General features: G+C 59.7%; 57 protein-coding genes and 1 pseudogene (1 of these 58 cut by a window edge). 20 read left to right on the forward strand and 38 right to left on the reverse strand.

What is annotated here, in order from left to right; all coding sequences use genetic code 11:
* Positions 1 to 171: 171 nt before the first annotated feature.
* The 3 genes from F2P67_RS18750 to F2P67_RS18760 form a co-directional block, all read right to left on the reverse strand.
* Positions 172 to 1,830, reverse strand: a complete 1,659-nt coding sequence (locus F2P67_RS18750) for a cation acetate symporter (protein WP_166222349.1) — start codon at positions 1,828 to 1,830, stop codon at positions 172 to 174.
* Positions 1,827 to 2,138, reverse strand: a complete 312-nt coding sequence (locus tag F2P67_RS18755; RefSeq protein WP_166222351.1) for a DUF485 domain-containing protein — start codon at positions 2,136 to 2,138, stop codon at positions 1,827 to 1,829. Before F2P67_RS18755 ends, F2P67_RS18750 begins: the two co-directional genes overlap by 4 nt.
* A gap of 243 nt (positions 2,139 to 2,381) precedes the next feature.
* Complete coding sequence (locus tag F2P67_RS18760; RefSeq protein WP_166222353.1) at positions 2,382 to 3,233, reverse strand: glycine betaine ABC transporter substrate-binding protein; 852 nt, start codon at positions 3,231 to 3,233, stop codon at positions 2,382 to 2,384.
* Between the two features lie 287 nt (positions 3,234 to 3,520).
* Between F2P67_RS18760 and F2P67_RS18765 the strand changes: the two genes are divergently transcribed.
* The gene (locus F2P67_RS18765; RefSeq protein ID WP_166222355.1) at positions 3,521 to 5,116 is read left to right on the forward strand and encodes a glycoside hydrolase family 17 protein; all 1,596 of its coding nucleotides are present in this window, start codon (positions 3,521 to 3,523) and stop codon (positions 5,114 to 5,116) included.
* Positions 5,117 to 5,216: 100 nt separating this feature from the next.
* Here the strand turns inward: F2P67_RS18765 and F2P67_RS18770 are convergent, their stop codons facing one another.
* Positions 5,217 to 5,585 carry a hypothetical protein gene (locus F2P67_RS18770; protein ID WP_166222357.1) on the reverse strand — a complete coding sequence of 123 codons (369 nt, stop codon included), beginning with the start codon at positions 5,583 to 5,585 and terminating at the stop codon, positions 5,217 to 5,219.
* A gap of 224 nt (positions 5,586 to 5,809) precedes the next feature.
* On the opposite strand from F2P67_RS18770, the gene F2P67_RS18775 reads away from it, so the two are divergent.
* Positions 5,810 to 7,108, forward strand: a complete 1,299-nt coding sequence (locus F2P67_RS18775) for a serine/threonine protein kinase (protein WP_166222359.1) — start codon at positions 5,810 to 5,812, stop codon at positions 7,106 to 7,108.
* Positions 7,101 to 7,889, forward strand: coding sequence for an MlaA family lipoprotein (locus tag F2P67_RS18780; RefSeq protein WP_166222360.1), 789 nt, complete (start codon positions 7,101 to 7,103; stop codon positions 7,887 to 7,889). The genes F2P67_RS18775 and F2P67_RS18780 overlap by 8 nt, the downstream gene beginning before the upstream one ends.
* 182 nt (positions 7,890 to 8,071) lie before the next feature.
* On the opposite strand, the gene F2P67_RS18785 is transcribed toward F2P67_RS18780, so the two are convergent.
* Positions 8,072 to 8,986, reverse strand: coding sequence for a DUF808 domain-containing protein (locus F2P67_RS18785; RefSeq protein ID WP_166222361.1), 915 nt, complete (start codon positions 8,984 to 8,986; stop codon positions 8,072 to 8,074).
* A 135-nt stretch (positions 8,987 to 9,121) separates the two neighbouring features.
* Between F2P67_RS18785 and F2P67_RS18790 the strand changes: the two genes are divergently transcribed.
* Complete coding sequence (locus F2P67_RS18790; protein WP_007959290.1) at positions 9,122 to 9,727, forward strand: TetR/AcrR family transcriptional regulator; 606 nt, start codon at positions 9,122 to 9,124, stop codon at positions 9,725 to 9,727.
* 96 nt (positions 9,728 to 9,823) lie between these two features.
* Here the strand turns inward: F2P67_RS18790 and F2P67_RS18795 are convergent, their stop codons facing one another.
* The gene (locus tag F2P67_RS18795) at positions 9,824 to 10,264 is read right to left on the reverse strand and encodes a GlcG/HbpS family heme-binding protein (protein WP_166222362.1); all 441 of its coding nucleotides are present in this window, start codon (positions 10,262 to 10,264) and stop codon (positions 9,824 to 9,826) included.
* Positions 10,265 to 10,532: 268 nt separating this feature from the next.
* On the opposite strand from F2P67_RS18795, the gene gcl reads away from it, so the two are divergent.
* From gcl to F2P67_RS18835, 8 genes are all read left to right on the forward strand, one after another.
* Entirely contained in the window at positions 10,533 to 12,308 is a 1,776-nt protein-coding gene (gcl, locus tag F2P67_RS18800) for a glyoxylate carboligase (RefSeq protein WP_042607573.1), read from the forward strand.
* A gap of 164 nt (positions 12,309 to 12,472) precedes the next feature.
* Positions 12,473 to 13,255, forward strand: a complete 783-nt coding sequence (hyi, locus tag F2P67_RS18805) for a hydroxypyruvate isomerase (protein WP_166222363.1) — start codon at positions 12,473 to 12,475, stop codon at positions 13,253 to 13,255.
* A 159-nt stretch (positions 13,256 to 13,414) separates the two neighbouring features.
* On the forward strand, positions 13,415 to 14,308 hold the full coding sequence (locus F2P67_RS18810; RefSeq protein ID WP_085605836.1) for a 2-hydroxy-3-oxopropionate reductase: 894 nt from the start codon (positions 13,415 to 13,417) through the stop codon (positions 14,306 to 14,308).
* A gap of 162 nt (positions 14,309 to 14,470) precedes the next feature.
* Complete coding sequence (locus tag F2P67_RS18815; RefSeq protein WP_166222364.1) at positions 14,471 to 15,745, forward strand: glycerate kinase type-2 family protein; 1,275 nt, start codon at positions 14,471 to 14,473, stop codon at positions 15,743 to 15,745.
* Positions 15,742 to 17,157, forward strand: coding sequence for a pyruvate kinase (gene pyk / locus F2P67_RS18820; protein WP_166222365.1), 1,416 nt, complete (start codon positions 15,742 to 15,744; stop codon positions 17,155 to 17,157). The genes F2P67_RS18815 and pyk overlap by 4 nt, the downstream gene beginning before the upstream one ends.
* A 137-nt stretch (positions 17,158 to 17,294) precedes the next feature.
* Entirely contained in the window at positions 17,295 to 18,209 is a 915-nt protein-coding gene (locus tag F2P67_RS18825) for an urea transporter (protein ID WP_166222366.1), read from the forward strand.
* Positions 18,210 to 18,230: 21 nt separating this feature from the next.
* Positions 18,231 to 19,055, forward strand: coding sequence for an ion transporter (locus F2P67_RS18830; protein ID WP_166222367.1), 825 nt, complete (start codon positions 18,231 to 18,233; stop codon positions 19,053 to 19,055).
* 104 nt (positions 19,056 to 19,159) lie between these two features.
* Positions 19,160 to 20,158 (forward strand): sulfate ABC transporter substrate-binding protein, encoded by a 999-nt coding sequence (locus F2P67_RS18835; protein ID WP_166222368.1) that lies wholly within the window; start codon positions 19,160 to 19,162, stop codon positions 20,156 to 20,158.
* Between the two features lie 239 nt (positions 20,159 to 20,397).
* Here F2P67_RS18835 and F2P67_RS18840 read toward each other — a convergent pair whose 3' ends face one another.
* Positions 20,398 to 21,018: a DUF5666 domain-containing protein gene (locus F2P67_RS18840; RefSeq protein ID WP_166222369.1), complete on the reverse strand. Its 621-nt coding sequence runs from the start codon at positions 21,016 to 21,018 to the stop codon at positions 20,398 to 20,400.
* 237 nt (positions 21,019 to 21,255) lie between these two features.
* On the opposite strand from F2P67_RS18840, the gene F2P67_RS18845 reads away from it, so the two are divergent.
* Positions 21,256 to 22,443, forward strand: coding sequence for an MFS transporter (locus tag F2P67_RS18845; protein ID WP_166222371.1), 1,188 nt, complete (start codon positions 21,256 to 21,258; stop codon positions 22,441 to 22,443).
* 42 nt (positions 22,444 to 22,485) lie between these two features.
* Here F2P67_RS18845 and F2P67_RS18850 read toward each other — a convergent pair whose 3' ends face one another.
* Positions 22,486 to 22,890 carry a type II toxin-antitoxin system HicB family antitoxin gene (locus tag F2P67_RS18850; RefSeq protein ID WP_166222373.1) on the reverse strand — a complete coding sequence of 135 codons (405 nt, stop codon included), beginning with the start codon at positions 22,888 to 22,890 and terminating at the stop codon, positions 22,486 to 22,488.
* The gene (locus F2P67_RS18855; protein WP_095050205.1) at positions 22,890 to 23,102 is read right to left on the reverse strand and encodes a type II toxin-antitoxin system HicA family toxin; all 213 of its coding nucleotides are present in this window, start codon (positions 23,100 to 23,102) and stop codon (positions 22,890 to 22,892) included. The genes F2P67_RS18850 and F2P67_RS18855 overlap by 1 nt, the downstream gene beginning before the upstream one ends.
* 192 nt (positions 23,103 to 23,294) lie before the next feature.
* Between F2P67_RS18855 and F2P67_RS18860 the strand changes: the two genes are divergently transcribed.
* Both F2P67_RS18860 and F2P67_RS18865 read left to right on the forward strand, forming a co-directional pair.
* On the forward strand, positions 23,295 to 24,014 hold the full coding sequence (locus tag F2P67_RS18860) for an SDR family oxidoreductase (protein WP_166222375.1): 720 nt from the start codon (positions 23,295 to 23,297) through the stop codon (positions 24,012 to 24,014).
* 36 nt (positions 24,015 to 24,050) lie between these two features.
* A complete protein-coding gene (locus tag F2P67_RS18865; protein ID WP_166222377.1) occupies positions 24,051 to 24,941 on the forward strand; it encodes a LysR family transcriptional regulator in 891 nt (296 codons plus the stop codon).
* A 121-nt stretch (positions 24,942 to 25,062) separates the two neighbouring features.
* Here the strand turns inward: F2P67_RS18865 and F2P67_RS18875 are convergent, their stop codons facing one another.
* From F2P67_RS18875 to ccmA, 10 genes are all read right to left on the reverse strand, one after another.
* On the reverse strand, positions 25,063 to 25,467 hold the full coding sequence (locus F2P67_RS18875; RefSeq protein WP_166222379.1) for a hypothetical protein: 405 nt from the start codon (positions 25,465 to 25,467) through the stop codon (positions 25,063 to 25,065).
* A gap of 31 nt (positions 25,468 to 25,498) precedes the next feature.
* Positions 25,499 to 26,698, reverse strand: coding sequence for a c-type cytochrome biogenesis protein CcmI (gene ccmI / locus F2P67_RS18880; RefSeq protein WP_166222381.1), 1,200 nt, complete (start codon positions 26,696 to 26,698; stop codon positions 25,499 to 25,501).
* Positions 26,695 to 27,165 carry a cytochrome c-type biogenesis protein gene (locus F2P67_RS18885; RefSeq protein ID WP_166222383.1) on the reverse strand — a complete coding sequence of 157 codons (471 nt, stop codon included), beginning with the start codon at positions 27,163 to 27,165 and terminating at the stop codon, positions 26,695 to 26,697. The genes ccmI and F2P67_RS18885 overlap by 4 nt, the downstream gene beginning before the upstream one ends.
* The gene (locus tag F2P67_RS18890) at positions 27,162 to 27,698 is read right to left on the reverse strand and encodes a DsbE family thiol:disulfide interchange protein (protein WP_166222385.1); all 537 of its coding nucleotides are present in this window, start codon (positions 27,696 to 27,698) and stop codon (positions 27,162 to 27,164) included. The genes F2P67_RS18885 and F2P67_RS18890 overlap by 4 nt, the downstream gene beginning before the upstream one ends.
* Positions 27,695 to 29,683: a heme lyase CcmF/NrfE family subunit gene (locus F2P67_RS18895; RefSeq protein ID WP_166222387.1), complete on the reverse strand. Its 1,989-nt coding sequence runs from the start codon at positions 29,681 to 29,683 to the stop codon at positions 27,695 to 27,697. Before F2P67_RS18895 ends, F2P67_RS18890 begins: the two co-directional genes overlap by 4 nt.
* Before the next feature lie 3 nt (positions 29,684 to 29,686).
* Positions 29,687 to 30,142, reverse strand: coding sequence for a cytochrome c maturation protein CcmE (gene ccmE / locus F2P67_RS18900; protein WP_166222389.1), 456 nt, complete (start codon positions 30,140 to 30,142; stop codon positions 29,687 to 29,689).
* Positions 30,139 to 30,315 carry a heme exporter protein CcmD gene (ccmD, locus tag F2P67_RS18905; RefSeq protein ID WP_008055370.1) on the reverse strand — a complete coding sequence of 59 codons (177 nt, stop codon included), beginning with the start codon at positions 30,313 to 30,315 and terminating at the stop codon, positions 30,139 to 30,141. The genes ccmE and ccmD overlap by 4 nt, the downstream gene beginning before the upstream one ends.
* Entirely contained in the window at positions 30,312 to 31,067 is a 756-nt protein-coding gene (locus F2P67_RS18910; protein WP_166222391.1) for a heme ABC transporter permease, read from the reverse strand. Before F2P67_RS18910 ends, ccmD begins: the two co-directional genes overlap by 4 nt.
* Before the next feature lie 78 nt (positions 31,068 to 31,145).
* Positions 31,146 to 31,814, reverse strand: coding sequence for a heme exporter protein CcmB (gene ccmB, locus F2P67_RS18915; protein WP_007919970.1), 669 nt, complete (start codon positions 31,812 to 31,814; stop codon positions 31,146 to 31,148).
* Complete coding sequence (gene ccmA / locus F2P67_RS18920) at positions 31,811 to 32,446, reverse strand: cytochrome c biogenesis heme-transporting ATPase CcmA (protein ID WP_166222393.1); 636 nt, start codon at positions 32,444 to 32,446, stop codon at positions 31,811 to 31,813. Before ccmA ends, ccmB begins: the two co-directional genes overlap by 4 nt.
* A gap of 197 nt (positions 32,447 to 32,643) precedes the next feature.
* On the opposite strand from ccmA, the gene fliK reads away from it, so the two are divergent.
* A complete protein-coding gene (gene fliK / locus F2P67_RS18925) occupies positions 32,644 to 34,224 on the forward strand; it encodes a flagellar hook-length control protein FliK (RefSeq protein ID WP_166222395.1) in 1,581 nt (526 codons plus the stop codon).
* Positions 34,221 to 34,550: an EscU/YscU/HrcU family type III secretion system export apparatus switch protein gene (locus tag F2P67_RS18930; protein WP_166222397.1), complete on the forward strand. Its 330-nt coding sequence runs from the start codon at positions 34,221 to 34,223 to the stop codon at positions 34,548 to 34,550. Before fliK ends, F2P67_RS18930 begins: the two co-directional genes overlap by 4 nt.
* 112 nt (positions 34,551 to 34,662) lie before the next feature.
* Here F2P67_RS18930 and F2P67_RS18935 read toward each other — a convergent pair whose 3' ends face one another.
* From F2P67_RS18935 to flhA, 14 genes are all read right to left on the reverse strand, one after another.
* On the reverse strand, positions 34,663 to 35,055 hold the full coding sequence (locus tag F2P67_RS18935) for a DUF2802 domain-containing protein (RefSeq protein ID WP_166222399.1): 393 nt from the start codon (positions 35,053 to 35,055) through the stop codon (positions 34,663 to 34,665).
* Entirely contained in the window at positions 35,056 to 35,541 is a 486-nt protein-coding gene (locus F2P67_RS18940; RefSeq protein WP_126361291.1) for a chemotaxis protein CheW, read from the reverse strand.
* Between the two features lie 72 nt (positions 35,542 to 35,613).
* Positions 35,614 to 36,558 (reverse strand): CheW domain-containing protein, encoded by a 945-nt coding sequence (locus F2P67_RS18945; protein ID WP_166222401.1) that lies wholly within the window; start codon positions 36,556 to 36,558, stop codon positions 35,614 to 35,616.
* A 2-nt stretch (positions 36,559 to 36,560) separates the two neighbouring features.
* Positions 36,561 to 37,349, reverse strand: a complete 789-nt coding sequence (locus F2P67_RS18950) for a ParA family protein (RefSeq protein ID WP_008077691.1) — start codon at positions 37,347 to 37,349, stop codon at positions 36,561 to 36,563.
* A 43-nt stretch (positions 37,350 to 37,392) separates the two neighbouring features.
* On the reverse strand, positions 37,393 to 38,283 hold the full coding sequence (gene motD / locus F2P67_RS18955) for a flagellar motor protein MotD (protein WP_166222403.1): 891 nt from the start codon (positions 38,281 to 38,283) through the stop codon (positions 37,393 to 37,395).
* Between the two features lie 12 nt (positions 38,284 to 38,295).
* On the reverse strand, positions 38,296 to 39,036 hold the full coding sequence (locus tag F2P67_RS18960; protein WP_096822161.1) for a flagellar motor protein: 741 nt from the start codon (positions 39,034 to 39,036) through the stop codon (positions 38,296 to 38,298).
* Entirely contained in the window at positions 39,036 to 40,169 is a 1,134-nt protein-coding gene (locus F2P67_RS18965; protein ID WP_166222405.1) for a protein-glutamate methylesterase/protein-glutamine glutaminase, read from the reverse strand. The genes F2P67_RS18960 and F2P67_RS18965 overlap by 1 nt, the downstream gene beginning before the upstream one ends.
* A gap of 49 nt (positions 40,170 to 40,218) precedes the next feature.
* Positions 40,219 to 42,483 (reverse strand): chemotaxis protein CheA, encoded by a 2,265-nt coding sequence (locus F2P67_RS18970; RefSeq protein ID WP_166222407.1) that lies wholly within the window; start codon positions 42,481 to 42,483, stop codon positions 40,219 to 40,221.
* A 35-nt stretch (positions 42,484 to 42,518) separates the two neighbouring features.
* Entirely contained in the window at positions 42,519 to 43,307 is a 789-nt protein-coding gene (locus F2P67_RS18975) for a protein phosphatase CheZ (protein ID WP_095190695.1), read from the reverse strand.
* 17 nt (positions 43,308 to 43,324) lie between these two features.
* Positions 43,325 to 43,696 carry a chemotaxis response regulator CheY gene (locus tag F2P67_RS18980; RefSeq protein ID WP_003183998.1) on the reverse strand — a complete coding sequence of 124 codons (372 nt, stop codon included), beginning with the start codon at positions 43,694 to 43,696 and terminating at the stop codon, positions 43,325 to 43,327.
* Positions 43,697 to 43,862: 166 nt separating this feature from the next.
* Positions 43,863 to 44,603, reverse strand: coding sequence for an RNA polymerase sigma factor FliA (gene fliA, locus F2P67_RS18985; RefSeq protein ID WP_007920004.1), 741 nt, complete (start codon positions 44,601 to 44,603; stop codon positions 43,863 to 43,865).
* Complete coding sequence (gene fleN / locus F2P67_RS18990; RefSeq protein ID WP_003222917.1) at positions 44,600 to 45,430, reverse strand: flagellar synthesis regulator FleN; 831 nt, start codon at positions 45,428 to 45,430, stop codon at positions 44,600 to 44,602. The genes fliA and fleN overlap by 4 nt, the downstream gene beginning before the upstream one ends.
* Before the next feature lie 116 nt (positions 45,431 to 45,546).
* Positions 45,547 to 46,887: a flagellar biosynthesis GTPase FlhF gene (gene flhF, locus F2P67_RS18995; protein WP_166222409.1), complete on the reverse strand. Its 1,341-nt coding sequence runs from the start codon at positions 46,885 to 46,887 to the stop codon at positions 45,547 to 45,549.
* 11 nt (positions 46,888 to 46,898) lie between these two features.
* On the reverse strand, positions 46,899 to 49,028 hold the full coding sequence (gene flhA, locus F2P67_RS19000) for a flagellar biosynthesis protein FlhA (protein WP_166222411.1): 2,130 nt from the start codon (positions 49,026 to 49,028) through the stop codon (positions 46,899 to 46,901).
* A 590-nt stretch (positions 49,029 to 49,618) separates the two neighbouring features.
* On the opposite strand from flhA, the gene F2P67_RS19005 reads away from it, so the two are divergent.
* Positions 49,619 to 49,975: a DUF6124 family protein gene (locus tag F2P67_RS19005; RefSeq protein ID WP_166222413.1), complete on the forward strand. Its 357-nt coding sequence runs from the start codon at positions 49,619 to 49,621 to the stop codon at positions 49,973 to 49,975.
* Between the two features lie 90 nt (positions 49,976 to 50,065).
* Here the strand turns inward: F2P67_RS19005 and F2P67_RS19010 are convergent.
* A pseudogene (locus F2P67_RS19010) lies at positions 50,066 to 50,404 on the reverse strand (EscU/YscU/HrcU family type III secretion system export apparatus switch protein); the annotation flags it as partial.
* A 279-nt stretch (positions 50,405 to 50,683) separates the two neighbouring features.
* On the opposite strand from F2P67_RS19010, the gene F2P67_RS19015 reads away from it, so the two are divergent.
* Together F2P67_RS19015 and F2P67_RS19020 are read left to right on the forward strand one after the other, a co-directional pair.
* Complete coding sequence (locus F2P67_RS19015; protein ID WP_166222415.1) at positions 50,684 to 51,778, forward strand: M60 family metallopeptidase; 1,095 nt, start codon at positions 50,684 to 50,686, stop codon at positions 51,776 to 51,778.
* A gap of 69 nt (positions 51,779 to 51,847) precedes the next feature.
* On the forward strand, positions 51,848 to 53,239 hold the full coding sequence (locus F2P67_RS19020; RefSeq protein ID WP_166222417.1) for a putative mucin/carbohydrate-binding domain-containing protein: 1,392 nt from the start codon (positions 51,848 to 51,850) through the stop codon (positions 53,237 to 53,239).
* On the opposite strand, the gene flhB is transcribed toward F2P67_RS19020, so the two are convergent.
* The 4 genes in view from flhB to fliP are tightly spaced (at most 3 nt apart) and all read right to left on the reverse strand, a layout consistent with a single transcriptional unit that may run on beyond the window.
* A complete protein-coding gene (flhB, locus tag F2P67_RS19025; protein WP_166222419.1) occupies positions 53,240 to 54,379 on the reverse strand; it encodes a flagellar biosynthesis protein FlhB in 1,140 nt (379 codons plus the stop codon).
* 3 nt (positions 54,380 to 54,382) lie between these two features.
* Positions 54,383 to 55,168: a flagellar biosynthetic protein FliR gene (gene fliR / locus F2P67_RS19030; RefSeq protein ID WP_166222420.1), complete on the reverse strand. Its 786-nt coding sequence runs from the start codon at positions 55,166 to 55,168 to the stop codon at positions 54,383 to 54,385.
* A gap of 3 nt (positions 55,169 to 55,171) precedes the next feature.
* The gene (gene fliQ, locus F2P67_RS19035; protein WP_008077662.1) at positions 55,172 to 55,441 is read right to left on the reverse strand and encodes a flagellar biosynthesis protein FliQ; all 270 of its coding nucleotides are present in this window, start codon (positions 55,439 to 55,441) and stop codon (positions 55,172 to 55,174) included.
* A protein-coding gene (gene fliP / locus F2P67_RS19040; RefSeq protein WP_166222421.1) for a flagellar type III secretion system pore protein FliP crosses the window boundary here: on the reverse strand, positions 55,438 to 55,570 show its 3' end. The gene runs 626 nt beyond the window's last position; 133 of the gene's 759 nt are visible here — the last part of the coding sequence; the start codon falls outside the window, past its right edge; it ends in the stop codon at positions 55,438 to 55,440. The genes fliQ and fliP overlap by 4 nt, the downstream gene beginning before the upstream one ends.

Consider the following 55,570-nt stretch of genomic DNA (forward strand, 5'->3'; position numbering starts at 1 on the left):
GTCTGGAAAAGGTGACTCGCCGTAAAGGCGAAACCCTAAGCAGCCGTTACCGCAGCAACGGATATGTACACATCAGTACAAAATCCAAGCCCGCCCGATAACCGCCCACAAAAAATGCCCCGATCTCACAACCGGGGCATTCAGTACAACGTTCAAACGACCTTCAAGCGATCAGTGCGAAACCGCCCCACTCGCCCCCAACCCAGTCTGCGAACGCACAAACTGCGGGAAGAACAGCGCCCGCTCATTGTCCGCCGCCGCCGACTTGTCAGTAATCGAGAAGAACCAGATGCCAATGAACGCAATGATCATCGAAAACAACGCCGGGTACTCATAAGGGAAGATCGCCTTCTCATGATGCAGAATCTGCACCCAAATGGTCGGCCCCAGCACCATCAAACCAACGGCACTCACCAGCCCCAACCAACCGCCGATCATCGCGCCACGGGTGGTCAGCTTCTTCCAGTACATCGAAAGCAACAGCACCGGGAAGTTACAGCTCGCCGCAATCGAGAACGCCAAGCCCACCATGAACGCAATGTTCTGGCTTTCGAACAGAATGCCCAGGCCGATGGCCAGCACACCCAGCGCGATAGTGGTGATCTTCGAAACGCGAATCTCATCCTTGTCGTTGGCCTTGCCCTTCTTGATCACGCTGGCGTACAGATCGTGAGACACCGCCGAAGCACCGGCCAGGGTCAGACCCGCGACAACCGCCAGAATGGTCGCAAACGCTACCGCCGAAATGAAACCAAGGAAGATACTGCCACCCACCGCGTCAGCCAGGTGCACCGCCGCCATGTTGTTGCCGCCGAGCAAAGCGCCCGCTGCATCTTTAAAGGCCGGGTTGGTGCTGACCAGCAGGATCGCGCCGAAGCCGATGATGAACGTCAGAATGTAGAAGTAACCAATGAAACCGGTCGCATACAGCACGCTCTTACGGGCTTCTTTTGCGTCACTCACGGTGAAGAAGCGCATGAGGATGTGCGGCAGGCCAGCGGTACCGAACATCAGTGCCAGACCCAGCGAGAACGCCGAAATCGGATCTTTCACCAGACCGCCCGGGCTCATGATCGCCTCACCTTTCGGGTGAACCTTGATCGCCTCGGAGAACAGCATGTTGAAATCGAAGTTGACGTGCTTCATCACCATCAGCGCCATGAACGAGGCACCGGACAGCAACAGCACAGCCTTGATGATCTGCACCCAGGTGGTTGCGAGCATGCCGCCGAACAGCACGTACATGCACATCAGGATGCCGACCAGAATCACCGCGACGTAATAGTCGAGGCCGAACAGCAACTGGATCAGCTTGCCCGCGCCAACCATTTGCGCGATCAGATAGAACGCCACCACCACCAGCGAACCGCAGGCAGACAGGGTGCGAATCTGGGTTTGCCCGAGGCGGTAAGACGCCACGTCGGCAAAGGTGTATTTGCCCAGGTTACGCAGGCGCTCGGCGATCAGGAACAGAATGATCGGCCAGCCCACCAGGAAGCCGATCGAATAGATCAGGCCATCGTAGCCGGAGGTGAACACCAGCGCGGAAATCCCCAGGAAGGATGCCGCCGACATGTAGTCACCGGCAATCGCCAGACCGTTCTGGAAACCGGTGATCTTGCCGCCCGCCGCGTAGTAGTCGGCAGCCGACTTGTTGCGCTTGGACGCCCAGTAAGTGATGCACAGCGTGGCACCGACGAACACCACGAACATGGCAATCGCAGCAACGTTGAGCGGTTGTTTGTGCACTTCGCCGGTCAGGGCGTCAGCCGCCCACACGGCCGGCGCGAACGCCGAGATGCTCAGAAGAGCCAGTAGACGCCGGATCATTGCTGAGCCTCCTTGAGAATCGCATTGTTCAGGTCGTCAAACTCGCCATTGGCGCGGCGCACGTAGATGCCGGTGAGGATGAAAGCCGAGACAATCAGGCCGACACCGATCGGGATGCCCCAGGTAATCGATGACTCGGGACTGAGTTTGGCCCCCAGCACTTGCGGGCCGTAAGCGATCAGAAGGATGAATCCGGAGTAGAGCCCGAGCATGATCGCCGAGAGTATCCAGGCGAACTTTTCCCTTTTTCGCACCAGCTCCTTGAATCGGGGACTGTTTTGAATCGAGAGGTAAATGCTGTCGTTCATTGTTTTTATCCTCGCAGCACAGATTATTGTTGGAACATAGCTAATGTATGCGGCTGCGAGCGCGGTAACAGACGACCTTAGTAGTAGATGGCCATGACTCTTTTGCCAATTTCAAGCACACCCCAAAACAACTGTAGGAGCGAGCCTGCTCGCGATGGCGTCGGATCAGTCGACATTTTAATCAACTGACAGGACGCTATCGCGAGCAGGCTCACTCCTACAGGGGTGTAAGCGGTTTTGAAGTTACTTGGTCCAGTCAGCCACGCGATCCGGGTGCTTGGCGACCCAATCCTTCGCGGCTGCGTCAGGTTTGGCACCATCCTGAATCGCCAGCATCACTTCGCCGATTTCGTCTTTCGATGCCCACTGGAAGTTCTTCAGGAACCTGGCCACTTCCGGCGCCTTGGCTTCCAGTTCCTTACTGCCGATGCTGTTCACCGTTTCAGCTGCGCCGTACACGCCTTTCGGGTCGTCGAGGAAGCGCAGTTTCCACTTGGCGAACATCCAGTGCGGCACCCAACCGGTGACGGCGATGGATTCGTTTTTCTTCTCGGCACGGGTCAGCTCGGCGATCATGCCGGCGCCGGAACTGGCCTTGAGGGTGTATTTGTCGAGGCCGTAATCCTTGATCGCCTGATCGGTCTTGAGCATCACGCCTGAACCGGCGTCGATGCCGACGATGCGGTTCTTGAAGGTGTCATCGGTTTTCAGGTCTTCGATCGACTTGGCCTTGACGTACTCCGGCACGATCAGGCCGATTTTCGCATCCTTGAAGTTCGGGCCGTAATCGACGACCAGATCCTTGTTTTTCGCCCAGTATTCGCCGTGGGTCACAGGCAGCCAGGCCGAGAGCATGGCGTCGAGTTTGCCGGTGGCCACGCCTTGCCACATGATCCCGGTGGCGACGGCTTGCAGCTTCACGTCGTAGCCAAGCTTCTGTTTGATCACTTCGGCCGCCACGTGGGTGGTCGCGACGCTGTCAGACCAGCCGTCCACGTAACCGATGTTCAGGGTCTGTTTTTCAGCGCTGGCAAATGTGGAACTCATCGCAAGCACCAGAGCGGCACCTGCGCCTAAAAGTCGTCGCATCTTCATCGTTACTTCCCCGAAATGCTGCGCCCGACGGATGACGGGCGGCGTCAACGTATTGTTATGGTGCACAGCGCCCCCATCACGCCTGACCGCAAACTCGCTCGACTGCCAGTGGAGTGCTGACGCTTTCGATCATCAACCTGACGACCGTCACGACCTGCTCTGTCAGCGACCTCAAGGCAACGAGAAACGACATCAGAAAGCCATTAACTGCCTATGAATATTTGACGCCAGACAATCCGCCCGAACTTTGCATGTCAAAATCATGCGGGCCACCAACCCCCGGTTAAATGCAGGTAACATGCGTCGCTTTGCAGCCACTCGGCCTGACCATGTCCGCGACTTCCCGCTTGCCTTTTCTTCCTTATATCTTCGCCTGCCTGCTTGGCCTGTTTGCCCTTGGCGGTTTCTGGTACGGCCTCGGCAAACCGGTGATCCTGCCGGACGCCGCCACCCCGACGCACAAGTTGCAATGCGCCTCCTACACCCCTTTCGATAAAGATCAGTCGCCGTTCGACGTGCCGTTCAAGTTGCGCCCGGAGCGCATGGACGCCGACCTCGCCTTGCTGGCGACGCGCTTTGAATGCATCCGCACGTATTCCATGACCGGCCTCGAAGCGTTGCCGGATCTGGCGCGCAAACATGGTTTGAAGCTGATGATCGGTGCGTGGGTCAACAGCAACCCGGTAGACACCGAGAAAGAAGTCGATCTACTGATTGCTTCGGCCAACGCCAACCCGGACGTGGTCAGTGCGGTGATCGTCGGCAACGAAGCGCTGCTGCGCAAGGAAGTCACCGGCGGGCAACTGGCCCGACTGATCAACAAGGTCAAAAGCCAGGTCAAGCAACCGGTTACCTACGCCGATGTGTGGGAGTTCTGGCTCAAGCATCCGGAAGTCGCGCCGGCAGTGGATTTCCTGACCATTCACCTGTTGCCGTACTGGGAAGATGATCCGTCGAACATCGACGCTGCCCTGCAGCATGTCGCAGATGTGCGTCAGGTGTTCGGCAACAAGTTCGCACCCAAGGACGTGATGATCGGCGAAACCGGCTGGCCGAGCGAAGGCCGCCAGCGTGAAACGGCGCTTCCGAGCCGGGTCAACGAAGCCAAGTTCATTCGTGGGTTTGTCGCGATGGCCGAGAAAGAAGGCTGGCGCTACAACCTGATCGAGGCTTTTGACCAACCGTGGAAACGCGCGAGCGAAGGTGCGGTCGGCGGTTATTGGGGGCTGTTTGACGCTGATCGTCAGGACAAAGGCGTACTGGCCGGCCCCGTGACTAACGTGCCGTACTGGAAAGAATGGCTGGCAGTCGGTGGACTGATCTTCCTCAGCACGTTGATCCTCGGCGGCCGGGTTCGCACGACGCGCTCAGCGCTAGTGTTGCCGCTGCTGGGCGCCCTCGCCGCTTGTTCGATTGGCGCCTGGGGCGATCTGGCGCGAGTGACCACACGATTCAACAGCGAATGGTTGTGGGTCGGACTGCTGACAGCGCTGAATCTGTTGGTGCTCGCGCACGCCGCGCTGACATTGAGCGCTCGTACTGGCTGGCGTGAAAAAGCCTTCAACCTGCTGGAGCGTCGCGCCGGTTGGTTGGTAGCCGCGGCAGGATTTGCAGCGGCGGTGATGATGCTGGAGATGGTGTTTGATGCGCGTTATCGCAGCTTTGCGAGCATGGCGTTTGTATTGCCTTCACTCGTTTACCTGTGCCGGCCGGTCAGCGTGCCGCGTCGGGAAATTGCGTTGCTGACCTTTATCATCGGTGCGGGCATTGCGCCGCAGTTGTATGAGGAAGGCTTGTTGAATCAGCAGGCGTGGGGTTGGGCGTTGGTCAGCTTGTTGATGGTAGTTGCGTTGTGGCGCTGCCTGCGTGTTCGCAAGACTTAAGCTTCATCGGCTGAAATGCCCAATCGCGAGCAGGCTCACTCCTAAATTTTGGAATGCGTTCCCCTTGTATAGTAGTGAGCCTGCTCGCGATAGCTGACGATCAGGCGTCGCGGGTTTCCCGGACCAGGCGCAACCCCGCAATCACCACCGCAAACACCGCCAGCGTCGTGTTATACAACGCCAGCGCCGGCAGCCCGAACACCAGCGCCAGCACCGCAAGCCACCACCCTGCCCGCCCCGGCACGACAAAACCGAGCAACGCCGCCCCCAGCGCTGTCCAGCCCAACACCTTGAAGTGAATCATCAGCCCAAGGTTCGAGCGCACCTGACATTCCCAGCGGCTGGCTTCATCGACGCAAATGCCGACCCACTGGCCGTCCTCCATAAAACCGTAGCGGGCGCCATAACTGGCGGCCAGCCATAACGGCAGCAGAACGAGCAGCAAAATCACGGGCAAGCGGCGGGACATGGAACACTCCAATCTTCGGAAATCGGCGGCCAGCTTAATCCGCCGTCCCCCATACGCAAGCACTAACAACAGTTAACTGGTCATCGACTCTGTGCAAAGTGTATCGTCCAGCTACTATTACTCCGAATTCTGCCTGTTTGGTGCCGTTGCATGGCACTTTGGCGCGAGCCCGGTGGTCATAGCCTGCGAACTTCATTCGGCACCTTCCTCTAAGGGATCTAGTCATGCTCCGTTCCTTGCGCTTCGCCGCGCTGTTCAGCGGCCTTATTCTGAGTGCGTCCGCACTGGCGGTGGATATCGACGCCGCCAGCTATGGCTACCCCCTGACCAACCCGTTCGAGGCGACCATCGCCACGACGCCACCGGACTTGCGCCCGGAGCTGCCACTGGACGATGACATCAACCAGTCGGATCGCAGCATCACCCTGCGTCCGGAGCGGGCATTCAACCTGCCGGACAATTTCTGGGCAGTGAAGAAACTTACCTACCGCATCGCCACCCAGGACAAACCGGCACCGCTGATCTTTCTGATCGCCGGCACCGGCGCGCGCTACGACAGCACGCTCAACGAATACCTGAAAAAGCTTTACTACAAGGCCGGCTACCACGTCGTGCAGCTGTCGTCGCCGACCAGTTTCGACTTCATCAGCGCCGCTTCGCGCTTCGCCACACCGGGCGTGACCAAGGAAGACGCCGAAGACATGTATCGGGTCATGCAGGCCGTGCGGGCGCAAAACCCGAAGGTGCCGGTGACCGAGTTTTACCTGACCGGTTACAGCCTCGGCGCTCTTGATGCCGCATTCGTTGCGCATCTGGACGAGACCCGCCGCAGCTTCAACTTCAAGAAAGTCCTGCTGCTCAACCCGCCGGTGAATCTCTACACCTCGATCAGCAACCTAGACAAACTGGTGCAGACCGAGGTCAAGGGCATCAACAACAGCACCACGTTCTATGAACTGGTATTGGGCAAATTGACCCGCTACTTCCAGCAGAAAGGCTACATCGACCTCAACGATGCCTTGCTCTACGACTTCCAGCAGTCCAAGCAGCATTTGACCAACGAGCAGATGGCGATGCTGATCGGCACCTCGTTCCGTTTCTCCGCTGCCGACATCGCCTTTACCTCTGACCTGATCAATCGTCGCGGCCTGATCACCCCGCCGAAATTCCCGATCACCGAAGGCACCAGCCTGACGCCATTCCTCAAGCGTGCGCTGCAATGCGACTTCGATTGCTACCTGACCGATCAGGTGATTCCGATGTGGCGCGCGCGCACCGACGGCGGCAGCCTGCTGCAACTGATCGATCAGGTCAGCCTGTATGCGCTCAAGGATTACCTGCACGACAGCCCGAAAATCGCCGTGATGCACAACGCTGACGACGTCATTCTCGGCCCCGGCGACCTCGGTTTTCTGCGCAAGACGTTCGGTGATCGCCTGACGCTTTATCCACTGGGTGGCCATTGCGGCAACCTCAACTACCGCGTCAACAGCGACGCCATGCTGGAGTTCTTCCGTGGCTAAATATCTCCTGCTGATTGCAGCGTTACTCTGTGCAGGCGTGGCCCAGGCCGATAACAGCAAAGCCAATGCACCGGTGGTGGTCGACAGTGACGGCTTCAAGGAGCCGCTGTCGAAACTCAAGTTCAACCCGGGACTGGATCAGCGAGAGTTCGAGCGTTCGACGCTCAATGCTCTGGCCGTCTACGACCCGCTGGAGGAGTGGAACCGTCGCGTTTACCACTTCAACTACCGCTTCGACCAATGGGTGTTCCTGCCGGTGGTCGACGGTTATCGCTACATCACGCCAAGCTTTGTGCGCACCGGTGTGAGCAACTTCTTCAACAACCTGGGCGACGTACCGAACCTGCTCAACAGCCTGTTGCAGTTCAAGGGTCAACGCTCGATGGAAACCACGGCGCGCCTGTTGCTCAACACCACCATCGGCATCGCCGGCCTGTGGGATCCGGCCACCGCCATGGGCCTGCCGCGCCAGAGCGAAGACTTCGGGCAGACTCTGGGCTTCTACGGCGTACCGGGCGGCGCGTACTTCGTACTGCCGATCCTCGGCCCGTCGAACATCCGCGACACCGCCGGCCTGGCCGTGGACTTCAGCGCCGAATCGGCGATCAACTTCCTCAACGTTTCGGAAGTCAGCTCCAACCACCCGGAAGTCTGGGCGTTGCGAGCGGTCGACAAGCGCTACCAGACCAGTTTCCGTTACGGCCAGATGAACTCGCCGTTCGAATACGAGAAAGTGCGGTACGTGTACACCGAAGCACGCAAGCTGCAGATTGCCGAGTAATCTTCGACCGGCACAAAAAAGGGCCATTCGATGCGAGTCGAATGGCCCTTTTTCATGGCACCACACAAATCAAAATGTGGGAGCGGGATTGCTCGCGAATGCTTCTGTCAGTCGATACTTTCTTTGAATGACACACCGCATTCGCGAGCAAGCCCGCTCCCACAGGGGTTATGTATCGCTGGTTAGTTCTTCACTGCTTTCCAGATTTTGCCGACGACAGAAACCACCGCCAACACCACGGCACCGGCAATAATCCCCGCCACGCCATTGAGCAACGCTGGCACCACAAACCCGGCACTCCCCGCCGCCGCGCCAACACCCTCAATCCAGTGATGCGCAACCGGAATGCCGTGAGTGAGGATACCGCCGCCCACCAGGAACATCGCCGCCGTGCCCACCACCGACAGGGTTTTCATCATGTACGGCGCCGCCGTCAAAATGCCGCTGCCGATTTTTTTGGCCATCTGCCCCGGCTTCTGGGTCAGCCACAAACCGAGGTCGTCAAGTTTGACGATGCCGGCCACCAGACCATAAACACCAACCGTCATCACAATCGCGATGCCCGACATCACAATCACTTGCTGGGTCAGCGAGGCGTCAGCCACGGTGCCGAGGGTGATGGCGATGATTTCTGCCGAGAGGATGAAATCGGTGCGGATCGCACCTTTGATCTTGTCCTTCTCGTAAGCCACCAGATCGGTGGCCGGATCTGCCACGGCTTCGGTCAGTTGCGCATGCTCGGTTTCATCTTCAGCCTTGCTGTGCAGAAACTTGTGCGCGAGTTTCTCGAACCCTTCGAAACACAGGTACGCGCCACCGACCATCAACAACGGCGTCACCAGCCACGGCACGAATGCACTGATCGCCAGCGCCGACGGCACCAAAATCAGTTTATTGAGGAACGACCCCTTGGCCACTGCCCATACCACGGGGATTTCTCGCTCGGCGCGCACGCCGGAGACCTGCTGGGCATTGAGCGCCAGATCATCACCGAGCACCCCGGCGGTCTTCTTGGCGGCCATTTTGCTCATCAACGCCACGTCATCCAGAACGGTGGCAATATCGTCGACCAGCACCAGCAAACTGCTTCCTGCCATGAATCCTGTTTCCTTTTATGTATGAATGTTGCGAAGCATAACGCGACCACTCACCACACGGGGCATTCTTGAGCGCTGCGCGAGGCCGGTGCTACCATGCGCAACCGCCAGAACAGGCAAGGAACCACCGGGTTTATGAGCACAATCCGCGAGCGCAACAAAGAACTGATCCTGCGTGCCGCCAGTGAGGAGTTTGCCGACAAGGGCTTCGCTGCGACCAAAACCAGCGACATCGCCGCCAAGGCGGGATTGCCCAAGCCCAACGTCTACTACTACTTCAAGTCCAAGGAAAACCTCTACCGCGAGGTACTGGAAAGCATCATCGTGCCGATCCTGCAGGCCTCGACGCCGTTTAATCCGGACGGCGTACCGAGTGAAGTGCTGAGCGGCTACATCCGCTCGAAGATCCGCATCTCCCGCGATCTGCCCTTCGCCTCCAAGGTGTTCGCGAGTGAAATCATGCACGGCGCCCCGCACCTGAGCGCCGACCTGGTCGAGCAGCTCAACGGCCAGGCCAAGCACAACATCGACTGCATCCAGACCTGGATCGACCGCGGCCAGATCGCCCCGATCGACCCCAATCACCTGATGTTCAGCATCTGGGCCGCGACCCAGACCTACGCCGACTTCGACTGGCAGATTTCTGCGGTCACCGGCAAGGACAAGCTCGACGAAGCCGACTATGAAGCAGCAGCGCAGACGATTATCCGGCTGGTGTTGAAAGGGTGTGAGCCGGACTGACACACTCTCTGCCACCCGATACAAACAAGCCCGCCCTCACAGAGATTCCTGTGAGGGCGGGCTTTTTCGCTTCAGCGACTATTCGGCTTTAGCCACTCAGGCCGCCACCCCCGCATCCGCGCGCAGATCCAGCGCCTCCACCGCTTTGATTGCCACCTGCTCATCGATATCCGACAGATCGCCGCTGATGCCGATTGCGCCCAGCACGTTGCCGGCCTGATCGCGGATCAACACGCCACCCGGTGCCGGCACGACGCTGCCCTGCCCCATGCTGTTCAGCGCAGCGATGAACGCCGGGCGTTGTTGTGCGTCGAGCGCAAGCAGGCGTGAGCCCTTGCCCAGGGCGATGGCGCCCCAGGCTTTGCCGATGGCGATATTCGGGCGCAGCAGGCTCGCGCCGTCTTCGCGTTGCAAGGTGATCAGGTGGCCGCCGGTATCGAGTACCGCGATGGTCAGCGGCGCGGCGTTGATGCCTCGCCCTGCGCTGATGGCTTCGTTGACCAGGTTGACTGCGACTTTCAAGGTTAAAGCGCTCATGGTGCCGTCCTCATTTTGTTATTGGGAAAGTCGTGGGGCTGCGGTTTTGTGCCGCAGCCCGATGCAACAAATAGAACACAATGAATTATTTTTTTGTATACAATAATTCTCGAAAAGCGCCACATGCGACGAAAAGCCACAGTGCGACAGGCTTCCGACGAATGAAACAGGCGCTTGAGAAAATGGATTGACCTGCGCCGTCCGCCGTGAATACACTCTGCGCAAAGCCACTTGTATACAATTACAAAACGTAAAGAGGCACAAAACCATGAGCAAAATGAGAGCAATCGAAGCCGCCGTTCTGGTGATGCGCCGTGAAGGGGTTGATACCGCTTTTGGCATCCCAGGTGCTGCGATCAACCCGCTGTACTCCGCCCTGCAAAAGGTCGGCGGCATCGATCACGTCCTCGCTCGCCACGTTGAAGGCGCCTCGCACATGGCCGAGGGCTACACCCGCACCAAGGCCGGCAACATCGGCGTGTGCATCGGGACTTCCGGCCCTGCCGGCACCGACATGGTCACCGGGCTCTACAGCGCCTCGGCCGACTCGATTCCAATCCTCTGCATTACCGGCCAGGCACCCCGCGCCCGTATGCACAAGGAAGACTTCCAGGCTGTCGACATCACCAGCATCGTCAAGCCAGTCACCAAGTGGGCGACCACTGTTCTGGAGCCGGGCCAAGTGCCTTACGCGTTCCAGAAAGCGTTCTACGAAATGCGCTCCGGCCGTCCAGGCCCGGTGCTGATCGACCTGCCGTTCGACGTGCAGATGGCCGAAATCGAATTCGACATCGACGCTTACCAGCCGCTGCCGCTAGCCAAACCCACCGCGACCCGCGTTCAGGTCGAGAAGGCTTTGGCTCTGCTGGATCAGGCCGAGCGCCCATTGTTGGTAGCCGGTGGCGGCATCATCAACGCCGACGCCAGCGATCTGCTGGTTGAGTTCGCTGAGCTGACCGGCATCCCGGTTATCCCGACCCTGATGGGCTGGGGCACCATCCCGGACGATCACCCGTTGATGGTGGGCATGGTCGGTCTGCAGACTTCGCACCGTTACGGCAACGCAACCATGCTGAAATCCGACGTGGTGTTGGGGATCGGTAACCGTTGGGCCAACCGTCACACCGGCTCGGTGGATGTTTACACCGAAGGTCGCAAGTTCATTCACGTCGACATCGAAGGCACGCAGATCGGCCGCGTGTTCACCCCGGATCTGGGCATCGTTTCCGACGCCGCTGCCGCGCTGACCGTGTTCATCGAAGTGGCCCGTGAATGGCAAGCCGCCGGCAAGCTGAAAAACCGCAGTGCCTGGCTGCAGGATTGCCAGCAGCGCAAAGCCAGCCTGCATCGCAAGACTCACTTCGACAACGTGCCGGTCAAACCGCAGCGCGTTTACGAAGAAATGAACCAGGTGTTCGGCAAGGACACCTGCTACGTCAGCACCATCGGTCTGTCGCAGATTGCCGGCGCGCAGTTCCTGCACGTCTACAAGCCGCGTCACTGGATCAACTGCGGCCAGGCAGGCCCGTTGGGCTGGACCATTCCGGCAGCGCTGGGCGTGGTGAAGGCCGATCCGAACCGTAAAGTCGTGGCCCTGTCGGGGGACTATGACTTCCAGTTCATGATCGAAGAACTGGCGGTCGGCGCTCAGTTCAAACTGCCGTATATCCACGTTGTGGTGAACAACTCGTATCTGGGTCTGATCCGTCAGGCACAGCGCGGGTTCGAAATGGACTACTGCGTGCAGCTGTCCTTCGATAACCTGAACGCGCCGGAACTCAACGGTTACGGGGTTGACCACATCGCAGTGGCTGAAGGCCTGGGCTGTAAGGCACTGCGTGTGTTCGAACCGTCGGAAATCGCCCCTGCCCTGCGCAAGGCCGAACAGATGATCGAAGAGTTCAAGGTGCCGGTGATTGTCGAGATCATTCTGGAGCGTGTGACCAACATCTCCATGGGCACCGAGATCAACGCCGTCAACGAATTCGAAGACCTGGCGCTGGTCGGCAACGATGCGCCTACGGCGATTTCGCTGCTCGACTGATTGCTTTTGCTTGATCGTTCCCACGCTGCTGATCATTCCCACGCTCTGCGTGGGAATGCAGCCGGGGACGCTCTGCGTCCCAAAGCGGACGCAGAGCGTCCATTGAGGCATTCCCACGCAGAGCGTGGGAACGATCAGCCCTAATACATATACGGGAGACCACCATGCCGCGTTTCGCAGCCAACCTGTCCATGCTGTTCACCGAACAGGATTTCCTTGCCCGTTTCGACGCCGCCGCCAAGGCTGGCTTCAGCGGTGTCGAGTACCTGTTCCCTTACGATTTCAGCTCTGCTGAAATCAAGGCCAAACTCGACGCCAACGGTCTGACCCAAGTGCTGTTCAACCTGCCGGCCGGTGACTGGGCCAAGGGCGAGCGCGGCATCGCGTGTCTGCCGGATCGCGTTGAAGAGTTCCGCGCTGGCGTTGATCTGGCGATTGCCTACGCGCAAGTGCTGGGCAACACCCAGGTCAACTGCCTGGCGGGTATCCGCCCGCAAGGCGTCGACGATGCCACCGTGGAAAAGACCTTCGTCGCCAACCTGAAATACGCCGCCGATAAGCTGCAGGCCGCGGGCATCAAACTGGTGATGGAAGCGATCAACACCCGCGACATCCCGGGTTTCTACCTGAACAACACGGCGCAAGCCCTGTCGATTCGCGAGCAGGTCGGCAGCGCCAATCTGTACCTGCAATACGACATCTATCACATGCAAATCATGGAAGGCGATCTGGCCCGCACGCTGCAATCGCACCTGGCCGAGATCAACCATGTGCAGCTCGCCGACAACCCGGGCCGCAACGAGCCGGGCACCGGTGAGATCAACTACCGCTTTCTGTTCGAACACCTCGACCGCATCGGTTATCAGGGTTGGGTCGGTTGCGAATACAAGCCGCTGACCACCACTGAAGCAGGCCTCGGCTGGCTGAAGACCCACAACGCCATTTAAGAACAACGCAAAACCCTGTGGGAGCGGGCTTGCTCGCGAATGCGGTGGTTCAGTCAACACGGATATTGAATGTTCCACCGCATTCGCGAGCAAGCCCGCTCCCACCCAAAGCAACATCCCCTATTTGCTTGAGCAAGACAAAAACAAGAGGATTTTCTCATGGCTAAAATCGGATTCATCGGCACCGGCATCATGGGCCACCCAATGGCGGCGAACCTGCAGAAAGCCGGTCACAGCCTGTTCCTGTCGGCGCACCACGACGCCGCCCCGGCCGACCTGGTTGCCGCTGGCGCCGTCGCCCTGGCCAACCCGCGCGAAGTGGCGCAGGAAGCCGAGTTCATCATCGTCATGGTTCCGGATACCCCGCAGGTAGAGGACGTACTGTTCCGCGCCGACGGCGTCGCTGCCGGCATCGGCAAAGGCAAAGTCGTGATCGACATGAGCTCGATCTCGCCTACCGCCACCAAGGCCTTCGCTGCAAAGATCAACGAGAAAGGCGCGCAGTACCTCGACGCTCCGGTTTCCGGTGGTGAAGTCGGCGCCAAGGCTGCGACCCTGAGCATCATGGTCGGTGGCGACGCCGATGCCTTCGAACGCGCACTGCCGCTGTTCCAGGCCATGGGCAAGAACATCACCCTGGTCGGTGGCAATGGCGACGGTCAGACCGCCAAGGTCGCGAACCAGATCATCGTTGCCCTGAACATTCAGGCCGTCGCTGAAGCCCTGCTGTTCGCTTCGAAAAACGGTGCCGATCCAGCCAAGGTGCGTGAAGCGCTGATGGGTGGTTTCGCCTCCTCGAAGATTCTCGAAGTGCACGGCGAGCGCATGATCAAAGGCACCTTCGATCCAGGTTTCCGCATCAGCCTGCACCAGAAGGACCTGAACCTGGCCCTGCAAGGCGCCAAGGAGCTGAACATCAACCTGCCGAACACCGCCAACGCCCAGCAAGTGTTCAGCACCTGCGCGGCCATCGGTGGCAGCAACTGGGATCACTCGGCGCTGATCAAGGGCCTGGAACACATGGCCAACTTCTCGATTCGCGACAAAAAATAAGCCCTGCCCCGTCGCTCGTTCCCACGCTCTGCGTGGGAATGCAGCCCGGGACGCTCCGCGTCCCTGCCGAAGCGGACGCAGAGCGTCCATTGAGGCATTCCCACGCAGAGCGTGGGAACGATCACCTGCACTAACCAAGAACAATAAGAATGGGAGCCCGCCATGTCGGTCGATCCGCAACAACTGCTGCGCGAGCTGTTTGCCACAGCCATCGACGCGGCCCATCCGAACCAGGTCCTCGAAGCACATCTGCCTGCCGATCGCACAGGTCGCGTGATCGTCATCGGCGCCGGCAAGGCCGCCGCCGCCATGGCGCAAGTGGTCGAGCGCTGCTGGGAAGGTGAAGTCTCGGGCCTTGTGGTGACCCGCTATGGTCACGGCGCCCCGTGCGAAAAAATCGAAGTGGTCGAAGCCGCACACCCGGTGCCGGACGCAGCCGGTCTGGCCGTGGCCAAACGCGTGCTGGAACTGGTCAGCAACCTGACCGAAGACGACCGCGTGATTTTCCTGCTGTCCGGCGGCGGCTCTGCCCTGCTGGCGCTGCCGGCCGAAGGCATCACCCTCGCCGACAAGCAGTCAATCAACAAAGCCCTGCTCAAATCCGGCGCGACCATCGGCGAGATGAACTGCGTGCGCAAGCACCTCTCGGCGATCAAGGGCGGACGCCTGGGCAAGGCCTGCTGGCCTGCCACTGTTTACACCTACGCGATTTCCGATGTACCGGGCGACCTTGCCACGGTCATCGCTTCCGGCCCGACCGTGGCCGACCCGAGCACCAGCGCCGAAGCGCTGGCGATCATCAAGCGCTACGGCATCGAGATTCCGGCGTCGGTGCGCAACTGGCTGCAAAGTCCGGAATCGGAAACCGTCAAACCCGGTGATCCGAGCCTGGCCCGCAGTCACTTCCAGTTGATCGCCCGCCCTCAGCAATCGCTGGATGCCGCTGCGGTGAAATGCCGTCAGGCCGGTTTCAGCACGCTGATCCTCGGCGACCTCGAAGGCGAATCCCGCGAAGTGGCGAAAGTCCACGCCGGTATCGCCCGCCAGATCATCAACCATGGCCAGCCACTGGCGGCGCCGTGCGTGATCCTCTCCGGCGGCGAAACTACCGTGACCGTACGCGGCAATGGCCGTGGCGGACGCAACGCCGAATTCCTCCTCAGCCTCACCGACAGCCTCAAGGGCCAGCCCGGCGTCTATGCGCTGGCCGGTGACACTGACGGCATCGACGGTTCGGAAGACAACGCCGGCGCAATCATGACCCCGGACAGCTACGCCCGCGCCGCCGCCCTGGGCCTGAGCGCCAGCGACGAGCTGGATAACAACAACGGTTACGGCTACTTCGAGGCGCTCGATGCGCTGATCGTCACCGAGCCGACCCGCACCAACGTCAACGACTTCCGCGCCATTCTGATCCTCGAGAGCTCTAAATCATGACGCCTGATAAAAAGGTCAAAATCCTCGCCACCCTCGGGCCTGCCGTTGACGGCATCGAAGAGATCCGTGAACTGGTCGAGGCCGGGGTCAACATCTTCCGCCTCAATTTCAGCCACGGCGATCACGCCGACCACGCCAAGCGCTATCAGTGGATCCGCGAAGTCGAGCGCCAACTCAACTATCCGCTGGGCATTCTGATGGACTTGCAAGGGCCGAAACTGCGCGTCGGCAAGTTTGCTGACGGCAAGGTGCAACTGCATCGCGGTCAGGCCTTCCGCCTTGATCTGGACGCGACACCGGGCGACGAACGCCGGGTGAATCTGCCGCATCCGGAGATCATCGCGGCGCTGGAAGCCGGGATGGATCTGCTGCTCGATGACGGCAAACTGCGCCTGCGGGTTGTCACCAAATACACCGACGCAATCGACACCACCGTGCTCAACGGCGGCGAGCTGTCGGATCGCAAAGGCGTGAACGTGCCACAAGCCGTGCTCGAGCTGAGCCCGCTGACGGCCAAGGATCGCCGCGACCTGAGCTTCGGTCTGGAGCTGGGTGTGGACTGGGTCGCGTTGTCGTTCGTGCAGCGTCCGCAAGACATCATCGAAGCCCGCGAACTGATCGGCGACAAAGCTTTTCTGATGGCGAAAATCGAGAAGCCATCGGCCGTCGAGCAACTGCGCGAGATCGCCGAACTGAGCGACGCGATCATGGTGGCTCGCGGTGACCTCGGCGTCGAAGTGCCGGCCGAAAGCGTGCCGCAGATCCAGAAAAACATCATCACTACCTGCCGCCAGCTCGGCAAACCGGTGGTGGTGGCGACGCAGATGCTGGAGTCGATGCGCTTCTCCCCGGCGCCAACCCGCGCTGAAGTGACTGACGTCGCCAACGCCGTGGCCGAAGGCGCCGATGCGGTGATGCTGTCAGCGGAAACCGCGTCCGGCGAGTACCCGCTGGAAGCCGTGCAGATGATGAGCAAGATCATCCGTCAGGTCGAAAACGGCCCGGATTATCAGACTCAGCTCGACGTCAGCCGGCCGAAAGCCGAAGCAACGGTTTCCGATGCGATCAGCTGCGCGATACGCCGCATCAGCAACGTGCTGCCGGTGGCGGTGCTGGTCAACTACAGCGAGTCGGGTGCTTCGAGTTTGCGTGCGGCGCGGGAGCGGCCGAAAGCGCCGATCCTCAACCTGACCCCTAACCTGCAGACGGCGCGTCGCTTGAGCGTGGCGTGGGGGATTCACTCGGTGGTCAACGATCGCCTGCGTCAGGTCGACGAAGTCTGCTCGACCGCGCTGGAAATCGCCCAGGCGCAAGGCATGGCCGAGCGTGGTGACACGCTGCTGATCACGGCAGGTGTGCCGTTTGGTCAGCCTGGATCGACTAACTCGCTGCGTATCGAAACGTTGATTTAAGCCCCCCACCATGATCGTTCCCACGCTCAGCGTGGGAATGCGGCCCGGGACGCTCTGCGTCCCAAGAGCAGACGCAGAGCGTCCTTTGAGGCATTCCCACGCGGAGCGTGGGAACGATCAGTACCGAATGAACTGCCATGCCTGCCAACCATTTCAACACCCACTGCCCTGACTGGGCCGAGGCTTTGCTCAACGGCTTCAGTCAAATATTCCTCCAGCGTCATCCGCTGTGCGGCCTGCTTTGTCTCTTGGCGATCCTGCTGACCGCGCCGGTGCTGTTTGCCGGTGCGCTGCTCGGCGCCGTCGCCGGATTGCTCACCGCGCAACGACGCAACTACGCCAAGGCTGATCGCCAGGCCGGGCTGTTCAGCTACAACGGCATCTTGCTGGGCTTGTTGCTGAGCCTGTATTTCCCGTGGTCGCCGATGCTGCCGCCGCTGATTCTCGCCGCCGGCGGCTTGAGCGCAATGGCCACGCAGCAATGGCTCAAACATGTGTACAGCAGCCGATCGATTCCGGCCTACACCTCACCGTTCGTGGCCATGAGCTGGATCCTGCTGCTGTTCGCCGAACCTTCGGCACCCATGGCGCACATCGAAATGAACACGCTGAACCTGCTCGCCGCTGAACTGCGCGGTTTGGGTCAGGTGATGTTTCTCGGCCACCCGCTGGCCGGCGCGCTGATCGCCGCCGGTTTGCTGATCGCTGATCGCCGGGCTTTTTGCTGGGCGCTGCTAGCCTCAGCGACTGGTCTCGCCTCCAGCTTGCTGCACCACGAGGCCAGCCTGGCGCTGCTCGGCCTCGGCAGTTACAACGCCGTCCTCGCCGCCCTCGCCTTCAGTAACCAGCGCCAGCAACCGTGGCTGCCGCTGCTCGGCATCGTCCTCGCGCTGCTGGTCACGCCGCTGTTTGCCGCCATCGGGTTGGCCACGCTGACAGCGCCATTCATCCTCGCCTGCTGGCTGATCCGCGCCGGTATTCAAATGCTGGGGAAAGCCACCGTCGATAACGCGTCTTGCGCTCACGGGGAGAATCAACCTAGGCTGCGCTGATCTTCGATTCAGGCGTTATTCATGGACAGCAGCAACAGTTGGCGCGAACGGCTTTACGTCATGATTTTCCAGAGCGACACCCTCGCCGGGCGTCGCTTCGACGGCATCTTGCTGTTGATCATCCTCGCCAGTCTGGTGATCGTGATGCTCGACAGTATCGACAGCATTCACCAGAACTACGCGGACGTGCTGGCCTACATCGAGTGGGGCTTCACGATCATTTTTCTCGGTGAATACATCCTGCGTCTGTATTGCTCACCGAAACCCTTGCGTTACGCCTTCAGCTTTTACGGGCTGGTGGACTTGCTGGCGATCGTGCCGGGCATCCTCGCCCTGTATTACAGCGACGCGCAGTACCTGCTGATCATTCGGATCATCCGCATGCTACGGATCTTCCGCGTGCTCAAGCTCAGCCCGTACCTCAAGCAAGCCAATTATTTGATGTCGGCGCTGAGGGGCAGCAAGCAGAAGATCGTGGTGTTTCTGGTCAGTGTCTGCACGCTGGTGACAGTGTTCGGAACATTGATGTACGTGATCGAAGGCCCGGAACACGGCTTCACCAGTATTCCCAAGGGCATCTATTGGGCTATCGTCACCCTGACTACGGTGGGCTTCGGCGACATCGTGCCGAAGACCCCGCTGGGCCAGGTGATTTCGTCGCTGGTGATGATCACCGGTTACTCGATCATTGCCGTGCCAACCGGGATTTTCACTGCGGAACTCGCCAATGCCATGCGCGGTGAACAACTGCAGCACGATTGCCCGGTGTGCAAGAAAAACAGCCACGAGCACGGTGCAGCGTTCTGCTCGCGGTGCGGCAATCAGCTGTTTAGAAAAATGGAATAAGCACAGAGCTTTTTAATCTTTAAGCGACTATGCGCGCCCCGTTATAGTCGCTGGCAAATGGCCTCACCTTTGGCACAACACCCCCACAGAACAAGGAATGCGCAGTGAAAAAACTCTTTGGCGCCTCACTTCTCGCCGCCGGTCTAGCGTTCGGTAGCGTGGCTCATGCCGCACCGACCCTGCTCAACGTTTCCTACGACGTGATGCGCGATTTCTACAAGGACTACAACACTGCGTTCCAGAAACACTGGCAAGCCGAGCACAACGAAAACATCACCGTACAGATGTCCTTCGGCGGTTCGAGCAAGCAGGCACGCTCGGTCATCGACGGTCTGCCGGCTGATGTCATCACCATGAACATGGCCACCGACATCAACGCCCTCGCCGACAACGGTCAACTGGTGCCGAAGGACTGGGTTACCCGCCTGCCGAACAATAGTGCGCCGTTCACCTCCGCCACCGTGTTCATCGTCCGCAAAGGCAACCCGAAAGCCCTGAAAGACTGGCCGGATCTGCTCAAAGACGGCGTACAAGTGATCGTGCCAAACCCGAAAACCTCGGGCAACGGCCGCTACACCTACCTGTCGGCCTGGGGTTACGTGCTGAAGAACGGCGGCGACGAAAACAAGGCCAAAGACTTCGTCGGCAAACTGTTCAAACAGGCGCCAGTGCTCGATACCGGGGGCCGCGCCGCGACCACCACGTTCATGACCAACCAGATCGGCGACGTGCTGGTGACCTTCGAGAACGAAGCGGAAATGATTGCCCGCGAGTTTGGTCGTGACCAGTTCGAAGTGATCTACCCGAGTGTTTCTGCTGAGGCCGAGCCACCGGTATCGGTGGTCGACAAAGTGGTCGACAAGAAGGGTTCGCGCGCTGCGGCCGATGAGTACCTGAAATATCTGTGGTCGCCGGAAGGTCAGGAGATTGCCGCAGCAAACTACCTGCGCCCGCGTGATCCAGCCGTGCTGGCCAAGTACACCGACCGCTTCCCGAAAGTTGATTTCCTCTCGGTGGAAAAAACCTTTGGTGACTGGCGCACCGTGCAGAAGACCCACTTCAATGATGGTGGGGTTTTCGACCAGATTTATAGCGGGCAGTAAAGTTTAGGCTGGCGTGAAAAAGGCGACCCTCAGTAGTCGCCTTTTTTTGTGGCCGCTTTACCCTCACCCCAGCCCTCTCCCGGAGGGAGAGGGGGCCTACCGAGGTGTCTGGCGAGTTACATCGACCTGAAAGACCTTATCGATTATGGATTCACCACAGCACGTTCAGGTCGGCGTACCTCTCATGCATCCCCAATCAGTTCCCTCTCCCTCTGGGAGAGGGCTAGGGTGAGGGGCTTCTACATCGGTGGAGTCACGCCATCCTTACCCGCAGAAATCGATTGCGCCGTCAGTGCGCCGTCCGCACTTTGCGTGACGAACGTCACGATCTTCACTCCGACCTTGAGCAAACTGCGATCCGCTGGCACCAGGTTGACGATCGGCACATCCTCCGGCACCAGAATCTTCTGCTGGCCGCCCTTGTAGTTCACCGTCAGCACCCGGCCATTGCTGACCACCAGATCACCGACGCTGCCGTTGGTCATACTGCTGCCCTTGGCCAGATCGAACGGCCGATGCCCGTCGCCGCTACCCGCCAGCTCCGGTGGAAACACGTGCACCTCCAGCGCCTTGAGCGTGCCATCCTCCTGAGGAATGGCGGCCGAGCCAATGTAACTGCCTGGTTTGATGTCTTCGATATTGGCCAGGGTCACCGCGCGGACTTTGGTGTCGCCGGTCAGATGGATGACCACGTTCTCGCCGCTGTTGGCGTGGACTTTCAGGGTGTCGGGGCTGACACCGGTGATCTCGCCGCGCACGCCAAGGCGCATTCCCGGCGCGTCCCCCGCTTGCACAACGGCAGTACCGAGCAGACTGATCAGAACAAGAGCAGCGGCGTGGCGAAGCATCGGACCAAACATTGCAATTCTCCGGTCATCAACAGTGAACAACGAACATAAGCACGCTATCGAACAAGATGTAAGTGAATGTATCATCGGTGCTCGACGGTCGGACGCAAGGTCTGCCGATGAACGACGTCCCTGACAACCGCCAGTCATTCCGCAACGGAATAACTGATATCAACCGCAAGCGGCTTCTGCCATCCCGGCTTGTCCCTTAGCCTCAGCGCACTTCCTTTTGCTGGATCGAGAAACCTTATGACCACCACCACTCACGCAATGACCCGAGGCATGGTGCTGCTGTTCGCCTTCTGCTGCGGCGCCATCGTTGCCAACATCTACTACGCACAGCCGATCATCGGCCTGATTGCGCCGGACATCGGTCTGACGGACACCATGGCCAGCTTCATCGTCTCGCTGACGCAGATCGGCTACGCGCTGGGCCTGTTCTTTCTGGTGCCGCTGGGTGATCTGCTGGAAAACCGCCGGTTGATGATCATCACCACCGTGGTGGCGATTGCCAGTCTGCTCGGCGCGGCGTTTACCGATCAGCCCAACGTGTTTCTGTTGATCTCGTTGCTGGTGGGTTTCAGTTCGGTGTCGGTGCAGATCCTGATTCCATTGGCGGCGCACCTGGCGCCTGAGGAATCTCGCGGTCGCGTGGTCGGCGGAATCATGGGCGGCCTGCTGCTGGGCATACTCCTCGCACGCCCGGTGTCGAGCGTGGTTGCCGACCATTTCGGCTGGCGTGCGATGTTCATGATCGCGGCGGCGTTGATGGCGGCGATCAGCGTGGTGCTGGCACTGACCGTACCCAAGCGCCAACCGGATCACAGCGCGACTTACGGCCAACTGATCGGTTCGCTGTGGACGCTGTTGCGCCAGCAGCCGGTGTTGCGTCAACGGGCGTTTTATCAAGGCTGCATGTTCGCCACGTTCAGCCTGTTCTGGACAGCGGTGCCGCTTGAACTGGCGCGCAACCATGGACTGTCGCAAAGCCAGATCGCGATCTTCGCCCTGGTCGGGGCCATCGGCGCCATCGCCGCCCCCATCAGCGGACGCCTGGCCGACGCCGGCCACACCCGCATCGCCTCGCTGCTGGCCATGGTGTTCGCCAGCCTGAGCTTCCTGCCCGCCTTCATTCACCCGGCCTACAGCGTCATCGGCCTGGCGGTGACCGGCGTGGTGCTCGACTTCTGCGTCCAGATGAACATGGTCCTCGGCCAGCGCGCGGTCTACTCGCTCGACGCAAAAAGCCGTGGCCGTCTGAATGCGCTGTACATGACCAGCATCTTCATCGGCGGCGCCTTCGGCTCGTCGGTGGCCAGTGCGGTGTACGAACACGGCGGCTGGTTGTGGATCGTGATCGTCGGTAGCGCGTTCCCGGTGCTGGCGTTGGTGCGGTTTTTGAGTGCTTCGCAGGGGCGGTCGCTGGCGCCGGCCTAATCCTGAAAAAGCATCGCAGGTCCATTTGACCTGCGATGCCGCTCAATACCGAACCAGCTTCTCCATCGCCGCATCCGCCAGAAAAGAGGATCGGCTTTTGACATTGTGCTCGCGCACATAGCGGTCGATACGCTGGATCACGTAACCGGGGAGCGTGACATTGACCTTCTCGGTCTTGCCCAGATACGGTGAAATATCCAGCTCCAGCATGCCCCAGCCCATCTCGGCAAACTCAGGATTATTGCGGTGTGCTGCCGCAGAAGTCGGCAATGGAATGGGCTCTCCGTCAGCAGCAATCTCTTGCAGCATGATATGTGCGACCTCCACGGCAGCGTTGTAAGCGTCCTCAAAGCTGTCCCCTGCCGTGACGGCACCGGGGATATCGGGGATCTGAATTCCGATGGCAGTGTTCTCATCACCCCACTCGATGCAGATTGGATATTGCATTACGGATCTCCTTCGAAACTGGCTGGCGGGTTGTACAGCCCCGCACGCCTCCTGATACTTTTGACCGTCCCCAACGGTAAATCCTTTTTCGGATGAGGCACGGGAATCGTGTATGGGTTGTAGCGGTGCCTGAAAATGTGATGGCTGCCGGTAATCCTGTCCAACGTCCATCCTGCCTCCTCCAGTTCCTTGATCAATAACCTGCTCTGCACCAACCGCCTCCTTGCCTCGGCCCATTAAAAGTAACCCTAGAGTTATCTTTACTCAAGCATAGAAATTCGTGGAGCGACGCCCGGTTGTTTTACAGAGTGTGATTGAATGCACCGGCCTCAACCCGGATTACACTCATCCGCTCAACCCGCTAGCAAATCAACACCGCTCGCCAGACCTTCCAAGGAGTTGCCATGACCCGACGTACCTTCCTCATCACCGGCGCCAGCAAAGGCATCGGGCGGGCGCTGGCCGAGCATCTGGACCGGGCCGGGCATCGTGTGGTCGGCATTGCTCGTCAGCCTGATCTGAGTTTTCCGGGGATTCTGTTTCCGCTGGATCTGAGTGATCGCAAGCTGACCGGCGAAGTGCTGACGGAGCTGTCGCGAACTTATGAGTTCGACGGTCTGGTGAATAACGTGGGCCTGGTGCGACCGCAGTCATTGGGCGATATCGACCTGGAAGCGTTTGACGATGTGATGCGGCTCAACCTGCATTCGGCGTTGCAGGCGACGCAAGCACTGTTGCCGGGCATGCGCACGCGGGGTTGGGGTCGGGTGGTGAACATTTCCAGCCTGACCGTGCTCGGTATTCCCCAGCGCACAGCGTATGCGGCGGCTAAAGCGGCACTGGTGAGTTTCACCCGTTCGTGGGCGCTGGAACTGGCGCAGACCGGAATCACCGTGAATGCGGTGGCTCCGGGGCCGACCGAAACCGAGTTGTTCCGCGCCAACAACCCACCGGGCAGTGACGGTGAAGCACGTTATCTGGCCGGGGTGCCGATGGGGCGTCTTGGGCAGCCGGAGGAAATCGCTTCAGCGATTGCGTTTCTGCTTTCTGAACAAAGTGGCTTCATTACCGGGCAGACATTGTTTGTCGATGGCGGCGCCTCGGTGGGCAAAGCGGCGTTCTGACCAATACCTTATCTCCCGACTTGCACAGGAACGCTGATGGATCGCCTCGCCGCCATGGAAACCTTCGTCTGCGTCGTCGAAACAGGTTCGTTTTCCGCCGCGGCCCGGCGCCTGGAAATCGGCCAGCCTGCCGTGTCGAAAACCATCGCCCAACTGGAAAAACGATTGGCGGTCAGCCTGCTGTTGCGCTCGACCCGTGGCCTGACCCCGACCGAAGCCGGGCTGGCATTTTTCGAGCGAGCCAAACGCGCCCTCGAAGAAGCCGACGAAGCCGACAATGCCGCCCGTGGTGCTGGCGGCGGCTTGAACGGTAATCTGCGCATCAGCACCGCCGTCACCTTCGGGCGAATGCATGTGGTGCCGCATCTGGGGCCTTTTCTCGATCTTCATCCGCAACTGAGCGTCGACCTGCTGCTTGATGATCGCAACATCAATCTGGTGGAAGAAGGCATCGACATCGCCCTGCGCCTCGGCCCGCTCAGCGACTCCGGACTGACCGCACGCAAGATCGCCGAGTGCCGGCGAGTCGTGCTCGGCACCCCGGCTTACTTCGCAAAGAACGGTGAGCCTGCCCATCCCGCCGACCTCTTCCAGCATCAAGCCGTCATCTACAACCGTGGCGGCGGCGCCACCTGGCCCTTCAGCCAGGGCAGCGAAGAATGTCCGGTCACCGTCAGCGGTCGACTGCGCGTCAGTGCCGCTGAAGGTCTGCGTGAAGCGGTACTGGCCGGCCAGGGCCTCGCACTCGGCTCACAATGGATGTTCGCCCCGGAACTGGCCAGCGGCGCGGTGAAAACCGTTCTGAACGACTGGACGCTGCCGAGGCAGGAACTCTGGGCGGTTTTTCCGACCGGTCGGATGGCGAGCGCCAAGGCGCGGGCGTTTGTCGAGTACGTGCAGGGGCTTTTGCTCAACGAAAGAAATTAAGTCGCCAGCGAGCAGGCAATGAAGCTTCTCGCGGAGCAGGCACAGGCGCTAAGGACAGGATACGAGTGAGGCATCGTTTCGCGAACAAAAAAAACGGCGATCCAGGGATCGCCGTTTGCATTCATTGCCCGAACTGTTTGCCCAATCCCGCCGGCACGCCGTGGATGTTGGTCTCTTCCCACGGCCCGTTGGGGCTGATCGAGCGGCTCCAGCCGTTGTTCCAGCGATAGTAGGTGCGCTGGCGGTAGAAGGTGTTGGTCTGGTCGTCGAGGACGTAGACGCCGAGCTTCTGGTCCCAGTGACTGTTGCCGCCCGGTGGCGGGGCGAAGCTGGCCGAGGTGCGCGGCACCGGTTTGGCCGGTTTCGCCGGGATGCTTTTGCCCGGGGTCGGCGAGGTCGACGGGGTCGGACCGGGCTGCGACGGCGGGATCGGCGGCAGGTTGGTGGTCGGTTCCGGTCGCTGCACCGCACATGCACTCAAGCCCAGGGCCAGTGTGAGGACTGTGATTCGGGCGAGGGTGTGCATGGCGGTGCTTTCCTGTTTTTATCCCCGGTGGTTATTTGTCCGGGCTGTCGATGGTCAGTGTTTGTGGCGCGGTGGTGCTGCTGGCCAGAGGCCCGCTGCGACCGACCCACTCCCCTGCGGTCGGCTGACCTGCACGGGAGATGCGCGCAACCAGTTGGACTTCAGGGAAGTTCGACAGTTTCAACTGCGGCATCATTGCGTCGGCATCGCCTAGCTCGACTGTCACGGGCAGGTCGGCGACGGTCAGTCGCTTCGCGGCCAGCGGTGCCGGTGGACCAGAAACAGCGCGGGCGAAGATGAACACGCTGTCGCCCGGCTGCACCTTGCCCTTGAGTTCGCTGGCCAGATCGACGCTGACCTTCAACAAGGCTGCTTTTGGCGCGGCGGTTTGAGCAACCTTGCCGCCGCTGGCTTCCAGTCGTTCGGCGGCGCGTTTGATTCCACCCTGCAGGGCTTCGCGGGATTTGTCGTCCGGCGGCAATTGCGCCAATAAGCGGTTCCAGTAATCGATGGCTTGCTGGTAGCGCTCGCCTTCAAACGCGGCGATACCGAGCAGGCCGAGGCTGGTGACTTCCTTCGGATCGGCTTTCAGCGCTTCATCGGTCAGAGCCTGAATCTTCTCCGACCACTTCTTGCCGTCGGCGAAGTACTGCGCCTGCGCCCACTGACCAAGCAGTTCCGGCTGACGGCCGGCCAGATTGGCGGCGCGCTCGAACATCTTCGCCGCGTCCGCCGGACGCTCCTGAGCCATGTAAGTACGACCAAGGAAGTACAGGCCTTCGGCAGAATCCGGTTGCGCGGCAACGGCGCGCTCCAGACGCTGGGTCATCTCTTCCATCGACTGCGGTGCCTGGGCGAATTCGCGGGTCAGTTCGACTTTGTCGGCAGCACCGAAATGCAGGTACAGACCCAGGCCCAATACCGGTACAAGTACCGCCGCCAGCAGCGGCAACGGTTTGCCCAGTTTCGACACAGGCGGCGCGGCAACGCCTTCGGTATCCGCCAGCAACTCACGGGCAGCCTCGGCGCGGCCGCTGTCCATTTGCGCAGCGTCGAGCACGCCTTCAGCCTGTTGCGATTGCAACTCGGCCACGCGCTCCTGATACAGCGCAACGTTCAGGGCAGTACGATCCTCTTCACGCTGGGCGCGACGTTCACGCAACACCGGGATCAGCAGAAAACTCAGGGCGACCAGAAGCAACAGCCCTGCGGCAAGCCAGAAATCAATCATTCTTGGTTTTTATCCAACAGTTGGTCGAGGCGCTGACGCTCATCGGCGGAAAGCGATTGCGGGGTTTCGGCGCGTTGTCCGCGACGACGGCGGACGATCACCGCGATCACCACAAAACCACCCAGCAGCAGCCCGGCCGGGCCGAACCAGAGCAAAGCGGTCTTGGCATTGAGCGCCGGTTTGTAGCGGACGAAATCACCGTAGCGATCAACCATGAAATCAATGATCTGCTGGTTGTCCTTGCCCTCGCCGAGCATGCGGAAAATCTCTTTGCGCAGGTCAGCGGCAATCGGCGCGTTGGAGTCGGCGATGTCCTGGTTCTGGCACTTGGGGCAACGCAGTTCCTTGGTCAATTCGCGAAAACGCTCACGGTCACCTTCTTTGGCGAACTCGTAAGTGTCGATGGCGGCATGAGCCACCCCGGCCAGACTCAAGCCCAACACCACAGCGGCTAGAAAACGCTTCATGGCTTGGCCTCATCGACCAGCGCCTGATACTTGGCCGCGAGTTTTTCGCGCCAGACCTGCTCGTCGATCACCCCGACGTACTTGTCGCGGATGATGCCCTTGGCGTCGATGAAGAAGGTTTCCGGCGCGCCGTAGACGCCGAGGTTCAGGCCCAGCGAGCCTTCGTCGTCACGGATATCCAGCACGTACGGATTGTGAAATTCGGCCAGCCATTTCAGCGCATCGGCATTGGTGTCCTTGTAGTTGATCCCGTAGATCACCACGCCGCGCTCGGCCAGTTTGTTCAGCACCGGGTGTTCGACCCGGCAGGAAATGCACCAGGTGCCCCAGACGTTTACGAGGGCAGGTTTGCCGAGAATGTCAGCCTTGGTCAGGGTCTTGTCGCCCTGCACTGCCGGCAACGAAAACTCCGGGAACGGCTTGTTGATCATGGCCGAGGGCAGCTCCGCCGGATCGAGGTACAGACCACGATAAAGAAACACCGCCACCAGCAGGAAAATCGCCAGTGGCACCAGCATCAACCAACGTCTCATGCAGCCGCTCCCGTCATGCCCAGCGCTTCACGCACTCTGGATTTCACCTTGACCCGATAACGCCGATCCAGCGCTGCCAGCAATCCGCCAAACCCGGTCAGCAAGCCGCCGAACCAGATCCAGCGCACGAACGGTTTGACGTGCACGCGCACGGCCCACGCGCCGTTGTCCAGCGGCTCGCCCAAGGCGACATAGAGGTCGCGGGTGAAACCGGCGTCGATCCCGGCCTCGGTCATCACCGAATTCTGCACGGTGTACAGACGTTTTTCCGGGTGCAACACGCTGACTTCCTTGCCGTCGCGAATGACGCGAATGGTGCCTTTGTCCGAAGTGAAGTTCGGCCCTTCGAAGTGTTTGGCGCCTTCAAAGACAAACTGATAACCGGCCAGCGCCATCGACTCGCCCGGCGCCAGACGCAGGTCGCGTTCGGCACTGTTCTGGCTCGACAACACCACACCCAACGCACACACGGCGATGCCGAGGTGGGCGATCTGCATGCCCCAGTAGCTGCGGGTCAGGGTCGGCAGGCCTCTGATCAGGCCTTTGTGGCGCGTTTTGTCGAAGATGTCGCGCACACCGGCGAGCAACACCCAAGCGGCGAGCAGGAAGGTCGCAATCACCGCCCAGTTGAAATCGCCGTAAGCCACACCGGCCACGACTGCCAGCGCGACACTGCCAAGCAACACCGGGGTCAGCATGCCCACCAGCCATTTCACCGGGGTGTCTTTCCAGCGCACGATCACACCGACCGCCATCACCAGCATCAACAACGCCATCAATGGAATGAACAACGCATTGAAGTACGGCGGGCCGACCGACAGTTTGGCGCCGCTGATCGCATCGAGAATCAACGGGTACAGGGTGCCGAGCAGAATCATCGACGCCGCCACCACCAACACCAGGTTGTTACCCAGCAGCAGGGTTTCCCGCGACCACAGATTGAAGCCGACCTGGCTCTTGACCACCGGCGCACGCAACGCAAACAAGGTCAGCGAACCACCGACCACGAACAACAGGAAGATCAGGATGAACACGCCGCGCTCCGGATCCGAAGCAAATGCATGCACCGAGGTCAGCACGCCGGAACGCACAAGGAAGGTGCCGAGCAGGCTCAACGAGAACGCGGCAATTGCCAGCAACACCGTCCAGCTCTTGAACACGCCACGTTTTTCCGTGACCGCCAGCGAGTGAATCAGTGCGGTGCCGACCAGCCAAGGCATGAACGAGGCGTTTTCCACCGGGTCCCAGAACCACCAGCCGCCCCAGCCGAGTTCGTAGTAAGCCCACCACGAACCGAGGGTGATGCCGATGCCGAGGAAGGCCCAGGCCACAATCGTCCATGGACGCGACCAGCGTGCCCAGGCCGCATCGAGACGGCCGCCGAGCAGCGCCGCGATGGCGAAGGCGAAGGCCACGGAGAAACCGACGTACCCCATGTAAAGCATCGGTGGATGCACGATCAGGCCGATGTCTTGCAACAGCGGATTGAGGTCGCGACCGTCCGCCGGAATCTGCGGCAGAATCCGCGAGAACGGGTTCGACGTAAGAATCAGGAACAGCAGGAAACCGGTGCTGATCATGCCCATCACCGCCAACACCCGAGCGAGCATGACTTGCGGCAACTGTCGGGAGAACACCGACACCGCGAAGGTCCAGCCACCGAGGATCAATGCCCACAGCAGCAGCGAACCTTCGTGGGCGCCCCACACCGCGCTGAACTTGTAGTACCACGGCAATGCGCTGTTGGAGTTCATCGCGACATAGGCCACGGAGAAGTCATCGGTCATGAACGCGTAAGTCAGACAGCCGAAGGCAAACAGCAGAAACGCAAACTGACCCCACGCTGCCGGTTGGGCCAGGCCCATCCACAAACGGTCGCCGCGCCAGGCGCCAAGCAGCGGCACCACGGCTTGCACCAGCGCAAAACACAGCGCCAGAATCATCGCCAGATGGCCCAGTTCAGGAAGAAAAATAGCGGAAGTCATCGATCATCCCTCCTTCGCTGGGGTCGGCGCGGATTGACCGCTGTCTTTCAACGCTTTGGTCACTTCCGGCGGCATGTATTTCTCGTCGTGCTTGGCCAGCACTTCATCGGCGACCACCACGCCGTCGGCGTTGAGCTTGCCGAGAGCGACGATGCCCTGCCCTTCGCGGAACAGGTCCGGGAGGATGCCGCGGTAGGTGATGGTCACGGACTTGTTGAAGTCGGTGACGACGAATTTGACGTCCAGCGAATCCGGGGAGCGCTGCAGCGAGCCCTTCTCGACCATGCCGCCGGCGCGAATGCGCGTGTCGTGCGGCGCTTCGCCGTTGGCGATCTGGGTCGGGGTGTAAAACAGATTGATGTTCTGCTGCAGGGCGCTCAGGGCCAGGCCAACGGCTGCGCCGACCCCGACGAGAATCGCCAGAATGATGATCAAACGTTTTTTGCGCAGCGGATTCACTTGCCGTTCTCCCGGCGCAGACGACGCGCCTCTTGTTGCAGATACCGCTTGCGGGCCAGAATCGGCGCCGCCACGTTGAGGGCCAGTACCGCCAGACAGATGCCGTAGGCCGACCAGACATAGAGGCCATGATGGCCCATGGCGAGGAAGTCGCCGAATGAAGCAAAACTCATCGAGCAGCCTCCAGACTGTTCTGCACTTCTTCTTTCACCCAACTGGCGCGGGCTTCGCGCTTGAGCACTTCCAGACGCATACGCAGCAACAGCACGGCGCCGAAGAAACAGTAGAAACCCAGCACCGTCAGCAGCAGCGGCAGCCACATTTCTACGGGCATCGCCGGTTTTTCGGTGAGCGTGAAGGTCGCGCCCTGGTGCAGGGTGTTCCACCACTCCACCGAGTATTTGATGATCGGAATGTTGATCACGCCGACGATGGCCAGCACCGCGCAGGCCTTGGCGGCGCTGTCGCGGTTGCTGATGGCATTGCCCAGCGCGATCACGCCGAAATACAGGAACAGCAGAATCAGCATCGAGGTGAGCCGTGCGTCCCAGACCCACCACGAACCCCAGGTCGGCTTGCCCCAGATCGCCCCGGTGACCAGCGCCACGGCGGTCATCCACGCGCCGATCGGTGCGGCGCATTGCAAGGCGACGTCGGCCAGTTTCATCTTCCAGACCAGACCGACCACGCCACACACCGCCAGCATCACGTAGATCGACTGAGCGAGCATCGCGGCGGGCACGTGGATATAGATGATGCGAAAGCTGTTGCCTTGCTGATAATCCGGCGGCGCGAAGGCCAGGCCCCAGACAACGCCGACGCCAATCAGCAGCAACGCTGCAATGCTCAGCCACGGCAAGAACTTGCTGCTGATGCCGTAGAACCACTTGGGCGAGCCGAGCTTGTGAAACCAGGTCCAGTTCATACTGTTTCCATCACGGGTGCCGCTCATCGGTGTGAGCAGTCTCAGGGTCTTTGCTGGTTAAATTTTAACCAGACCTCATTATTCGCCGACGCTGATCTTCAGGCCAGCCGCTATTGCAAAAGGTGTCAGGGTGATCGCCAGGGCGGTCAGGCTACCAAGCCACAGCAGATACCCGGTCGCCGGCATGCCTTGCAAGGCTGCCTGCAAGGCGCCACTGCCGAGGATCAACACCGGGATGTACAACGGTAGAATCAGCAACGCCAGCAACAGGCCGCCACGTTTCAAACCCACCGTCAGCGCCGCGCCCACCGCACCGAGCAGGCTCAGTACCGGGGTGCCCAGCAACAACGAAAGCAGCAAAACCGGCAGACAGGCCGCAGGCAAACCGAGCATCAGCGCCAGCAACGGTGAGAGCAAAACCAGTGCCAGCCCGGAAAAAAGCCAGTGTGCCAGCACCTTGGCCAATACCAGAAGTGGCAACGGGTGCGACGAAAGGACCCACTGTTCGAGGGATCCGTCTTCGAAATCACTGCGGAAAAGCCCGTCCAGCGAGAGCAGGACCGAAAGAAGCGCCGCCACCCAGACTAACCCCGGGGACAAGTTTTGCAACACTTGAGTTTCCGGGCCGACGGCCAGCGGGAACAAAGCGATGACGATGGCGAAGAAAATCAGCGGATTGGCCAGCTCCGCCGGGCGGCGAAACAGCAGTCGGGATTCACGGGCAACCAGCAGGCCGAACACACTCATACCGCCCAATTCCCCAAATCAATGTCGCGATAACCGGCCGGCATCCGGCTCAACGTGTGGTGCGTGGTCAACACCACCAGACCGCCGCGCTCGCAGTGCCCGGCCAGATGCTCTTCGAGCTGCGCCACGCCCTGCTTGTCGAGGGCGGTAAACGGTTCGTCGAGAATCCACAGCGGCGGGCTGTCCAGATACAAACGCGCCAGTGCCACGCGACGTTGCTGGCCGGCGGACAGGCTGTGGCAGGGAACATCTTCGAAGCCGCGCAATCCTACAGCGGCCAGGGCTCGCCAGATCGCTTCGCGTTCGGCGGGATGATGCAGGGCGCAGAGCCAGGAGAGATTTTCTTCCGGGGTCAGCAAGTCCTTGATCCCGGCGGCATGACCGATCCACAACAGGTTGCGCGCCAGTTCGCTGCGTTGTTCGGCGAGTGGCTGGCCGTTGAGCAACACCTGACCGCTGGTCGGCTGCATCAGACCGGACAACAGGCGCAACAAACTGGTCTTGCCGCTGCCGTTGGGGCCGCTGATCTGCACCATATCGCCACTGGCCAGTCTCAATTCGAGATTTTCGAAGAGCAGCCTCAGATCACGCTCACACGCGAGGGCAACGGTTTGCAGGACAGGACTGGTCAAGGGATCACGGGCCTTATACGGTTCAAGTCGGCTCTGGTGCGGCCGTTAAAGAGATGCAGCATAGATGCATTGACGGCTCGATCTAGAGAGCTGCGTCAAACAATTGTTATGTTTTTTGAACGAAGCGCAAGACGGGCGGCATTATACATGTCGTGCCTTACTCTCAAGAGTGCAATTTCCTCAGGTTGTGTCCGCGTATGACAGGCGAAATGAACATCCTCCCGCTCCCGCCCACCACCCCGGCGAACGCTCGTCCTCAGGTGGTCAGCGGTGAACTGCTCAAGCTGTTGACGCCGATCGAAGGGCTGATTGCCGCCGGTCAAAGCGCCAAGGCCGAGGTGTTGTCGCTCAAGCAGGCCGATCAGACTTTTCAGTTGCTGCTCAAAGTCACTCTGGACAGTGGCCGCCAGACCACCGTGCAGGCCAGCAGCAACCTGCCGCTGCCGCAAGGCACCAGCCTGGCAATCACCCAACCGTCGGCGGGCAATCTGGCGATCACCGTGCAACAGGCTCTGGCCAGCAACGTTGCCGCCCTCACCCGCATCGACACCGCGCAATTGCCGGCAGGCACGTTGTTGCAAGGCAAAGTGCTGACCTCGCAGGCGTTGCCACAAACGCCGGGCCAGGCGATGGTGTTTCGCTCGATGGTGAGCTTGCTCAACACCGCCCTGAGCGGCAGCACGCTGACCGTCGACAGCCCGCAACCGCTGCGTATCGGCACCTTGCTCTCAGCGTTGGTGCAAGACTCGCAAACCCTGAAGTTCGTGCCGCTGAGCAGCCGTCAGGAACAACTGGCGGTCAGTCAGCAACTGGCCGGCCAGCAAAGTCGTCAGGCTTCGCTGGATGGATTGTTGAAGGTCTTGCAGAACCTGCCGCCCGCCACCGATCAAACCTCGGCGGATCTGCGCGCCGTGGTCGACAAACTGCTCGCCAGCCTGCCGGACGTGCAGCAACTGAGCACCACCAAAGGCGTCGCCCTCGCCCTGGCCAACAGCGGCGCATTCCTTGAAGCCAAACTGCTGACAGGACAGAACCCGACACTGACCCCGGACATGAAAGGTGACTTGCTCAAGCTGATCGCGCAACTGACCCCGGGCCTGCCGAACAACACCAGTTTCAACGCGATCATTGCCGCCAACACGCTGGCGCAGGCGCTACCGAGTTTTGTGCGCAACGCCCTCGGCACCCTCGGTCAGGTCAGCGCAAAACCCGTGCCGAGCGGTTTCCCGCTGCCCGACCGTTTGCTGCAAAGCCTCGAAGGCGAAGGCGATCTGGAGCAGTTGCTGCGCCTCGCGGCCGCTGCCGTTTCGCGCCTGCAAAGTCATCAGCTGTCGAGCCTCGAACAGACTGGCCTCACCGATGACGGTCGCCTGCTCAGCACCTGGCAACTGGAAATCCCCATGCGCAACCTGCAGGACATCGTGCCGCTGCAGGTCAAATTCCAACGCGAAGAATCGCCGGAAAAAGAACCCCAACCGAACGAGCGTCGCGACGAACGCGAACCCAGGCAGCAATTGTGGCGCGTTGATCTGGCGTTCGACATGGAACCGCTCGGGCCGATGCAGATTCAGGCGCAGTTGATCAGCGGCAGCCTGTCCAGCCAGCTCTGGGCCGAACGGCCGTACACCGCCAGTCTGATCGAAAGCAATCTGTTTGCCCTGCGCCAGCGCTTGCTGGATTCCGGGCTCAATGTCGGCGATCTCGACTGCCACCTCGGCACCCCGCCGCAAGGCAACCAAACCCGTCTCGAACACCGCTGGGTCGACGAAACCGCATGAACGATTCCACTGCCCCACGCCAGGCCATCGCCCTCAAATACGACGGCAGCCACGCCCCGACCCTCACCGCCAAGGGTGACGAAGAACTGGCCGAAGAAATCCTGCGGATTGCCCGCGACTATGAAGTGCCGATCTACGAGAACGCCGAGCTGGTGCGCTTATTGGCACGGATGGAATTGGGCGACAGCATTCCCGAAGAGTTGTATCGCACGATTGCCGAAATCATCGCGTTCGCCTGGAACCTGAAAGGAAAATTCCCCGAGGGACAGGAGCCTGATGCGCCGATGGTCGAGAAAGACGTCACCGAACGCGGCGACGATTACTGAGACTTCAAAGACGCCTTCGCGAGCAAGCCCGCTCCCACATTGGTTCGGCGTACACCGATCTAATGTGGGAGCGAGCTTGCTCGCGAATAGGCCATCAGCTTGAGCGCAAAAATCAGTTCTTGTGCAGCTTGCGCATCAACTCCGCCTCAGCCTGGGTCAACCCGCAGGACTGAGTCAGTTCATCGACGCTGGCGCCCATGCCCACCAGTTTCGCCGCCTGGGCGAATGACAGGCTAGACGGATCGCGCTGTTCAAGCTGCGCGAGTTTGTCCGGGATCGGCCCGACGACCGCGCGCAACTCGTGCAGGGCTTCACCCATGCGCACGTTGCCGTTCTGGTAGTCGTCGACGCGCTTGGCCAGATCCTTGATGCGCTGATCACGCAGCGCATCGCCCTGAGCCTGTTGCGCCGCGATGACCTTTTGCGCCTTGATGTACGCCAGAAACATTGCCAGCGTGCCTGCCCAGAAAAGGAACAGGACAATGACCGCGACCTCGAGAATCAATCAGATGCTCTCCAGTTCCGACCATTCTTCTTCGCTCATCATCTTGTCCAGCTCAACCAGGATCAGCAACTCGTTGTTCTTGTTGCACACGCCCTGGATGAACTTGGCCGACTCTTCGTTACCGACGTTCGGCGCGGTCTCGATTTCCGACTGACGCAGGTAAACCACTTCCGCCACGCTGTCGACCATGATGCCAACCACTTGCTTGTCGGCTTCGATGATGACGATACGGGTGTTGTCGCTGATCTCGCCGCTGTTCAGGCCGAAGCGCTGACGGGTGTCGATCACGGTGACCACGTTACCGCGCAGGTTGATGATGCCCAGCACGTAGCTTGGCGCACCCGGAACCGGCGCGATCTCGGTGTAGCGCAGGACTTCCTGAACGCGCATCACGTTGATGCCGTAGGTTTCGTTGTCCAGCTTGAAGGTTACCCATTGCAGGATCGGATCTTCAGAACCCTTTGCCGCCGTCGCCTTGTCGTTCATACCCTAGCCCCTCGAAGTACCGCCCTGGCGGTTTATGTTTCGTTTCCGGCATATGGATGCCGGTACTGTCTGTTATGTCGGTTTGTGGTTCGGCTTACTGCCGGACATGTGCTTTGCCCCACCGCTGGCGATCAACTCGGCCAGTGCGGATACATCGAGCAAGGCGCACATGTGTTCAATCACGGTGCCGGCGAGCCATGGCCGCTGACCCCGGTGACTTCTCCATTTGATTTCATTCGGATCCAGACGCAACGAGCGGCTGACCTGATGCACGGCCAGCCCCCACTCGTAACCTTGTACCGAAATCACGTACTGCAAGCCCTGACGGAAGTCATCGCGATAGCGATCCGGCATGACCCAGCGCGCGGTGTCGAGCACTTTCAGGTTGCCGGCCTGGCTCGGCAGGATGCCGAGGAACCATTCCGGTTGCCCGAACAGCGGCGTCAGCTCATGCCCGGCCAGCGAATAGATCGAGCCAAGGCACACCAGCGGAACCGCCAGTGTCAGCCCGGCAACATCGAACAACAGGCATTCGAACGCTTCGGAAGCCCACGCCGGACGACCGTCGGTTTCCACCGGCGGTGGCGTGTTGCTCGGCGGCAGATGCACTTCCACCAAGGGCGGCACCAGCGTCTGCTCGACGGGCGCAGGCACCACCGGCGCAGGCTCGACGACTGCCGGCTCCGGTGCGGTTTTCAGCAATTGGGTACGCAGCAGTGGTGCGAGCGTGGAAACCGATGCGCGGATCGGCTCAGCCTCTTCAAGCAACGCCACGGGCGCTTTGGCGACGGGAGCTGCGACTGGCGCGGCAACCGGTGCCGCTGCTTTTTGCGCATCACGCGCCTGCTCTTCCAGCACCGCTGCCTGAAACTCGTCGAGCGCCGCAGCGCTTTCGACCACTTCAGGCTCGACCGTGACCGCCGCTGGCAACTCGTCGGGAATTTCCTGCAGCAAGCCGTCCAGATAAGACTGCAAAGCCAGCTGCGGACGCGAGGTCAGTTTGATCGGCCGATTCATGCTCACGCCACCTGCGGAACAAGTTGTTGCGCCAACAGATGCTTGAGCAGCGCGCGATAAGCCAACACGCCACGGCTCTTGCCGTCGAATTGCGAAGGCGTGACACCGGCACGGCTGGCGTCGCGCAGACGGGTATCGACCGGGATGTAACCCTGCCAGATCTCGTCGGGGAATTTGTCACGCAGCACGCGCAAGGTGTGCATCGATGCCTGGGTACGGCGATCGAACAGGGTGGGCACGATGCTGAACGGCAACGCCTGTTTGCGCGAGCGATTGATCATCGCGAGAGTGTTGACCATCCGTTCCAGGCCTTTCACGGCCAGATGCTCGGTCTGCACCGGAATCACCAGTTGCTGACTGGCCGCAAGGGCGTTGACCATCAGCACACCGAGCAACGGCGGGCTGTCGATCACGGCGTAATCGAAGTCCTGCCACAGCTGCGCCAGACTCTTGGCGATCACCAGGCCCAAGCCACTCTGCCCCGGCGACTGACGCTCGAGGGTGGCGAGCGCGGTGCTCGACGGCAGCAGGGAAATGCGTTCGTCGCTGGTCGACAGCAGCAACTGCCCGGGCAAGCCTTGCGGCACGCTGCCCTTGTGCAGAAACAGGTCGTAGTTGCTGTGTTCCAGACTGTCGGGGTCGTAGCCGAAATAGCTGGTCATCGAGCCGTGCGGGTCGAGATCGACCACAACCACGCGCTTGCCCGCCTCGGCCAGCAACCCGGCTAAAGCGATGGAAGATGTGGTTTTACCGACACCACCCTTTTGATTGGCGACTGCCCAGACTCTCATTCGGTTCGTTCCTCCCGGCCGATATGCTCGACCGAGACATAGCTCAGCGTATTAATGCGGGTGACGGAGAATTGACGGCACTCTCGCGTCCCGGCGTCTTGACCGGGGTCGGTGCAGTTTGTGTGCCAGCCCGCTTGAGTGCAGCGTCCGGTTGCGCATTGGCGGTGCCGGTGCCCGTGAGACTGCGGCGCACATCGAGATTTCGCGACACCACGAGCACCACACGACGGTTCTTCGCGCGGCCCTCGGCCGTGGCGTTGTTGGCCACTGGCTGGAACTCACCGTAACCCACCGATGCCAGACGACCGGGGTTCACACCCTGCATGGCCAGCATGCGCACGATGCTCGCCGAACGCGCCGAAGACAGTTCCCAGTTGGTCGGGTACTGCGCGGTACGAATCGGTTGATCGTCGGTGAAGCCTTCAACGTGAATCGGGTTGTCGAACGGTTTGAGGATCGCGGCAACCTTGTCGATGATGTTGAACGCGATGTCGCTCGGCATCGCATCACCGCTGCCAAACAACAGGCTGGAGTTGAGTTCGATCTCGACCCACAGCTCGTTGCCGCGCACGGTCATCTGGTTAGAGGAGATCAGGTCGCCGAACGCCGCACTGATGTCGTCGGCGATGCTTTTCAGCGGATCACTGGCCCCGGCAATGCCGGCGTCGACCTGTTCGGCATCCTTGACCAGCGGTTTGGCCGGGGTCACGGTCTTCGGTCGTTCTTCGCCGATCGGGATCGGCTTGAGCGAGCGATCGGAGTCGGTGAAGACCCCGATCAGCGCTTCGGAAATGATCTTGTACTTGCCCTCGTTGATCGACGAGATCGAGTACATCACCACGAAAAAGGCGAACAGCAGCGTGATGAAGTCGGCGTAGGAAACCAGCCAGCGTTCATGGTTTACGTGCTCTTCATGTTGGCGACGACGAGCCATGAGGTTATTCCCTTAATCCATGAAGCCTTGCAGCTTCAACTCGATGGAGCGTGGGTTTTCACCTTCGGCGATCGACAGAATGCCTTCCAACAACATTTCGCGATAACGCGACTGCCGCAACGCGATTGACTTCAACTTGGCTGCCACCGGCAGCAGGATCAGGTTGGCACTCGCTACACCATAGATGGTCGCAACGAATGCCACGGCGATGCCGCTGCCCAGTTGCGTCGGATCGGCCAGGTTGCCCATCACGTGGATCAGGCCCATCACCGCACCGATGATGCCGATGGTCGGCGCGTAACCGCCCATGCTTTCAAAGACCTTGGCGGCTTCGATGTCACGTGCTTCCTGGGTGTAGAAATCCACTTCGAGGATGCTGCGGATTGCTTCCGGCTCGGCGCCATCGACCAGCAATTGCAGGCCTTTGCGCGAGTAGGCGTCGGGTTCGGCATCGGCTACGCCTTCCAGACCCAAGAGGCCTTCTTTACGCGCGGTGAGGCTCCAGTTGACCACGCGGTCGATACCGCCGGCCAGGTCCACACGCGGCGGGAAAAAGATCCACGCCAGAATCTGCATGGCGCGCTTGAATGCGCTCATCGGCGATTGCAGCAGCGCCGCACCGATGGTGCCACCGAGTACGATCAGCGCCGCCGGGCCGTTGGCCAGTGCACCGAGGTGACCACCTTCCAGGTAGTTGCCGCCGATGATGGCGACAAACGCCATGATGATCCCGATAAGGCTTAGAACATCCATCAGATACACGCCTCGACGATGTGCTTGCCGATGTCGTCCAGGCTGTACACCGCGTCGGCGAGGTCAGCTTTGACGATGGCCATCGGCATGCCGTAAATCACGCAGCTGGCTTCGTCCTGTGCCCACACCGAGCTACCGCCCTGCTTGAGCAGACGCGCACCTTCGCGGCCGTCGGCGCCCATGCCGGTCAACACGACCGCCAGAACTTTGTCGCCGTAGGATTTCGCGGCAGAACCGAAGGTGATGTCCACGCACGGCTTGTAGTTCAGACGTTCGTCGCCCGGGAGGATTTTCACCGCGCCACGGCCGTCGATCATCATTTGCTTGCCACCCGGGGCCAGCAACGCCAGGCCCGGACGCAGGATGTCGCCATCCTCGGCTTCCTTGACGCTGATGCGGCAGAGCTTGTCGAGACGCTCGGCGAAGGCCTTGGTAAACGCCGCCGGCATGTGCTGGATCAGCACGATCGGCGCCGGGAAGTTCGCCGGCAACTGGGTCAGGACCCGCTGCAAAGCAACCGGCCCGCCGGTCGATGTACCGATGGCGACCAGTTTGTAGGCTTTGCGCTTGGGTGCCGGCGACGAAGCGCTGGCGGCCGGCGCACGAGTCGGTGCAGGCGCTGGCGCCGGACGGGCCGGTGCGCTGTGGCTGCCGAAGCTCGACGCAGGTGCCGGAGCTGGCGCAGGCGCTGGAGCAGCAACCGGGGCCGGCGCGCTGTACGCGCTGAAACGACGGTTACTGCGCGAGATGCTGTGAACCTTCTCGCACAGCAGTTGCTTGACCTTCTCCGGATTGCGCGAGATGTCTTCGAAATTCTTCGGCAGGAAATCCACCGCGCCGGCGTCCAGCGCATCGAGGGTTACCCGCGCGCCTTCATGGGTCAGCGAGGAGAACATCAACACCGGGGTCGGGCAGCGCTGCATGATGTGCCGCACGGCCGTGATGCCGTCCATCATCGGCATCTCGTAGTCCATGGTGATCACGTCCGGCTTGAGGGCCAGGGCCTGATCGATCGCCTCTTTACCGTTGGTGGCCGTGCCGACCACCTGGATGCTCGGATCCGCTGAAAGAATTTCCGAGACGCGGCGGCGGAAAAAACCCGAATCGTCCACCACCAGGACTTTGACTGCCATAAACACTCCATTAGGTGCAGCGGAGCGTCATCGCCCCGCTGCCCCGGATTCAAATACGCCGTGCGGCGTAACGCTTGAGCATGCTAGGAACATCGAGGATCAGAGCGATGCGGCCGTCACCGGTGATGGTGGCGCCGGACATGCCCGGAGTGCCCTGCAGCATTTTGCCCAATGGCTTGATGACCACTTCTTCCTGGCCGACCAGTTGATCGACGACGAAGCCGATCCGCTGAGTGCCCACCGACAGGATCACCACATGGCCTTCGCGCTGCTCTTCGTGAGCGGCGGAGCTGACCAGCCAGCGCTTGAGGTAGAACAATGGCAACGCCTTGTCCCGCACGATCACCACTTCCTGACCGTCCACGACGTTGGTGGTCGACAGGTCGAGGTGGAAGATTTCGTTGACGTTGACCAGCGGGAACGCGAACGCTTGATTGCCGAGCATCACCATCAGGGTCGGCATGATCGCGAGCGTCAGCGGCACCTTGATGACGATCTTCGAACCCTGGCCCTTGGTCGAGTAGATGTTGATCGAACCGTTGAGCTGGGAAATCTTGGTCTTCACCACGTCCATGCCGACGCCGCGGCCAGACACGTCGGAGATCTCGGTCTTGGTCGAGAAACCCGGGGCGAAGATCAGGTTGTAGCACTCGGTATCGCTCAGGCGATCGGCCGCGTCCTTGTCCATCACACCGCGTTTCACCGCGATCGAACGCAGGACGTTCGGGTCCATGCCTTTACCGTCGTCAGAGATCGACAGCAGGATATGGTCGCCTTCCTGCTCGGCCGCCAGTACCACGCGACCGCCACGAGCCTTGCCCGACGCTTCGCGCTCTTCCGGCGACTCGATGCCGTGGTCGACCGCGTTGCGCACCAAGTGGACCAGCGGATCGGCCAGCGCCTCGACAAGGTTTTTGTCGAGGTCGGTTTCTTCGCCGACCAGTTCCAGGTTGATCTCTTTCTTGAGCTGACGCGCCAGATCGCGAACCAGACGCGGGAAGCGCCCGAACACTTTCTTGATCGGCTGCATTCGCGTCTTCATCACCGCGGTCTGCAAGTCAGCCGTCACCACGTCGAGGTTCGACACGGCTTTGGACATGGCTTCGTCGCCGCTGTTGAGACCCAAGCGCACCAGACGGTTACGCACCAGCACCAGCTCGCCGACCATGTTCATGATTTCGTCGAGACGTGCAGTGTCGACCCGCACGGTAGTCTCGGCTTCGCTCGCCGGTTTTTCCGGTGGCGGTGCGGCGGCGGCACGGGCCGGCGCCGGAGCAGCGGCCGGTTTTGGCGCTTCGGCTTTTGGCTCGGGTTTAGCGGCAGGTTTTGGTACAGCAGCCGCTGCCGCCGGGGCCTTGGCGGCAGGCGTGGCGACGGTTGAAGCGGAACCTGCAGCAGCGCCGACGTCAGTGAACTTGCCTTTGCCGTGCAATTCGTCGAGCAGCGATTCGAATTCGTGATCGCTGATCAGATCGCTGCCGGCAGCGGCGGCGGCCGGTGCGGCTGGCGCAGGAGCGGAGGCAATCGCCGACTCCAGTGCTTCGACGGCAAAGTTGCCTTTGCCGTGCAACTGATCGAGCAAGGCTTCGAATTCGTCGTCGGTGATGTCCGAGCTGTCGCCTGCCGCTGGAGCTGCAGGTTTGGCCGCCGCTGGCGCGACAGCGTCTGCGGCGAACTGGCCTTTACCGTGCAACTGGTCGAGCAGCGACTCGAATTCGGCGTCAGTGATTTCATCGCTGGCTGCCTCTTCGGCAGTTTGCGCAGGTGCAGCGGCAGCCACCGGGGCTTCGGCTTCGGCCTTGACGGCGTTCAGCGAATCCAGCAACTGCTCAAATTCGTTATCAGTGATGTCGCCCGAATCGCCTTCGACGACCAGTTCTTCGATCATCTCGGCCACCGGCGAAGCCGGGGCTTCATCGGCCGATTGCGGCTCGGCCAGACGTGCCAGCGCCGCCAGCAGCTCCGGGGTCGCAGCGGTAATCGGTGCGCGTTCGCGAACTTCGCTGAACATGCTGTTCACCGCGTCCAGTGCTTCGAGGACAACGTCCATCAGTTCTGCATCAACGCGACGCTCACCCTTGCGCAGGATGTCGAACACGTTTTCGGCGATGTGACAGCACTCCACCAGCTCGTTGAGCTGAAGGAAGCCGGCGCCCCCTTTTACAGTGTGGAAACCGCGAAAAATTGCGTTGAGCAGATCTGCGTCATCCGGGCGGCTTTCCAGCTCGACCAGTTGTTCGGACAGTTGCTCAAGAATCTCGCCGGCCTCAACCAGGAAATCCTGAAGGATCTCTTCATCGGCGCCGAAGCTCATTAATGGGGTGCTCCTACAGGTCTAAAAACCTAAACTCAAAATCCAAGGCTGGATAGCAAATCGTCCACATCGTCCTGACCGGACACAACGTCTTCTCGTTTATCGGCATGAATCTGCGGACCTTCACCCTGCGAGAGATGTTTTTGTGGATCTTTTTCCGCGAGCATCGCCGCACGGTCATGTTCGATGCCCGCAAAGCGGTCCACCTGACTGGCCATGAGCACGAGTTTGAGCAGATTGCTTTCGACTTCGGTGACCAGCTGGGTCACACGCTTGATCACCTGACCGGTCAGGTCCTGGTAATCCTGGGCCAGCAGGATGTCGTTGAGGTTGCTCGACACCGCACGGTTGTCCGTACTGCTGCGCGACAGAAAACCGTCGACCCGGCGCGCCAGTTCGCGGAACTCTTCAGCCCCGACCTCGCGACGCATGAAACGGCCCCAATCGGTGCTCAAGGCCTGGGCTTCGTCAGCCAGTCCATTGACCACCGGCGTGGCGCTTTCCACCAAATCCATGGTGCGGTTGGCCGCGGCTTCGGTCAGCTTGACCACATAGCCCAGGCGTTCGGTGGCGTCGGTGATTTGCGACACTTCCTCGGCCTGCGGCATGTGCGGATCGATCTGGAAGTTGACGATCGCACTGTGCAGTTCGCGTGTGAGCTTGCCGACTTCCTGATACAGGCCGCGGTCACGGGTCTGATTGAGCTCATGGATCAGTTGCACAGCGTCGCCGAACCTGCCTTTTTCAAGGCTTTCGACCAGTTCGACCGCGTGTTTTTTCAGGGTCGACTCGAAATCGCCCTGTGAAGATTCGTTATGCTCCATAGCTCCCCCGCGCGTCATCAGCCGATGCGTTCGAAAATCTTCTCGATTTTTTCTTTCAGCGCCTGAGCCGTGAAAGGTTTGACCACGTAGCCGTTCACACCGGCCTGTGCGGCTTCGATGATCTGCTCGCGCTTGGCTTCAGCGGTCACCATCAGCACCGGCAGGTGCTTGAGTTTTTCGTCGGCACGCACGTGGCGCAGCAGGTCGATACCGGTCATGCCCGGCATGTTCCAGTCTGTTACCAGAAAGTCGATGCTTCCGCTGTTGAGCACCGGAATGGCGGTAGTGCCATCGTCGGCCTCGACGGTGTTGGTGAACCCCAGATCACGCAGCAGGTTCTTGATGATCCGCCGCATCGTTGAGAAGTCATCAACGATGAGGATTTTCATGTTCTTGTCCAATTCGACCTCCAAGCAGTCTTAAACGCGCCCAGCACCTGGACGCGCCATTTCAATCAATCGGCGTAGCACTCGAAGACTGTCTGGAGCACAACAGAGCAAGACCGGTGCCGTTCATCACCGCACCAGCCTCGTTCGCAGTGTCCCCACACTGCCTTCAGCGCGCTCGCCACTCCCCCAAACGCCCCCGCAAACGGGCCGCGCACTGGCTGTGTAACTGGCTGACCCGCGATTCACTGACGCCAAGGACTTCACCGATCTCCTTGAGGTTCAGCTCTTCGTCGTAGTACAGCGCCAACACCAGTCGCTCACGCTCCGGCAAATTGGCAATCGCGTCCGCCAGCGCCGCCTGAAAGCGTTCATCTTCCAGATCGCGTGACGGCTCAAGATGAGCACTGGCGCCATCCTCGTGCAGCCCTTCGTGTTCGCCGTCCTGCAACAGGTCGTCGAAACTGAACAGGCGGCTGCCCAAGGTGTCATTCAAAATCCCGTAGTAATCGTCGAGACTCAATTGGAGTTCGGCCGCAACCTCGTGATCTTTAGCATCACGGCCTGTTTTAGCTTCAATTGAGCGAATCGCGTCACTGACCATACGGGTGTTGCGGTGAACCGAGCGTGGTGCCCAGTCCCCTTTGCGCACTTCGTCGAGCATCGCGCCGCGGATTCGAATGCCCGCGTACGTTTCGAAACTGGCGCCTTTGCTGGCGTCATATTTGGTCGAGACTTCCAGCAGACCGATCATCCCGGCCTGAATCAGATCCTCGACCTGCACACTCGCCGGCAACCGTGCCAGCAGGTGGTAGGCAATGCGTTTGACCAGTGGCGCGTAACGCTCGATCAGCTCGTACTGCGCGTCACGTGCCGACTTCTTGTAGTAGTTCATACCGCTGGCGGTCATAGCACGGGCCCTGCCGTTTGCTGCACGAGGCGCTCGACAAAAAACTCAAGGTGGCCGCGCGGGTTGGCCGGCAGCGGCCAGGTGTCGACCTTCTGCGCAATGGCCTTGAATGCCAGCGCGCACTTGGAACGCGGGAAGGCTTCGTAGACGGCGCGTTGCTTCTGCACTGCCTTGCGCACGCTTTCGTCGTAAGGCACGGCGCCGACGTATTGTAGGGCCACGTCAAGGAAGCGATCCGTGACCTTGGTCAACTTGGCGAACAGGTTGCGACCTTCCTGCGGGCTCTGCGCCATGTTGGCGAGAACACGGAAGCGGTTCATGCCGTAATCGCGGTTAAGCAGTTTGATCAGCGCGTAGGCATCGGTGATCGAGGTCGGCTCGTCGCAGACCACCAGCAACACTTCTTGCGCTGCGCGAACAAAACTGACTACCGAGTCACCAATACCCGCAGCGGTGTCGATCACCAGTACGTCGAGATTGTCGCCGATGTCACTGAACGCCTGAATCAGACCGGCATGTTGCGCCGGGCTCAGGTGCACCATGCTCTGGGTACCGGACGCGGCCGGTACGATGCGAATGCCGCCAGGGCCTTGCAACAGCACGTCGCGCAATTCGCAGCGGCCTTCGATGACGTCGGCCAGCGTGCGTTTAGGGGTAAGCCCCAGCAATACGTCGACGTTCGCCAGGCCCAGGTCGGCGTCCAGCAGCATGACCCGACGGCCAAGCTCTGCCAGCGCCAGCGACAAGTTCACTGACACGTTAGTCTTCCCGACGCCACCTTTGCCGCCGGTCACCGCGATCACCTGTACGGGATGCATGCTGCCCATGTTATTTCTTTACCTTGTCTTGCATAGACGGAGGCCACATTACTGGCTGCGCGTTCACAACCGGAACAATGCATGGCAGACCATCGATGTAGGTACAAAAACTGTTCATGAATACCTCAGCCTACCTGCTTGGTCGGGCTGTGATAGATATCAGCGAACATGTCAGCCATGGCTTCTTCGCTGGGTTCTTCCTGCATTTGCACGCTGACGGCGCGGCTGACCAATTGATGACGGCGCGGCAGATGCAGATCATCCGGAATCCGTGGGCCATCGGTCAGGTACGCGACCGGCAATTCATGACTGATCGCCAGGCTCAACACTTCGCCAAGGCTGGCCGTCTCATCCAGTTTAGTCAGGATGCACCCGGCGAGCCCGCAACGCTTGTAACTGTGATAAGCGGCGGTTAGAACCTGTTTCTGGCTGGTGGTTGCCAGTACCAGATAATTTTTTGAACGAATGCCACGACCGGCCAGGCTTTCCAGCTGCATGCGCAGGGCCGGATCGCTGGCCTGCAGGCCGGCGGTGTCGATCAGCACCACGCGCTTGCGCAGCAGTGGATCCAGCGCCTGCACCAGCGACTGACCGGGATCGACGTGCGTCACCGAGACATTGAGAATCCGCCCCAAGGTCTTCAGTTGTTCCTGCGCGCCGATGCGGAAACTGTCCATGCTCACCAGTGCAACATTCTGCGCGCCATACTTGAGCACGTAACGCGCCGCGAGTTTGGCCAGCGTGGTGGTTTTGCCCATACCGGCCGGGCCGACCATGGCGATCACACCGCCCTCTTCCAGCGGCTCGACTTCCGGAATGGCGATCATCCGCGCCAAGTGCGCCAGCAGCATGCGCCAGGCCTGACGAGGCTCTTCGATATCAGTGATCATCGCCAGCAGATCGCGCGACAACGGCCCGGACAGGCCGATGCGTTGCAGACGGCGATACAGATTGGCTTGCGCCGGACGGCTGCCTTGCAGCTGATTCCAAGCCAGTGTGCCGAGCTGCACTTCCATCAGCTCGCGCAGGCTGTTCAATTCAAAACGCATCGAATCCAGCGCACGCGGATCGACACCCGCGCTCGCCACAGGGGCCACAGCGGCCGGACGTGCCGGGGCCGCGTAAGTCGGTTCGCTCAATGGTTCGGCAGCGGTCAGCGGCAGACCGGCCGTCAACGGCAGCCCGGCGAACAACTGGCGATTGGTGTTGCCGTCGGCTTCGCCACGCAGGCTCAGTTCGGCTTGGGCGGTGACGATGCGTGATTGCGTCTTGCGCAGCTCGTCTTCGAGTTCCATGTTCGGAACACGCGGTGCCAGCGCCGACAATTTGTAATCCAGCGCCGCCGTCAGTTCGACGCCGCCGGCAATGCGGCGGTTGCCAATGATGGCGGCATCAGCGCCCAGCTCATCACGAACCAGCTTCATGGCCTGACGCATATCGGCGGCGAAAAAACGCTTAACTTGCATAAACCACTACCTCAGCCGTTGGGCCCTACTGTCGCAACGATGGTCACTTGCTTGTTGTCCGGAATTTCCTGGTAGGCCAGCACGTGCAGCCCTGGGACGGCGAGGCGGCCGAAGCGCGAGAGCATCGCGCGAATCGGGCCGGCCACCAGCAGGATCACCGGTTGACCTTGCATTTCCTGACGCTGCGCCGCTTCGATGAGCGAACGTTGCAGCTTCTCGGCCATGCTTGGCTCCAGCAGAACGCCCTCTTCCGAGCCTTGTCCTGCCTTTTGCAGACTATTGAGCAATATTTGTTCCAACCTTGGTTCCAGGGTGATCACAGGCAGCTCGGACTCAGTGCCTACAATGCTTTGGACGATGGCGCGCGATACGCCGACCCGCACCACCGCCACCAATGCGGCGGTATCTTGACTCTTGGCAGCGTTGTTGGCGATGGCTTCGGCAATGCTGCGAATGTCGCGTACCGGCACGTGTTCGGCCAGCAGCGCCTGCAACACCTTGAGCAGTTGTGACAACGAAAGCACACCCGGCACCAGCTCTTCAGCCAGTTTCGGCGAGCTTTTGGCCAGCAATTGCATGAGCTGCTGCACTTCTTCGTGGCCGATCAGCTCACTGGAGTGCTTGTACAGAATCTGATTCAAGTGGGTGGCGACCACGGTGCTGGCATCAACCACGGTGTAACCGAGGGATTGCGCCTGGGCACGCTGGCTGATTTCGATCCATACCGCCTCCAGGCCGAAAGCCGGATCTTTGGCGTTGATGCCGTTGAGCGAGCCGTAGACCTGCCCCGGGTTGATCGCCAGTTCGCGATCCGGGTAGATCTCGGCCTCGGCCAGAATCACGCCCATCAGGGTCAGGCGATAGGCGCTCGGCGCCAGATCGAGGTTGTCGCGGATGTGCACGGTCGGCATCAGGAAGCCCAGATCCTGCGAGAGCTTCTTGCGCACGCCCTTGATCCGCGCCAGCAACTGCCCACCCTGATTGCGATCCACCAGCGGGATCAGGCGATAACCGACTTCCAGACCAATCATGTCGATGGGCGTCACGTCGTCCCAGCCCAGCTCTTTGGTTTCCATGGCGCGGGCCGGCGACGGCAGCAGTTCCTGCTGACGCTTGACCTCTTGCAGCGCCTGCACCTTGGCCACGTTCTGTTTCTTCCAGAACAGGTACGCGCCACCCGCTGCCAGCGCCGCCATGCTCAGGAATGAGAAGTGCGGCATGCCCGGCACCAGGCCCATGACCGCCATCAAGCCTGCGGCCACCGCCAGCGCTTTCGGCGAGGCGAACATCTGACGATTGATCTGCTTGCCCATGTCTTCCGAGCCGGAAGCACGGGTCACCATGATCGCCGCCGCTGTTGATAACAACAGTGATGGCAATTGCGCCACCAAACCGTCACCGATGGTCAGCAAGGCGTAAACCCGACCGGCATCGCCGAAGCTCATGTTGTGCTGGAAGATACCGACGGCCATGCCGCCGATGAGGTTGATGAACAGAATCAGCAGGCCGGCGATGGCGTCGCCGCGAACGAACTTGCTGGCACCGTCCATCGAACCGTAGAACTCGGCCTCCTGGGCCACTTCGGAACGACGTGCCTTGGCCTGGTTCTGGTCGATCAGACCGGCGTTGAGGTCGGCGTCGATCGCCATTTGTTTGCCGGGCATTGCATCGAGGGTGAAACGCGCGCTGACCTCGGAAATCCGCCCGGCACCCTTGGTCACCACGACGAAGTTGATGATCATCAAGATCGCGAACACCACGATACCGACCACGTAGTTACCGCCGATCACCACTTCACCGAAAGCCTGAATCACCTTACCGGCAGCGGCGTGGCCGTCCTGGCCGTGGAGCATGACCACGCGCGTGGACGCCACGTTCAACGCCAGCCGCAGCAAAGTCGCGACCAGCAGAATCGTCGGGAACACCGCAAAATCCAGCGGCCGCAGCGCGTAAACGCAGACCAGCAGCACGACAATCGACAGGGCGATGTTGAAGGTGAAGAACACGTCGAGCAGGAACGGCGGCACCGGCAACATCATCATCGCCAGCATCACCAGCAGCAACAACGGCACGCCCAGATTGCCTCGACTGAGGTCGGCAACGTTTGTGCGTGCAGTGTTGAATAACTGAGAGCGATCCACCGGTTTTCCCCGTTCCTTTAAAGCAAACTTTTGACGCCCAGAGCGGGCTCAGGGCGGGTACTGCAAGAAGCCTTCCAACTTTTGCCAATGATTGAAACAGAGGGGTTTAACCGAGGGTTTTCCGCTGCCCGAAATGGCCCCTTCACGAGCAAACCCGCTCCCACAGAGGAAATGCATTCCAAATAGTGAAGTGGAATGCGTTCCAAATGTGGGAGCGGGCTTGCTCGCGAAGGGGCCAGTAAAGTCAGCGCAAATCGCCTTTTAAACACTTGCGTTTAAAAGACACTTCCAGACACGCCTTTCAGGCTACGCACCCTTGCGCCTTTGCCTACAGCCAAGCCAGAATCCGCCGGCTTGTACGCCTTGGGGTCGGGTTCTATTGTGGGTCGGTCGCTGATTGTTCAGTGATCGGGTTTAGCAGCTCGGCAATTTTCAAGGTGCGCGAGTCCCGCCATTTCGTTATGGCGGCTTTGCGTGGGGCACTTCGGTGCGCCGGGATCCTTGAGCCTGGTCTGCTAACCCGCGTACAAGCCGCCACCTCTTTGTTTAGCAGCGAAGGTTGACGGCTCCATTTCTCAAGGAGCTTTACCATGACAAAACCAACGCCAAATCCGCCAGAATCCGACCCCACCTCCCCCTACGAATCTATCGATTCGAAAAAGCTCCACGAAGCCGCCGACCGCGCCCTCGATCACTACCCGTGCCCCGGCAACACCCGACCTCCACGCAAACCCAGCACGATGTACGCCGTCGTCTCGGGCATCAAAAGCGAAGAACTATTGGCCAACGCCTGCGAAACACTCGCCTCAGCCAGAACCATCGCCAATGACTTCGCCAATCTCATACCGGCATCGCAACGCAGGATTCTGCTGGGTATCGCGCAACTGATCATGCTGGGGGAGCTGGCGGTGAATCGGGCGCTGGATAATCTGGAATTGCCTGGCTGACCGTTACGCCGACGCTCTGTGGCGAGAGGATTTATCCCCTCGCCACAATGATCTCGCAGGGGCTGGATTATCTCTTGATGTTGATGCCAATCAGGAGTCGCGGCGCAAATCCGGCGGAATCGGCAGGTCGTCCCTCAGCGGATCCGGGCGCTTGCCCTTGCCCGCGCGGTGTTGGCAGATCTGATAGACGTAGGCCAGTACCTGAGCGACCGCCAGGTACAGCCCGCCCGGGATTTCTTCATCCAGTTCAGTGGAGTAATAGATCGAACGCGCCAGCGCCGGTGACTCCAGGAACATGACGTTGTTGGCGACAGCGACTTCGCGGATCTTCAAGGCCAGGAAGTCGCTGCCCTTGGCCAGCGGCAACGGTGCGCCGCCCTTGTCGGCGTCGTACTTGAGCGCCACGGCGGAGTGGGCCGCGTTGGTGATGAAGAAAAGGAAGAAAAGGGACGTATTTATTTACCACGCGTCGACGCCATGTTCAGCGCCAGTCGCAGTAATGTCGCGACCAGCAACACCGTAAAAATGACAGAACCTTATTCTCTGGCGGTTATCTGCAGAATGACTGCCAAGAACCCATCTAAGAAATGTAGAAAAGCGGACCAAGACGTCTAAAGAACTGTCAGAGCTGACAGGTCTCAACCTCAAACACTCTGGGTACCCTCTTCCAAACGAGCAAATGCACGGAAGACACTGGAGGAGACAGTAATGGTCACGTTTACTGCTTACACCCTGGAAGAACCCGTCTGGATCCTCAAATCCGGTATGACTAAAGGCATTCATCACGACAAACAAGCGCTCGGCATAATTGTGCCGGCAGAGACGTTGATTCGCGTCAGACACACGGATCCGTCGCCAGATATAAAATTGATACTGGAATTATTGAATAACGACCGCACCACCGAACACTACCTGACCATCAGCAATCAATTTACAGAATTCACCACCACATTCGAGTCAGTACCTTTTATAAGAACACCCTACACAAGCATCACTTCAAAAATCGACATCGAAGTTCACCTGAATAAAAATGGAACATGGTTACCGACCTATAACGAGAAGTCCGACAGCCACGCCTTTTTCAAACAATGGGACGATCAGCAGTCTGCATTTGCCCTTATCAAAACAAAATTCGCAGACCTTCTCGTACCCGCCAAGGATAAACCTCGCCTTAAAGAACTAGACAGCGCCGCTGGACTGAACAGTCTCAACAGCTACTACACCGAAATCTTCGAACTATTCAATACCTTCGCAGGCTTCCAGCCATCAGCATCATCGGGATTTGATCGTAATACCCCCAATCGTTATTTCATGAAAGCCGATATTAAAGGGCCCGGCTCCGCCTACTACGGCGGAACTCATACAGCCGAGAGTGGCACAGGATCTGTCGCCGCATTCTGGCTAGATACCCGACCAGACAACTGGGGATCACTCCATGAAATAGCCCACGGCTACCAAGGCCTGTTCATGAGCCATTCGCCGCTGAATCTGTTTGAAGCATGGAACAACGTTTATGCAGCGCTTTATCAAAACAAGCACATGGGCAAAGACGTATTCAATAGAGGCTGGCTATACGGAGGCGCAGCACAGACCAAATTCGATCAGTTACAGAGAAACTACGACGAGGATCTGCCGTTGCACCAATGGGGCAACGGCATGATTATCCTTTTTCTTGTGCAGTTATTCGAAAACAAAAGAGAGCCTGCTCTTGCCGAGTTCAATAAACAATACAGAATCCTCAGCAACAGGGCTGATTTCAAAGCAGAAAACCATCCGGCATTTGAAGTCATTGCCGATGCATGAGCACGTGCGCTCAACATTGATATCAGCCCTCTGCTAACCCTCGCCGGCATCCCCCTGTCGGCCACTCAAATGGCAGACCTGCAATATGCCAACCGAAAGCCTGTTGTCCCACTATACAAAGCCGTCGGCAACGAAGGACTTACAAGCATAAAAACACTGCTGAACACCACTAGCCAAACAGCCTTGTTCGACTGCTTCGAATTGAAACAAACAGGGCTTACGGGAAATCTTGAACTGGTGCTGAGCCAAGAGATTTATGAAAATCTAAAATACCAAGACATCCTTCTAAAAAACGGTAGTAGTCTGTCCAACATCATTAACATCTCTCAGCCGACAACTGTTCTACCAGAACTACCTATTGGTACCTACACACTGCAGTTTCCTACGACAACAAACGGCAAGCACTCAATCAACAAGCCGTACGTAACAATCAAGTCCGGCACCACCACTCAACCCCTGATCAAATACGAGCACAGGGTCGGGTGCGAGCTTGCTTCCCAAAAAATAAACATGGGCGGACTCAATGGTGTATTCGCAACCATCAGAGTTGACACCGCACGCAGCAACATTCATGTAAATGTCTCCTCCACCGCCCCACACTCCTATTTCCCAGGGCGGTTATTCGCTTCAATTACAATTAAAGATCGAGATCAACGCATCGTATTTTTTAAAGAAATGCCAGGAACCGACACAAAACTGTCTTCTGACAGCATCCCTTACGGCCCGGGTTACACTCTGGAACTCTTTAATGAGGAGCCCTCTCGATTAACAATGTCCCGGAGTGAAAAACTGATACTCGACACCAATGCCAAACACCAACACCTAAGCCTCACACCACAAGGCTTATACAATAAAAAGCTTTCGACACCTACCGGCGACAATCTGGAAATTAAAATTGAGCAGGCCGCTTTTTCTTTCAATCAGGAGAAGCACCAGCTCCTCTACAATAAGCACCCTATTAAAGATGAAATTTTCCTGGCCATTGACACGTTTAACGAACCACGCCGAACACAACTTTTCGAGAAGTACAGTACATTAAATCCATTCAACAACCTCCAACCTGCTGCACTGACCGGACAAAAATTAAAGTGGGAATTGAAAGGCTTGAGCTACACCATTGCGCAAATCGATATCGATCTGACACTGCAAAAAATTGACGTCAGAGCATACCGGCAAAAACCGCATGGTTACTTCAACAGCATTTACCTGGCTCTGTGGGTGGTCACTAAAGAAGGCACTATCCGTCTCTGCCAGGAATATCGCGGAAACGTACTCTGCGAAGACTACTCGGCTTCATTGCCTTTTAGACCAGGCGATGAAATCAGGATCCTGCACTTGGAGCCTTCTCGATCATTGCTGACTGACACGCAAACCAAAAAGTTAATACCTGTCAATCAGATCCAGGTATTGCGTGTACAGGCAGACAACCAGTTGGCGCTGATGATGCCTTCACTGGATTGATCACGAATCCCGCCGCAAATCCGGCGGAATCGGCAGGTCGTCCTTCAGCGGATCCGGGCGTTTGCCCTTGCCCGCGCGGTGCTGGCGGATCTGGTAGACGTAGGCCAGTACCTGAGCGACCGCCAGGTACAGCCCGCCCGGGATTTCTTCATCCAGTTCAGTGGAGTAATAGATCGAACGCGCCAGCGCCGGTGACTCCAGCAGTATGACGTTGTTGGCGACGGCGATTTCGCGGATCTTCAGCGCCAGGAAGTCGCTGCCCTTGGCCAGCAGCAACGGTGCGCCGCCCTTGTCGGCGTCGTACTTGAGCGCCACGGCGTAGTGGGTCGGGTTGGTGATGACCACGTCGGCGTCGGGAATCGCCGCCATCATCCGGCGCTGCGACATCTCGCGCTGAACCTGACGAATGCGCTGTTTGACCTCCGGCCGACCTTCCTGATCCTTGTGCTCGTCGCGCACTTCCTGCTTGGTCATCTTGAGCTTTTTCATGCTCTCCCAAATCTGCACCGGTACGTCCACCGCAGCAATCAGGATCAAACCGCAGGCCATCCACAGCGTGCTCCAGCCGACCAGCAACACACTGTGAATAATCGCCTGATCGAGCGGTTCGTGAGCGATGCGCAGCAGGTCATCGACGTCTGACGCCAGCACCACCAGCGCCACCGCCAGCACGATGAAAAACTTGGCCAGTGCCTTGAGCAGTTCGACGATGGCCTTCATCGAAAACATGCGCTTGAGGCCTGCGCCCGGGTTCATCCGGCTGAACTTGGGCGCCATGGAACCTGCGGCGAACAACCAGCCACCGAGAGCAATCGGCCCCAGCAGCGCGGCCAACAACAAGGTGATCATCACCGGCTGAATCGCCACCAAAGCGATCTTGCCGGAATGCATCAGGAAGGTGCCCATGGAGCGCTCGTCCATGATCACTTCACGCGTGAGCGTGAAGTTCATGCGCATCAACTCCAAAAGGTCTTGCGCGAGCATGCCGCCAAACACCAACAGGCCACCGGCGCCGGCGAGCATCACCGCCAGCGTGTTGAGCTCTTTGGAGCGCGCGACCTCGCCCTTCTCACGGGAATCCTTTTTACGTTTCTCCGTGGGGTCTTCTGTTTTGTCCTGACCGCTTTCGCTCTCAGCCATGACTCAGCGCGCCCGTGCCAGTTCGCGTAAAAACTGCAAGGCCTCGGCGGCCAGCGGTTGATACTGATTGAGAATGTCCGCCAGACCGACCCAGACAATGAACAGGCCCAGCACCAGGGTCAGCGGAAAACCGATGGAGAAAATGTTCAGTTGCGGTGCTGCCCGGGTCATTACACCGAAGGCGATGTTGACCACCAGCAACGCAGTGATTGCCGGTAACACCAGCAGCAGAGCCGCACCGAGCACCCAACCGAGCTTGCCGGCCAGCTCCCAATAATGCGCCGTCATCAAACCGCTGCCGACCGGCAACGTGGTAAAGCTTTCGGTGAGGACTTCGAAAACCACCAGATGGCCGTTCATCGACAGGAACAGCAAGGTCACCAGCATGGTGAAGAACTGCCCGATCACCGCCACCGAAACGCCGTTGGTGGGGTCAACCATCGAGGCGAAGCCCATGCCCATCTGAATCGCGACGATCTGCCCCGCCACCACGAAGGCCTGGAAGAACAGCTGCAGGGAAAAACCGAGAATCGCGCCGATCAGAATCTGCTCGGCAATCAGCAGCAAACCACTCAGATCCAGCGCATTGACCGCCGGCATCGGCGGCAGATTGGGCGAAATCACCACGGTGATTGCCAAGGCGAAATACAGACGGATGCGCTTGGGCACCAGCGTCGTGCCGAACACCGGCATGACCATCAGCACCGCGCCGACGCGAAACAGCGGCAACATGAAAGTCGCCACCCAGGTACTGATCTGGGTGTCGGTCAGCTGAAGCAGCGATTGCATGGCTTAGCCAATGACCATCGGAATGTTGTGGTACAGCTGAATGATGTATTCCATGAAGGTCTGCACCAGCCACGGGCCGGCAACGATCAACGTCACCAGCATCACCAGCAGACGCGGCAGGAAGCTCAGGGTCTGTTCGTTGATCTGTGTGGCGGCCTGGAACATCGCCACCAGCAGGCCGACCAGCAGACTTGGAATCACCAGCACCGCGACCATCATGGTGGTCAGCCACAAGGCTTCGCGGAAGATGTCGACCGCAACTTCTGGCGTCATGGCGAGACACCGCCGAAGCTGCTTGCCAGCGTGCCGATGATCAACGCCCAGCCATCGACCAGCACGAACAGCATGATCTTGAACGGCAGCGAAATGATCAGCGGCGAGAGCATCATCATACCCATGGCC

This window comes from Pseudomonas atagonensis, assembly GCF_011369485.1.
Classification (GTDB): Bacteria; Pseudomonadota; Gammaproteobacteria; order Pseudomonadales; family Pseudomonadaceae; genus Aquipseudomonas; species Aquipseudomonas atagonensis.

Excerpts from the sequence above, each read along its gene's own strand:
- F2P67_RS18750 (WP_166222349.1), bottom strand. The coding sequence starts at position 1,830 with ATGATCCGGCGTCTACTGGCTCTTCTGAGCATCTCGGCGTTCGCGCCG.
- F2P67_RS18755 (WP_166222351.1), bottom strand. The coding sequence starts at position 2,138 with ATGAACGACAGCATTTACCTCTCGATTCAAAACAGTCCCCGATTCAAG.
- F2P67_RS18760 (WP_166222353.1), bottom strand. The coding sequence starts at position 3,233 with ATGAAGATGCGACGACTTTTAGGCGCAGGTGCCGCTCTGGTGCTTGCG.
- F2P67_RS18765 (WP_166222355.1), top strand. The coding sequence starts at position 3,521 with ATGCAGGTAACATGCGTCGCTTTGCAGCCACTCGGCCTGACCATGTCC.
- F2P67_RS18770 (WP_166222357.1), bottom strand. The coding sequence starts at position 5,585 with ATGTCCCGCCGCTTGCCCGTGATTTTGCTGCTCGTTCTGCTGCCGTTA.
- F2P67_RS18775 (WP_166222359.1), top strand. The coding sequence starts at position 5,810 with ATGCTCCGTTCCTTGCGCTTCGCCGCGCTGTTCAGCGGCCTTATTCTG.
- F2P67_RS18785 (WP_166222361.1), bottom strand. The coding sequence starts at position 8,986 with ATGGCAGGAAGCAGTTTGCTGGTGCTGGTCGACGATATTGCCACCGTT.
- F2P67_RS18790 (WP_007959290.1), top strand. The coding sequence starts at position 9,122 with ATGAGCACAATCCGCGAGCGCAACAAAGAACTGATCCTGCGTGCCGCC.
- F2P67_RS18795 (WP_166222362.1), bottom strand. The coding sequence starts at position 10,264 with ATGAGCGCTTTAACCTTGAAAGTCGCAGTCAACCTGGTCAACGAAGCC.
- gcl (WP_042607573.1), top strand. The coding sequence starts at position 10,533 with ATGAGCAAAATGAGAGCAATCGAAGCCGCCGTTCTGGTGATGCGCCGT.
- hyi (WP_166222363.1), top strand. The coding sequence starts at position 12,473 with ATGCCGCGTTTCGCAGCCAACCTGTCCATGCTGTTCACCGAACAGGAT.
- F2P67_RS18810 (WP_085605836.1), top strand. The coding sequence starts at position 13,415 with ATGGCTAAAATCGGATTCATCGGCACCGGCATCATGGGCCACCCAATG.
- F2P67_RS18815 (WP_166222364.1), top strand. The coding sequence starts at position 14,471 with ATGTCGGTCGATCCGCAACAACTGCTGCGCGAGCTGTTTGCCACAGCC.
- pyk (WP_166222365.1), top strand. The coding sequence starts at position 15,742 with ATGACGCCTGATAAAAAGGTCAAAATCCTCGCCACCCTCGGGCCTGCC.
- F2P67_RS18825 (WP_166222366.1), top strand. The coding sequence starts at position 17,295 with ATGCCTGCCAACCATTTCAACACCCACTGCCCTGACTGGGCCGAGGCT.
- F2P67_RS18830 (WP_166222367.1), top strand. The coding sequence starts at position 18,231 with ATGGACAGCAGCAACAGTTGGCGCGAACGGCTTTACGTCATGATTTTC.
- F2P67_RS18840 (WP_166222369.1), bottom strand. The coding sequence starts at position 21,018 with ATGTTTGGTCCGATGCTTCGCCACGCCGCTGCTCTTGTTCTGATCAGT.
- F2P67_RS18845 (WP_166222371.1), top strand. The coding sequence starts at position 21,256 with ATGACCACCACCACTCACGCAATGACCCGAGGCATGGTGCTGCTGTTC.
- F2P67_RS18850 (WP_166222373.1), bottom strand. The coding sequence starts at position 22,890 with ATGCAATATCCAATCTGCATCGAGTGGGGTGATGAGAACACTGCCATC.
- F2P67_RS18860 (WP_166222375.1), top strand. The coding sequence starts at position 23,295 with ATGACCCGACGTACCTTCCTCATCACCGGCGCCAGCAAAGGCATCGGG.
- F2P67_RS18865 (WP_166222377.1), top strand. The coding sequence starts at position 24,051 with ATGGATCGCCTCGCCGCCATGGAAACCTTCGTCTGCGTCGTCGAAACA.
- F2P67_RS18875 (WP_166222379.1), bottom strand. The coding sequence starts at position 25,467 with ATGCACACCCTCGCCCGAATCACAGTCCTCACACTGGCCCTGGGCTTG.
- ccmI (WP_166222381.1), bottom strand. The coding sequence starts at position 26,698 with ATGATTGATTTCTGGCTTGCCGCAGGGCTGTTGCTTCTGGTCGCCCTG.
- F2P67_RS18885 (WP_166222383.1), bottom strand. The coding sequence starts at position 27,165 with ATGAAGCGTTTTCTAGCCGCTGTGGTGTTGGGCTTGAGTCTGGCCGGG.
- F2P67_RS18890 (WP_166222385.1), bottom strand. The coding sequence starts at position 27,698 with ATGAGACGTTGGTTGATGCTGGTGCCACTGGCGATTTTCCTGCTGGTG.
- F2P67_RS18895 (WP_166222387.1), bottom strand. The coding sequence starts at position 29,683 with ATGACTTCCGCTATTTTTCTTCCTGAACTGGGCCATCTGGCGATGATT.
- ccmD (WP_008055370.1), bottom strand. The coding sequence starts at position 30,315 with ATGAGTTTTGCTTCATTCGGCGACTTCCTCGCCATGGGCCATCATGGC.
- F2P67_RS18910 (WP_166222391.1), bottom strand. The coding sequence starts at position 31,067 with ATGAACTGGACCTGGTTTCACAAGCTCGGCTCGCCCAAGTGGTTCTAC.
- ccmB (WP_007919970.1), bottom strand. The coding sequence starts at position 31,814 with ATGAGTGTGTTCGGCCTGCTGGTTGCCCGTGAATCCCGACTGCTGTTT.
- fliK (WP_166222395.1), top strand. The coding sequence starts at position 32,644 with ATGACAGGCGAAATGAACATCCTCCCGCTCCCGCCCACCACCCCGGCG.
- F2P67_RS18930 (WP_166222397.1), top strand. The coding sequence starts at position 34,221 with ATGAACGATTCCACTGCCCCACGCCAGGCCATCGCCCTCAAATACGAC.
- F2P67_RS18940 (WP_126361291.1), bottom strand. The coding sequence starts at position 35,541 with ATGAACGACAAGGCGACGGCGGCAAAGGGTTCTGAAGATCCGATCCTG.
- F2P67_RS18945 (WP_166222401.1), bottom strand. The coding sequence starts at position 36,558 with ATGAATCGGCCGATCAAACTGACCTCGCGTCCGCAGCTGGCTTTGCAG.
- F2P67_RS18950 (WP_008077691.1), bottom strand. The coding sequence starts at position 37,349 with ATGAGAGTCTGGGCAGTCGCCAATCAAAAGGGTGGTGTCGGTAAAACC.
- motD (WP_166222403.1), bottom strand. The coding sequence starts at position 38,283 with ATGGCTCGTCGTCGCCAACATGAAGAGCACGTAAACCATGAACGCTGG.
- F2P67_RS18960 (WP_096822161.1), bottom strand. The coding sequence starts at position 39,036 with ATGGATGTTCTAAGCCTTATCGGGATCATCATGGCGTTTGTCGCCATC.
- F2P67_RS18965 (WP_166222405.1), bottom strand. The coding sequence starts at position 40,169 with ATGGCAGTCAAAGTCCTGGTGGTGGACGATTCGGGTTTTTTCCGCCGC.
- F2P67_RS18970 (WP_166222407.1), bottom strand. The coding sequence starts at position 42,483 with ATGAGCTTCGGCGCCGATGAAGAGATCCTTCAGGATTTCCTGGTTGAG.
- F2P67_RS18975 (WP_095190695.1), bottom strand. The coding sequence starts at position 43,307 with ATGGAGCATAACGAATCTTCACAGGGCGATTTCGAGTCGACCCTGAAA.
- F2P67_RS18980 (WP_003183998.1), bottom strand. The coding sequence starts at position 43,696 with ATGAAAATCCTCATCGTTGATGACTTCTCAACGATGCGGCGGATCATC.
- fliA (WP_007920004.1), bottom strand. The coding sequence starts at position 44,603 with ATGACCGCCAGCGGTATGAACTACTACAAGAAGTCGGCACGTGACGCG.
- fleN (WP_003222917.1), bottom strand. The coding sequence starts at position 45,430 with ATGGGCAGCATGCATCCCGTACAGGTGATCGCGGTGACCGGCGGCAAA.
- flhF (WP_166222409.1), bottom strand. The coding sequence starts at position 46,887 with ATGCAAGTTAAGCGTTTTTTCGCCGCCGATATGCGTCAGGCCATGAAG.
- F2P67_RS19005 (WP_166222413.1), top strand. The coding sequence starts at position 49,619 with ATGACAAAACCAACGCCAAATCCGCCAGAATCCGACCCCACCTCCCCC.
- F2P67_RS19015 (WP_166222415.1), top strand. The coding sequence starts at position 50,684 with ATGGTCACGTTTACTGCTTACACCCTGGAAGAACCCGTCTGGATCCTC.
- F2P67_RS19020 (WP_166222417.1), top strand. The coding sequence starts at position 51,848 with ATGGCAGACCTGCAATATGCCAACCGAAAGCCTGTTGTCCCACTATAC.
- flhB (WP_166222419.1), bottom strand. The coding sequence starts at position 54,379 with ATGGCTGAGAGCGAAAGCGGTCAGGACAAAACAGAAGACCCCACGGAG.
- fliR (WP_166222420.1), bottom strand. The coding sequence starts at position 55,168 with ATGCAATCGCTGCTTCAGCTGACCGACACCCAGATCAGTACCTGGGTG.
- fliQ (WP_008077662.1), bottom strand. The coding sequence starts at position 55,441 with ATGACGCCAGAAGTTGCGGTCGACATCTTCCGCGAAGCCTTGTGGCTG.